Source organism: Microcoleus sp. Pol10D4, from assembly GCF_036701555.1.
Lineage (GTDB): Bacteria > Cyanobacteriota > Cyanobacteriia > Cyanobacteriales > Microcoleaceae > Microcoleus.
This window is the reverse complement of sequence record NZ_JAUBRA010000036.1, coordinates 1-57,671: the sequence shown is the minus strand read 5'-3', so window position 1 is coordinate 57,671 and position 57,671 is coordinate 1. Positions and strand designations below refer to the sequence as shown.

The window sequence follows — 57,671 nt, the reverse complement described above, 5'->3', positions numbered from 1 at the left end:
GAACTTTTGCCCATTTTTTTGGGAGCTTTAATGCGAACTAGGCCTCCGGGTTTGCTAATTTCTGCAAAGGCCAGGGCTTCGGCCCCTGAGCGATCAATATAAAATCGAGAGTCAAGCGGTATGGGGCCGCCGGGAAATTCTAGGTCGGCAACTGTTTGGATCAAGTTTGGTAATTTTTGGAGTCCTGCCATAGTCGTTCCGCAAGGCGATACCCTGACTGTATCTTACCTTTGTCAGGTTAGGAGATAGACGAGCGGTGTCCAAGATCGATCGACAATCCTAAAAAATCTCAGTTTTTAGGGACTTCCCGGAACTGACTTTGCTATAGTAGTGTCACTTTACCCAGTCTCAAACCCTGCTTCAACACGGCTCTGCAGATCGACAAAAATTCGACGGTAGCCCAGACGCGATCATTCTGAGCCTTTACCTGAAAAATAACTCGTTGGTCGTCGATGTCGCGCAGGAAGAGTCCCTATCTAAGGAGAAATAATCATTGTCACGCCGCTACCTGTTTACCTCTGAATCGGTCACTGAAGGCCATCCCGATAAAATCTGCGATCAAATTTCAGATACGATTTTAGATGCCTTACTGACTGAAGACCCCAAAAGCCGCGTCGCAGCAGAAGTTGTCGTCAACACCGGCTTAATGCTGCTGACGGGCGAAATTACCACTAAAGCTCAGGTAAATTACATAGAATTAGCCCGGAAAAAAATAGCCGATATTGGCTACATCCACGCTGACAACGGCTTTTCGGCCAATAGCTGCTCGGTGTTGGTGGCTCTTGATTCTCAGTCTCCCGATATTGCTCAAGGGGTGAATACAGCCCACGAAAGCCGGGAACAATCGAGTGAAGAGGAATTAGACGCCATCGGCGCTGGCGACCAAGGTTTGATGTTCGGCTTTGCTTGCAATGAAACGCCGGAAATGATGCCTCTGCCGATCAGTTTAGCGCACCGGATTTGCCGTCAACTAGCAGCAGTCCGCAAAACCGGTCAGTTATCTTACCTACGTCCCGACGGCAAAAGCCAAGTTACAGTCATCTATGAGGATGGCAAACCTGTTGGCATAGATACAATTTTAATTTCTACCCAGCACACCGAAACGATCGGCGACATCACAGAAACAGCCGCAGTTCAAGCCAAAATCAAAGAAGACCTTTGGGCTGCTATCGTCCAACCTGTGTTTGCCGATATTAGCGTGAAGCCGGATGCAGAAACTCGCTTCCTTGTCAACCCCACCGGCAAATTTGTGGTCGGCGGGCCTCAAGGAGATTCGGGTTTGACGGGTCGCAAAATTATTGTGGATACCTACGGCGGCTATTCCCGCCACGGTGGCGGCGCTTTTTCTGGGAAAGACCCCACCAAGGTAGACCGCAGCGCGGCTTATGCTTGTCGCTACGTTGCTAAAAATATCGTGGCGGCTGGTTTGGCCCAAAAGTGCGAAGTGCAGTTAAGTTATGCGATCGGCGTTGCGCGGCCTGTTAGCATGATGATCGAAACTTTTGGTACTGGGAAAGTTGATGACGATCGGCTTCTAGAAGTTGTGAAGCAGCATTTTGAACTGCGTCCTGCGGGCATCATTCAGGCATTTAACTTGCAGAATTTGCCTGCTGAAAGAGGCGGCCGTTTCTATCAAGATGTGGCGGCTTACGGTCACTTCGGACGCACTGATTTAGATTTGCCTTGGGAGGAAACTGATAAGGCGGATCTTTTGAAAGAAGCTTTGAGCCAGAAGTTGTCTGGAGTAGCTGGATAGTACAATTTTGGGGCGTGTACTGCGCCCCTTATCCATAAATAATATCGGGTGCTACCAATCAAGGTAGGGTGCGTACTCTGCACCTTATTCATAAATAATATAGGCGGTTCTTCGGCGCATCTTATCCATAAATAATACCGGGTTGTACCAATCAATAACGTAGCGGGCGCAGTGCCTACCTTCAAAGACAAAAAGAATAAATAAATGCGATTTTTCACACCTTTCCAATCAGCAATTCGCAGTTTTACCTCTTCCCTCCAACAGCGGTTGGCGACGACGGGATTTTCTGCACCAAATCCAGCAACGCTGCCAAGTTCGTTTGCGACTAACAATCCTGGTGGAATTCGCGGCGTTTGGATAACCACCACTGACTCCAAAGTTCTCACATCAAAAGAGCGAATTGCTGAGGCAATGGACTTTCTCGCCGATACGGGATTTAATACCGTTTTTCCTATAATTTGGAGCCAGGGTTATACGGCTTATCCTTCTCAAATTATGCGAGAAAAATTTGGGGTGGAAATTGACTCGCGCTATCAAGGTCGCGACCCCTTAGCAGAAATATGTGTTGAGGCCAAGAGAGTTGGTTTAAAAGTGATTCCTTGTTTTGAATACGGATTTGTGAGTTCTTACAATCGCAAGGGCGGTCATTTGCTGGCGAAAAAACCTGAGTGGACCGCCCGTGATGCCAGCGGCAATTTACTTAAGAAAAATAACTTTGACTGGATGAATTCTCTTGACCCGGAAGTGCAAGACTTTGTGCTGGGGTTGATGCTGGAAGTTGCTAAGAATTATCCGGTGAACGGGGTTCAAGGAGACGATCGCATTGCGTTTCCGGTAGAAGGCGGTTACGACGAAAAAACGGTTAAACGCTATCTAGAAGAGTGCGGTAAAGCAGCGCCGTCGGATTGTAAAGAACAACATTGGCTAGAGTGGCGTGCTAATATTATTACTGAGTTTGTAGCTCGTTTACACCGAGAAGTAAAAGCTATTAATCCTGATTTGTTGCTATCGATGTCGCCGAGTCCTTATGACTGGGGACTGGTGGAATATTTGCAAGATTCTAAAGCTTGGGTTGACAAAAATTTGGTGGATCTGCTTCACCCGCAGTTTTATCGTCGCGATTTTAATGCTTACAAACAATTGGTCGATAAACTTATTGATGGACAGCTTAGCGGGCAGCAAGTAAAGTGTGTGTCTCCCGGTATTTTGTTGACGAATCGAGGCACCAAATATAGCATAACTCCCGAACTGTTGTTGCAAGTAATTGCTTACAACCGCTCTCGCGGGATTCAAGGAGAAGTGATGTTTTTTTACGAAGGTTTGCGAGAGAACGATAACGCTTTGGCTAAGGTTTTGAAAAAAGGGCCCTATGCTCGTTGAGAGATTGTCCCGCAATCAAGCTGTTTCTGGTTGGCTGCGGTCAATCGATTTTAGATTTTAGATTAAAGAATTGAAGTATTGACCCCACGGATAAATTCGGGGGGCAAATTTCATCGGATACAGGTTTTTTATTTATTTCTGGATGGATGAATCCAGGGGCTTGTATCCTTGATGCTTTCGGTCAACCGCGCCGATCGCTATTTCAAACCAACCTGCTATAAAATGATATAGCAGAGTTAGGCTATCTCAAAACCCAGCGATGCCAATCAGCAAGCGCTACTAATTGTCAAGGTGATGGCCCAAACAAACCCCATAATTAATAATTGGGGAGTTGCAAAAATAGTAGAATAAGACATATTTTAGAAGTGGTGCAACCTTTTTTTTAGAAGTAGCGTTTTGTAGACGCCATCTTTTTTAAAGACAGTTTAAAAGAGCAATCTCAACCGCTCGCCAAAATATTAGGATAAATCAGTGACCTCAGCAGCAAGCCTCATCCAACAGCTACCCCAGCTCAGCGATGCTCAATTCCATCAAAAATATTTGAAACAAAAACAAGGGATGCGGACACTGGCGACTATATTGCCGCAAGTAGAACAGCAAAGTCTGGCTTTGCGGGCAGTAAAATTAGCTCTAAAAGTAAATTTAAAACTCGGCTCGAAGCTAGCAGGAACGGTAAAGCCAGAATTTCAAATAGCGACCATAAAATTAATCGACAAAATCCCCACTTCGCCGCTGCTCAAAATTCGACTGCTGGCCCTAACAAATTCGGATATGGCAATTCCGATGCTGGTGGCCGCATTGAACCACAAAGAAAGTGCAGTGCGCCTTGAGGGGATTCGAGCGATCGCGAAAATCGGCTCCGAAGCAGCAGTAATTGAATTAGCCCGATCGCTCGAATCCCAAGATTCCCAAATCCAAGCTTGGGCCGCTTGGGCTTTAGGAGAAATTGACTCGAAACCAGCCGCCATAGCACTGCTCAAAGCAATCAAGCACCCAGAGTCTAGGGTGCGCGCCTGGGCTGTTTGGGCCTTCGGCAAAATTAACCCGAAAATAGCCGTCCCCGCGCTGCTGAAAGCCCTCAAACACCAAGACTCGGAGGTGCGCTGGCGGGCAGCCGTCAACTGCGGGAAAATCGGCGTCTCTGAGGTAGTTCCCGGGCTGCTGAATGCCCTCAGAGACGAAAATCACATCGTCCGCGCTAGGGCGGCGGCGGCTTTGGGGAAAATCGGCGATTCTGAGGCAGTACCCGGCTTAGTAGAATTGCTTCACGATGATCCCGACTCCTATGCAGTTTCTTTGAGGGCCGCCGAGGCTTTGGGACAAATTGGCACGGAAACGGCTGTGGCGGGGTTGGTACAAGCCCTCAAACATAACGACTCTGACGTACGGGGCAGTGCAGTTTCTGCTTTGGGAGAAATCAGCAGCGAGGCGGCTATGGTGGCCGTAATCCGATCCCTCTCGGATCGAGATATTTTCGTGCGCGGCAGGGCGGCGGTTGCCCTTGGGAACATGGATACAGAGGGAGATGCTAAATTGCCAAAAATGGTGGTCGCGGGACTGGCGAGCGCAATTGGCGATAGCGAATCTTATGTGCGGTGGAGAGTTGCTGCTGCTTTGGGGGAAATTGGGACAGAGGAAGCTGTGGCAGGTTTGGTGCGGCTGGTGGGGGACGAAAATTCTGGAGTGCGCCAAAAGGCTGTTAAATCCCTCGGTCAAATTGGCTCAACGGCTGCTATTTTGGCTCTGGAAACAGCTTTAAATCGCGAATTTGCTGACGTTCGGGCGCTGGCTGTCCAATACTTGGCGGATGTCAACACTGAGGCAGAAACAGTTGATTTTGATCCCTCTGTTTCCCCAGATTTGTCGGGTAAAAAATTGCCGGAAATCCTGATTGCTTCGCAAGTAGAAGCCAGCCAATACATTGTTGAGCGCCCTGCGCGACGCGAGATTAAATACCTGATCTCGATCGGCAGTCCGGGTGTGCCCGAACCCAAAACTTTCGATCGAATCCCGAACCGAATGTGCCTGGAATTTAACGACCTCGACACCCCCGTTGACGACCCGGATCAAATCTTGCCTACCCTTGAGGATGTACAGAAAATTATTGACTTCGCCCTGAAAAAGTCGTCGCAGGGAGGCTGTTTGCTGATCTGCTGCCAAAGTGGGATCAGCCGTTCAACTGCCACAGCTTTGACTGTGTGTGCTGCGCTGTTGGGTCGTGGCAAAGAACGGGAAGCTTGGGCGTTGGTGCTCGCCGCCAGACCCCAAGCCAAGCCGAATAGCTGGATGGTACACTTGGCCGATGAAGCTTTGGGTAGAGACGGTAAGCTAGCACTGGCGATCGAATTGACCACCGCAACTCCAGAACTCGCAATCGCCAACAGTTGAGTCGCAGAAACCGGGTTTCTTTTCGTAAGCCCTACAGTTATACTCAACTAACGACACTTCACCTCAGACTTGTCTTTGCGGGGCAATGATGCCAAAAGTCGATCGCCAGGGTGCAAAAGTTCGATCGGCTGCTGCATTTGTGACATTCTGTGCTAACAAGTTGTCGGATGCTCAACAAAAACCGTCAAGCAATCGTCGCATTGCTGGCAGCCAAAGCCCAAAGCGAAGGAATCGGGTGCATTGTCAACAGACAATATCAGCTTTGGGCTACTCACAGGCAAAACAGGTCAGAGAGAATTTTCTGCCTGAAGAATTCCATGCTTGGATAAAATTTTCTTTATTTTGCCTGCTACAGACTTTTACGAGCCGAAAAAGTAATTTGAGAACAGCAATCAACAGCCTAATTATCTATTAGACATCTACCGAATTTAAGTTTCGCCTCTGACTCGACAAGAGTTTCAGATACTTTTTCACAGATGTCTACGGTCAAATAGACAAGATTTTCCGTTTGGAGAACTTAAGAGCGTGGTAGATTTCAACAGAATACAGGGGTTGCATATGTCAAAAATTAACTTGCTAAAAAAAACAGGGAACGAAGCAAGTTTATCGGTTGCCGTTTCGGAATACCAGGGCGAGTTCAATCCAGAGTTAGAACCATTTAACCCGCAGAAAGAACCTGTGGAAACGCGAAAGGTAAACCCAAAAAATAGCAAAGTAGGTAAACTGATGCCGCTCTTTATTTCTGAACAAGTCGCTTCTATAGAAACCCCACATAATAAAATCCCCAGCCAGGATTTTGTAGGAAGATCATGCTTAAAGCTCCGCAAAATGTTGCCATCTAAAATTGGCGGTTGGTCCATCCATAAAAAAATTGGTGGCGGGTATTTCCTGGCAATAGCAATCGGATTTATTGGCTCCCTAAGCGGGCTGGTGATTGCCGATTACTATCAAGGACAAGGATTAAAACAATTCAATGACGCTCACCTACAAGCGCAATTGCTGGGCAATTTTAAAGATGCAGCTCTGGCGGCACAATTGCAGGGAGCGCAGCTAGATTCTTTTGTAGATAATCCTGCCAAGCTGGAACTGAAAGAAGAGCAGTTTGTCAAGAGTATTGTTCAGGCAAAAGAGCTGCGGTTGCGTATAGAGAAGTTTGCCGACAGCCAACCTGCTTGGCTGGCAGCAAAGCCGGAAGTTCTCAAAAGTTTACTGCGAGATTGCATGGAAGATTTAGAATCCTACGCCGATACTCTCAAGTCAACTTTGCAGCAAATCCAGCAATCGCAACTGTCACCTCGGGAGATAGAGTCTGCCCGAAAACTTTTGGCGACAGAAAGCGGAAAAGGTGTAAAACAGCTTAACAGCAGCCTTGAGGAATTGAGCAAAATCCTCGATATTGCCCAGCAGCAAGAGGGGCAAGGTGGTGAAGTGATGGAGGATGCTCAAGGAATGGAAAAAGCCATAATTATTATTAGTATGCTGCTGTCGGTAGTGGTGGCTGGAATGGTGGCTGACCGCACCAGTCGGGCGATCGCCAAACCAGTGGTGAGCGTCACTCAGATTGCCGAACAAGTGGCGGCCGAGTCGAATTTTGATTTGCGAGTCCCCGTCACCGGACAAGACGAGATAGGCTCATTAGCTGTGTCTCTCAATCACCTGATTGAGCGAGTTTCCCAACATACTAAAGAATTAAAACAAGCTAAGGAAGCCGCCGTCACCGCTAACACTGCTAAAAGCCAGTTTTTAGCAAATATGAGCCACGAATTGCGGACGCCTTTAAATGCGATTATCGGCTACAGTCAACTACTTTCAGAAGATGCCCAAGATGCGGGATGCGATGAGTTTGTACCTGACTTGCACAAGATTCAGAAGGCGGGCACGCACCTGCTATCTTTGATTAACGATATCCTCGATTTGTCAAAAATTGAAACGGGGGGTATGAAACTGGAAATCCAGGAGTTTGACATCGCATCCCTGGTGGACAATGTTGCGTGTGCCGCGAAACAGTTGGTAGAGAAAAATGGCAATGTTTTAGAAATAGAGTGCGATCGAACTGCGGGTATCATGCACGCAGATTTCAAGAAAGTGCGGCAGGTTTTGATGCACTTGCTGAATAATGCTGGTAAGTTCACCAAAAACGGCAAGGTTAAACTGAGTGTCAGGCGCATTGAAGGAAGCGGAAAATTGAATACAGCAGATCGATCGGCGATTGACGATTCAATACCTGTCGATGAAACTCATTCTGCGGCGATCGCTTGTCCCCTGCTGAATGTTGAAGAGTCGGATTGGATTTGCTTATCTGTTAAGGATACCGGAATTGGAATGTCGGAAGAACAACAGCACAAATTGTTTGAAGCTTTTGTGCAAGCTGACTGTTCAACAACGCGACGTTACGACGGCGCCGGATTGGGGCTGACACTTAGTCGTTACTACTGTCAGATGATGGGTGGGGAAATTTTGGTAGAAAGCGAGGAGGGGAAAGGGTCTATTTTCACTGTCCGTATACCAGCGGGAAATGGGTGATGTGATTTTTGGGCGAGAGATGTAGGGGGTAGGCAGAGGGGCGAAAATTTATGTTTCAAACCTCTGGCTTTTTGTCGAAATGTTTTAGTCTTGTCAGTGGGGGCGATCGAACAGAAAGATCAGGTTTCGCGATCGGGGGAAGTTGGGTGCGCTCAATTGTGGGGATTCGCCAGATTTTTGATGCTGTGATGAGTTTTAAGATAGTTGAATCAGGTGAAATAGTATTTGAATTAGACTTATTTCCGACCAAAGTCTGCTGGTATCTCCCCCCAAGAATCAGTATTCCACTTGAGGATGGGATTAGCATAGTCATTAATCTCTAGCCAGGCCACTGCCCGTTCTACCAAATTAAATATTTCCTCACTACTTTCATTTCGTTGTAACTTTGTTCGTACTTTCTTGTTTCTAACCCAAAGAATAGCTGTCTGTGAATCGGAATAGATAGGTAGATCTTTTCCTTCATTTTTAAGGTGTGCTAGTGCATGAACAATAGCTAAGAATTCCCCAAGATTATTAGTGCCGTTAGGTATTGGGCGTTTGTGAAAAATTACTTCGTGTGTTGTTGTGTGAACACCTTTATACTCAACAGGACCAGGGTTGCCCAAGCAAGAAGCGTCAACACAAACACTATCCATTATAATGGCATCGGTAGAAATAGCGTTTGCCTTGACAGATTGTTGCTTTCTTTTTTCAGGCTGTTGGGGAAATATTGAAGTTTGTTTTGCAAGCTCTAAGGCTGCTTCTGCTTCACCTTGGGTCTTGAAGGATTTATAAAGCGCACCACTAAAGCCTGTGATTTGCTCCTCACATTCCTGCCAACTTGAAAATATTCCTGTCTTCCTACCCTTGAAAACAGCGTAGTATTTCTTGGATACCATAAGATATAAACTTATAATTCTACTTCATGCTCTTCATAATAAGCAATCAACTCATATAGGTCTTCAACATACTTAACAAACTGTCCCATGTTTGCAAGCAAAACTCCCTTATCTAGATTTGGTGGTAGGTGTGGGTGTCCTGCTTCGTTACGACATATCCTACAAAATTGAAATATTTGCTCAATTTTGATTTCTATATCGTTTGTCCAACCATAACCTTGAGGTTTATTTTTGGAACTCTTAAATGATTGCTTGAATTCATCAAAAATTTTAGATATAAATTTTCCCGACGTTCTAGATACAAATTTGTTCTTTAATGTTTCGTCTTTAATAGCTTTTTTATAGGCATCTATTAATAAATAAATCGTTTTTTCAGATGCACCACCAAGCAAGAAAGCGCAACCTAAGTTAGAGCCTGCTTTCAATGTAATAATGGCTTCCTCAATAAATCGGACAATTACAGGATCTATAGCAGGAACTCTTTCCTTTAAAAGTTCGGGAAATCGCTCAATCTCAAAAGGAAGCATATCTCCAAGGCTTTCCTCATTTTCAATTGCTTCTTTTGCTTTGAGCAGTGCCTCCCTTAATTTGGATTCAGAACCTTGAATCTGGATGGTTCCTGTTCCATAAACCTTCACACAATTAGTAAACTTGCCATTCTGGACATCAATTCGCTGACAATTATTCTCTACTTTTTCATTAAATAACCATCGATTTCTTGCGATGAAAGACATCATTTGGCTGTAGTGTTTTTCCTGGATATCAGTCATTGAATAACTCTCACAGTTTTTTGCATTTCGATACTAAATACTAATATCCACAAATTTATTGAAATAATAAATTAGAGGAACCCTCAAATAAAAAACACTATTTAAATAGTTTCTGAAAAAAATAAACTTTGCTATTCAGAACGTCTTTACCGGAATTTCCTCGACTAGAGTGTGTAACGAAATGTCATGCTTAGAGCATTTCTGCTGCATCCATGTCTCTAATATAGTTCATGATTTGGCTCTGTGTCAATTCCCTAGTCGAAATACTAGAACTGCTTACCAACAGAGGATATAACAATCAAGATTAATCGCAGTCGATACCTTTGGCGATCGCAGGGGAAATCTGCTACTGTGAATAATATTGGTTTAGTGTACGACACCATTTCCCAGCCGCAAGAAGCATTGAAATATTTTAACCAAGCTTTACCAATTCTGCGACAAGTTGGTGATCGCATTCGGGAAGCTACGACTTTGAGTAATATTGATGCAGTAAACAATAGAAGTCAACCGCCAAGCAGAACAAATATCCCCAAAACTCCGAAATAAATAAAGTTATTTCCCTGCTATATTGCAGGCAATTAAGAGCCGCTAAACTCTTGCCCACAAAGCCAAGCCGCCGCCCCTTCCTCTAGCGGCAATTATCCCATCTTCTACCAGAAAATATGCAAAAAATGCCTGCTTCCCCACACTCAAACTAAAAAATTCCGCCTCCCGCGCTTCTCCACCGCGAATAAATCCTTGATACACAGTTTTATCCAACAATTTCACCGTAATTCTGGTAAAATCAAAAGCTAAAATATTATTAGGCAAAAACTTAGTCGGCCCCGAAAGAGTTAGTTCGATCGCCCCAACTTGCACAGAATTCTCCACCCTGCCGATTTCGCTATTCTCTTCCCCTTCAGCAACAGATTCGGCCGAATAAGCAATTTGAATTTTCGCAATCCACTGAGGGATGTAACGTCCCGCACCCAAAACAATCCCCGCTTTTTGTCGAGTCTTTTTTGTGCCGGTGATAAAGCAGAGTTGCCAGTTGCCGATTAATTGCTCGAAAGAATAGCGAATTTTGTTTTTTTTCGCGTTTTTCTCAGCTTCTAGGAGGGCGGCCACTACAGCGTCGGGAGATGGTTTAGAAGTAGATTTGGCAGCTTGTTCTAGAATAGATAGATTTTCCATTTAATAATATACAGATTTGTATTTTAAGGGTGGTAGCTGAGTCTAGATCCCCCTAAATCCCCCTTAAGAAGGGGAGTAGGGGTTGACTTTGAATGCTTCTGAACCAGCCATTGTTAACAAAGACTTTGACTGCTTCTTGTCCCCCCCTTATTAAGGGGGGCTAGGGACGATCGCATCTGTTAAAGGCCTAAGTCCTAAAGCTGCAAGACATTGATAATATTAGCTGAAGTAGCGGAGAAAAACATGGTTGCGATCGCCCCCACAGACACAGAAATCATCATCATCGGCAGCGGAATTGGCGGCTTGACTTGCGCTGCAATGCTCGCCCGCTATGGCTTTGACGTTGTGGTTTGCGAAAGCCATTCGATCGCGGGCGGGGCCGCACACGGTTTTGAACGCGACGGATTTAGGTTCGACTCCGGGCCATCCCTGTACTCAGGATTATCCTACAGCCCGTCTGCCAATCCGCTGCGGCAAGTATTGGATGCGATCGGCGAAAAACTCCCCTGCATCACCTACGATACCTGGGGTTGCTGTTTGCCAGAAGGCGATTTCGACACATCCGTCGGTGCGAGTCAATTTGGCGAAGTGCTCGCACAACTGCGCGGCGCCGAAGCAGTCGCCGAATGGCAGCAACTCCAGCGCATCATGGAACCCTACGCCAAAGCTGCCATAGCCTTGCCCTCCCTGGCTTTGCGCTTCGATTTGGGCGCTATTTTTACCCTCGGTCAATTTGCGCCGGCTTTCCTGCAAAGTGCTGGCGACGCGATCGCACTTGCAGGCCCTTTCAGCAAAATAATGGACAAAAATGTCAAAGATCCCTTTGTACGAAATTGGCTGAATTTGTTGTGTTTCCTGCTGTCTGGACTTCCCGCCGACGGAACGATCGCAGCCGAAGTCGCATTCATGTTCGCCGACTGGTATCGCCCCAATGCAGTTTTGGACTATCCGATCGGCGGTAGTGCAGCTTTGGTAAATGCCCTGGTACGCGGTTTAGAGCGCCACGGAGGGCAGTTGCTCCTAAATTCCCACGTTGCAGAAGTTTTGGTGGAAAACAACCGGGCTGCGGGCGTGCGGCTGCGATCGGGCAAAATTATTCGATCGCACAAAGCCGTCGTCTCCAACGCATCCGTTTGGGATACCCTGAAACTGTTGCCTGAAACCTCAGTCCCGCAAAGGTTTCGGCAACAGCGGCAGGCGACGCCCGAGTGCGACAGCTTCATGCACCTGCATCTGGGAATTGATGCTGCCGGAGTGCGATCGGACTTGGCTTGTCACTACATCTTCGTCAAAGACTGGGAAATAGGCGTTTCTGCCCCTCAGAACGTCGTTCTCGTCTCGATTCCCTCCCTCCTCGACCCCGACCTCGCGCCTCCGGGAAAGCACGTCATTCACGCATATACGCCCGGAAACGAGCCTTACGATTTGTGGCAAAAGCTCGTGAAGCGTAGCTATCCCGTAGGGAATCGCAGCAGCCAAGAGTACAAGCGGCAAAAACAAGCGCGCGCCGAGGTAATGTGGGAAGCCTTAGAGAGAATTATCCCCGATATTCGATCGCGCTGCGAAGTCACCTTAGTTGGGACACCCCTCACCCACGAACGGTTTTTGCGCCGCCATCGCGGTTCCTACGGGCCCGGAATTCGGGCGGGCAGCGGCTTGTTTCCCGGCCCGACAACGCCTTTAGCGGGGCTGTTTTGCTGCGGAGATTCGACGTTTCCGGGAATTGGTTTGCCCGCTGTGGCTGCTAGCGGTGCGATCGCGGCCAATACGATCGCACCTTTGTACAAACATTTGGAATTGATTCGGGAAGTTATTAGTTAGTTGTTATATCGATTCCGGTTGCACCCTCGGTGCTTGTTGACTGTTGACTGTTGACTGTTGACTGTTAACTGTTAACTGTTAACTGTTAACTGTTAACTGTTAACTGTTGACTGTTGACTGATTTGATATCATTTCGATCCAGCCGGAATTGATATTATTAGACATCTCCCATAATTATTGTGAAACAGGCATCCTGCCTGTTCAAAACCTGCTTTTTAGGAAATGTTTATTAGTTATTTGTTATATCAAATCCGCCCTTCATCGTCCTGTATTCATCTCTCTGTTCTCTGTTCTCTGACTCTGCGTTCTCTGCGGTTAAATCATTCCAATGCAACCGTAATTGATATTATTTGTTAACGGAATTATGGAAGCGCTTTCATAGCGAAGGACGCGAAGCAAGAGTAAACAATAATTGTATATACAGCAGTTCTCAATCTTGGTGAGGTATGCCCTATGCCCGATGCCCTATGCCCTATGCCCTATCCCCGCTTATCCAGCGTCCACCTCATGTTACAGAGAAAGGCTATAGTTAGTAAAATGTGACCGATATCTGTCAGCATAGAAATAGATAGTTCGATCGCAAAGAGGCCACCGTGCAACCCGTAGACTTTACAACTTTAACCGCAGCTTGCAGCGAACTGCGAGCCCAATGGCTGCCAGCGCGCTTAGAACAAGTCTACCAGCGCGATCGATTTACCGTGTCCCTAGCCCTCCGCACCATGAAAGGGCGCGGCTGGATTGACCTTTCCTGGCATCCAGTGGCCGCCCGCATCTGCGTCGGCGACCCCCCGCCCCGCATTCCCGACACCTTCACCTTCAGCGAACAACTGCGGCACCAACTCAGCGGTTTAGCCTTAGTTTCCATCGCCCCCGTTTCACCCTGGGAAAGAGTCATCGACTTGCAATTCGCCAAACGCCCCGGAGAACCAGCCCTCTGGCACCTGTACGCCGAAATCATGGGCAAGTACAGCAACGTCATCCTCACCGCCCAAGACAACCTCGTTGTCACCTGCGCCCACCAAGTCAGCGCCAAACAGTCCACCGTCCGTCCCATCCAAACCGGGCAACCCTACGAAATGCCCCCGTCTTTGACCGATGCAGTGCCGAGTTTGAGTGAATCTCAAAACCGCTGGCAATCACGAATTAGCCTGGTTCCTGGGCAATTAAAGGGCAATATGTTGAAGAATTACCGAGGGATGAGTAAAGCCTTAGTTTTGTCAATGATTCGATCGGCTTCTTTAGACCCCGAACAATCCACCGACAGCCTCAATCCCGACCAATGGCAGCAACTATTCCAGCGCTGGCTATACTGGCTGCAATGCCTAGAAAACTCCAAATTTCACCCAAGTTTTACCCCCGAAGGTTACACCGTCATCGATTGGCCGACACCAGAAAATCACAATGTAGGGGCGGTGCCCCCGTGCCCGCCCTCTGATTCTTCCTTCTCTTCGGTTCAAGAAATACTTAACAGCTACTACACAGGCGAAATCAATCAAGAAGTATTTGCCCAACTGCGGCATCAGCTTACCCAAAAACTCAACACCGTCCTGGCAAAACTGCGCCTAAAAGCCAACACATTTAAAGAACGCTTGCAGCAATCAGCAGACGCCGACACCCACAAATCCCAAGCCGACTTGCTGATGGCAAATTTGCAGCATTGGGAACCAGGAATGAAATCAATTTCTCTCCCAGACTTTGAAACCGAGGAACCCGTTGCTATTCCCCTAAACCCGGAAAAAAATGCAGTTCAAAACGCTCAAGCAATCTACAAAAAACACCAAAAACTTAAAAGAGCCCGCATTGCAGTAGAACCTTTGTTAGCAGCCGTACAGGAAGAAATCGACTATTTAGAACAAGTTGAAGTCGCACTTTCAGTATTGGAAACCTACCGCAACACCCAAGATTTGCAAACCCTCGCCGAAATCCGCGAAGAACTGATCCAGCAAAAATACCTAGACGTACCAGATTACCGCAGTACCGACAAAAATGCTGCGATCGAATTTCACCGCTACCAAACCCCCAGCGGCTTTGAATTATTAATCGGGCGCAACAACCGCCAAAATGACCAACTCACTTTTCGCACCGCCAACGACTACGACTTGTGGTTCCACACCCTAGAGATTCCCGGAAGTCACGCTTTGCTGCGTCTCAAACCCGGTACTGTGGCTGAAGAAACCGATTTGCAATTTGCCGCCGACATGACTGCTTACTACAGTCGCGCCCGCCACAGCGAACAAGTCCCCGTGGTTTATACAGAACCGAAATATGTATACAAGCCGAAAGGTGCTAAACCTGGTATGGTTGTATACAAGCAGGAGCGAATTGTCTGGGGCAGACCGCAGCAAGCTCCGGCTTGATTTATACAAAGTGCGTAAAATGACTGAGGGGCGTTTTTAGGCAAAATAACAGGTTTGGTAGCCAGAAACCCACACAAAAACCGGGCTTTTGAAGCCCTGCTACTTTATACAAAGTAAGAAAAAGTGCGATACCCCTAACAATTAATATTCCACTGTAATGTAAAGTCTTGTTACAAACAATTAAATTTTGTTGTTAAAATACCACTTAAGAGAGATGATATTTGTTTGAGAACCATTTGCAAAGAAACGTGCAACTTGGATTTCCTCACTGTGAGAAAAACACTGTGGGAACACAACGGATTTAACTATTTGTGCAGACCAGCTTTAGCTAAAGCTGGTCGTTTTTGTTGAAACATTAAACCCAAGCTCGGACAATTTTAGATTGGCGATTTTAGATTTTAGATGAAAACTGCCAATCTAAAATCTAAAATCTAAAATCTAAAATCTAAAATCCCCAAGTGCTGCTCCTAGAAAGTAAACGTCGTTCTAACAACCCCAATCACCAAATCAGAATTATTCTTATTGTGGTCGGGAGCAGTCAGCCAAATCAGACCAGGAGTGATAGCAATATTATCGCTCAACTTAAACTGATAAAAACCTTCAACGTGCAGCGAAGTATCCTTATCTTCCGGCAAAGTCCGATTAGTAGAACTCGTCACCCGCGGCTCCATACCTACCACAATCCCCGCCACATTTCCTTCTTTCAACAAATCGGGAAAAGCCAAAGTAACGGCCCAGTTCCAGATTTTTTGATCGCCCCGCTGCACAGAACCCGTAGGAGTAGCCAAGTTGGATAAAATGCGCTGGTTGGTGTAACCCGCCCAACCGCCAATTGCAAATCTCCGGTTCAACTGCCACGAAGCTTGCGCGCCGTAGGAATTGCTAGAAACTGGCAGAGTGCTATCGCTGTCGAACCCAAAGGAACCTAGACGCGCCGGGAAATTAGAAGCATTGCTGCCGGTACCGGTGACGAAGTTGTAGGAGTTAACGTAAGTTAAACCTAAAGCCATGCTCTCGCTCGGTTTGAAAGTCAACTGAGCCAAACCGCCGTAAGAGCCGTTGAACAAACCATTTCCCCGCGTCGGGCTCGCGGCGTTGCCGGCCAAATATCCCAAACTCAGCTCCAGTTTTTCCCCAAACTGATGCCGCAGAGCGATGCCAGAACCACCAGTCAAATAGTAAATCGGGTTGCGAGTACCGAAGTTAGAAAGAGCGCCGTAGCTGCCGTCTCCGTCAAAGTAAGGGTTGACAGTGTTAGCAAAATCATCAGCAGCGCCTGCGTTGGCTTCGAGAATTACAGTCGTGCTTTTGCCTAGAGGGAATTGGTAAAGCAGCGCATCTAAACCTACAGTATTGCTAGCCTCAGCAAAAGGCCCCGCATTAAACCGCAATTCCCCTTCAGCGGTTTTGGTATTATTAGTAGAAAAAGAACCCAAATTTAAAACTTGCAATCGAGTTCTCAGCAAATCTTCTCCAGAAAAACTCGTGTCGAAATTGATCCGAACCCTGCTGCCAAAAGCCGTGGCTTTATCAGCTTCGCGGCCCTCGGCATCCTCTCCCCCGGCGATACCCGCCAAACCAAATATGACTTCGCCGTTGAGTTTAGTCGTAGTTGAAAACTGATTTGCTTCTAATTCAGAGGCGCGCGCTTCCAAAGCATCGACGCGGCCGCGCAAAGTTGCCAATTCCGCCGCAAATTCTTCTTGCAACCTTTGCACAGAAGCCAAATCTTCTCGCGTCGCCAGATTTCTGGAACCGCCTTGAATCAGCTCGCTAACTTTATCCAAACACGCATTTAAACCTGCTGCAAACTCGTAGCGAGTCATCGCCCGGTTGCCGCGAAAAGTGCCGTCAGGATAGCCAGCTATGCACCCGTAGCGCTCTACTAGAGACTGCAAAGCTTGGAACGCCCAATCTGTGGGTCGAACGTCGGAAAGTTGCGACACAGATGTTACTTGGCCGGCCGCATCTTCACTGCTACTGTCTTCGGCGCTGTATTGGTTGATTTGTTCTAAAACATTCGACTGTGCTTGAGGTTTGGCACTTGGATCAGTCGATTGCGAAATCTGATCGGGCTGTGCGGCGGATTTTTCTGCGTTTAAATTAGGCAGTGGTGCGGGGGGTTGCGTTTCGCTTAAGTTGGCGGGCGCTACGGCGGGAATTTGCTCCGCGACAGGTTGTTCGGGACTTAAATTTGCGGGCGCGACTGCGGGTTTGGTTTCGCCTAAATCTGCTGCTGCAACTTCCGGTGTTTTTGCTTGTTCGGCAACTGGGGCGATGGGATCGTTAGCGTTAGCGAAGCGATCCGAAGGAAAGCCCTCGTAGAGGTTCGCACTTTCTTTCTCAATAGTTTCAACAGTCAAGTTGCTATCTAGTGACACTGATTCGGCTGTCTCAGGCTTTGCTGTCTCAGACTTGGCTGCCTCGGTTGCAGCACCTGCTAATTGCAATTTATCAGCTTGAGCTGCGGTGGCAATTTCTACAGGTTGCTCTGCTAGCGCCGTCGAAGATACGACTAAACTTCCTGCCAATACAGCGGGACTAACTAAAAGTCCCTTCCACAAAAATTTGGACATTTTTTCCTCACACCACATTACGCTCGATCGCCCGTTCCGAAGATTTAGGCGCTCGCAAATCACCCTTAGTATTCCGCCTAATAGTATTTCTTGTCAACAATCGGGGAAATCACTGCCGGAGAGTGCAGTTTGGCTGTGGCTGATTTGACAAAAACTCCGTTTATTCCCAAAATCCTTGGTTTGAGCTAAATACCTACATAGAAACCTGGTTGATGGCGGGATATTGCGTAAGTTATCCCTCAGTAAGACTAATATTGACAGCACTGGCGCTAACAAATCGTTTGATCGGCTACAAATACAAGTGAAAAAACTCAAATACGCCCTAGTTCATGAATGGTTGACGCCCTTAGCTACTGGCGGTTCAGAACTGGTAGTGCAGGAAATCCTCAAACACGTAGACGAGGCAGATGTCTATGCCCTCATCGACTTTGAATCAGCCAATCCCGAAAGCTATCTTTTCGGCCTACAGATTGGCACAACATTTTTGCAGCACTTTCCCGGAGCCCGCAGCGGTGTCCAAAAATATCTGCCATTTCTGCCGATCGCGATCGAACAACTAGATCTGCGAGAATACGACATCATCCTCTCATCATCCCATGCCGTCGCCAAAGGCATCCTCACCAGTCCCCAGCAACTGCACGTCTGCTACTGCCACACACCCATGCGCTACGCTTGGGACTTAACTTTTGACTATTTGCGTAGCAGCAAAGCCGGACGGGGCATCCAGGGTCTGCTGACGCGATATTTGTTGCATCGACTGCGGCAGTGGGACGTAATTGCCGCCAATCGTGTTGATTATTTCATCGCTAACTCTCAACACACTGCGCGCCGGATTTGGCGGTGCTATCGGCGGCGGGCCCAGGTGATTTATCCGCCGGTAAATATCGAGCGATTTTCCTTGATGCGGCAAAAACAAGACTTTTACGTCACAGTTTGTCGGTTGGTAAGTTACAAAAACGTAAGTGCGATCGTCCAAGCATTCAATCAACTCGGGCATACTCTCATTGTCATCGGCACCGGGCCAGAATTAGAAATGATTCGGCAAATCGCCAAACCCAACGTGCAAGTGATCGGCTGGCAGCCCGCCTCCATAGTGGAAAAGTACATGGCAGAGGCGAAAGCCTTTGTCTATGCAGCTTGCGAAGATTTTGGTATAGCTTTGGTAGAGGCTCAAGCTTGCGGAACACCGGTAATTTCCTATGCAGCAGGGGGCGCTTTGGAGACAGTCCTCGACATTCGCCAACACCCAGAGACAGGGACTGGTTTATTCTTTTCCTCCCAAACCGCAGCAGCATTAGTCGAGGCTGTCGAGGAATTTGAGCAGTTGCAAGGCAAATTTGAGCCAGAAATCTGCAGGTTGCGCGCTGAACAGTTTGCCTCCGAAGTTTTTGGGCAGCGCTATCTAGCTTTTGTGGAACGCTGCTATCAGGAATTTCACTCCCGTGATTTTACTGAGTCTGAGGCTTGAGAGTGCCAGAGCCCCATAGCGGGACAATCTTCCTTCTGCCTTTGTATAAGTGCCTTCAGAAGGCCTCTGGATAGGTGCCTGATGCCTTCTTCCTTCTGCCGCCAGAAGCCCTTTTCCTTCTTCCTTCTGCCTTTTGAAGCCTTCTGAAGGCAGAAAATTGAGTATTGGAAACATAATTCAGAGAACAAAGCGTCTTGAGGCTTTATGATCAGGACTGTGTGTGGTGTGAAGTGAAGGAGTAAGATGACTGCCGACAGCCAACTAATCTCCGGCAAGGTAATTCGAGCGATCGCAAGACGCGGTTTTGGGTCTGTCCTGCAAGGAGATAGACGCATAAGTCGTTCTCTACAGAGCCTCGACGGAGAACTTTTCAAGCGGTTATTCGACATCCTGTTTTCCTTATCGGTTCTGATCCTGTTTGCTCCGGTTTACCTGCTTTTGGCTTTCTTAATCGCCTTAAGCTCGCCCGGTCCTATTTTTTACGTACAGGAACGAGTAGGCAAAAACCGTAAAAGGTTTTATTGCCTTAAATTCAGAACGATGGTGGAAAATGCGGACGATATATTGCTGGAAATCATGGAAAATTCTCCGCATTTGCGTCAAGAGTTTGAGGACAATTTCAAGCTGAAACAAGACCCTCGAATTACCTGGATTGGAAGATTTTTACGAATGACCAGTTTAGACGAGTTTCCCCAGTTTTGGAATGTTTTAAAAGGAGATATGAGCGTCGTCGGACCGAGACCTTTAGTTGAAGAAGAACTGCCGAGATACGGCCGTCACATCAACAAAATTCTCACCATAAGACCTGGAATTACAGGCTTGTGGCAAGTGTCTGGTCGCAACGACATTCCCTATCCTCGCCGAGTCCAAATCGACCTCTATTACGCAAATGACAAAAACCTTTGGATGGATATGTGGATTCTTTTCAAAACAATTGGAGTTGTGATTTTTCCCAAAAATAACGGCGCATATTAATTTTTGTCCGCAGTCAGCAATCAGTAGTTAGTTTTATTTGTTACTGGCCACTGATGCTGACTACTGACAGCAAGCGACAAACTCTTTGTCAAAACTAAACAGTTCCTTGATGCCGATCGGAGAATTGTGAGTTACCGTAGAGTTTGAGAATACGGCCGGCAGCGAGCAACAGCCTCTGCCAAAAAATTTATTGTGAATTAACACAGCCTGTCAAAGGAAAATCAGATGACGCAACGCAAGCGAGCGCTAATAACAGGTATTACAGGTCAAGACGGCTCCTACTTGAGCGAATTACTGTTAGAAAAAGGATATGAAGTTCACGGCATTATCCGGCGCAGTTCTAGTTTCAATACCGATCGAATTGACCACATCTATGTCGATCCTCACAACGAGGGTGCGCGCCTGTTTCTACACTACGGCGACTTGACGGACGGCACCACTCTCCGCCGGATATTGGAAGAAGTCCAGCCGGTAGAAATTTATAACTTAGGCGCTCAATCTCACGTTCGAGTCAGTTTTGACTCGCCGGAATATACGGTTGACGCAGTAGGAATGGGAGTATTGCGGCTGCTAGAAGCAATTCGGGACTATCAGCACCGCACCGGCATAGAAGTGCGGTTCTATCAAGCAGGTTCTTCGGAAATGTTTGGTTTGGTGCAGGAAGTTCCGCAAAAGGAAACAACTCCTTTTTATCCCAGAAGTCCTTACGCCTGCGCCAAAGTTTACGGGCACTGGCAAACAATAAATTATCGCGAATCTTACGGACTTTTTGCCTGCAACGGCATCTTGTTCAATCACGAATCTCCCCGCCGTGGCGAAACTTTTGTAACTCGCAAAATTACTCGCGCCGTTGCCAGAATAGTCGCCGGCAAGCAGAAAAAGATTTTCTTGGGCAATCTCGATTCCAAGCGGGACTGGGGCTATGCTAAAGACTACGTGCGGGCGATGTGGCTGATGCTCCAACAAGACAAGCCTGACGATTATGTCATTGCTACTAACGAGACCCATTCCATTAAGGAATTTCTCGATTTAGCTTTTACTTACGTCAATTTAGATTGGCAAAAATATGTGGAGTTTGACGAACGCTACTTGCGTCCTGCAGAAGTCGAACTGTTGATTGGTGATTCGACTAAGGCACGCCAGCAGTTAAATTGGGAACCTTCTGTAACTTTTCAGGAGTTAGTACATTTAATGGTAGATGCTGACATAAAAGCTCTCGATCAGCAAGCTAGAGGTTCTGGCAACGGATTTGATTGAGCCGAAAAAGTAGGTCGTCACTGCGAACAATTTGTAGGGGTAGTACCCCGCTATGCCCCCATTCGCCAAAGGCGCGCACCGGGGAAATTGCCCCTACACGCCGTTCACAAACGATCGGAGGATTGTTACAACTATTAGCGCGATCGGTATTCAAAGAACCAGCTTAATTGCTGACCAAATTTTGGGATGTGCGGGCCAACAAAAACATTAAAAAGATAGTTGAGGACTCGCAGCCCATAAATCTAACTTTAGGGTGTGGACGGATCGGATTGTCCCTATCTGCGGCAGTTAAAACCGATTTGTTGCTAAGCGTCTGCAGTGGCTGAAAGCTTTTTTTGGCTAAAGCAAGTATTTTAGAATTGAAATTGTCGATCGACCTTTATTCAAAATCCCGAGGCTAAAATTATGACCAGCTTGGATTTAACCAACAAACGCATTCTAGTCACGGGCGGCGCCGGTTTCTTGGGCCGTCAGGTAATCGACCAGTTAGTGAAAGCAGGGGCCGATGCTGATAAAATTTCGGTGAGTCGATCGCGCGAGTGCGACCTCCGTGTCATGGAAAACTGCAAGCGCGCCGCCGACCAACAAAATATCATCATTCACCTCGCCGCCCACGTCGGCGGCATCGGTTTAAACCTAGTCAAACCCGCTGAATTATTTTACGACAATTTGATGATGGGCGCGCAACTAATCCACGCCGCCTATGAAGCAGGAGTCGAAAAATTTGTCTGCGTCGGCACCATTTGCGCTTATCCCAATTTAACCCCAGTTCCTTTCAAAGAAGACGACCTGTGGAACGGCTATCCAGAGGTAACTAACGCACCTTACGGAATTGCCAAAAAAGCCTTATTAGTGCAACTGCAATCCTACCGCCAGCAATACGGATTCAATGGTATCTACTTGCTACCAGTAAATCTGTACGGCCCGGAAGATAACTTTGACCCGAAAAGTTCCCACGTCATCCCCGCATTAATTCGCAAAGTCTACGAAGCCCAAGAAAGGGGAGACAAAACACTGCCAGTTTGGGGCGACGGCAGCCCTAGCCGCGAGTTTTTGTATTCCACAGATGCCGCCCGAGGAATTGTGATGGCAACGCAAGATTACAGTGAATCTGACCCGGTTAATTTGGGAACGAATAGCGAAGTTAAAATTCGCGATTTAGTGGAAACCATTTGCGAATTGATGGGATTTGAGGGTGAAATTGTTTGGGAAACAGACAAACCGAACGGTCAGCCGCGCCGCTGTTTGGATACCCAAAGGGCTAAGGAAAAGTTTGGTTTTGTTGCGGAGGTGAAGTTTAAGGAAGGATTGAGAAATACGATTGATTGGTATCGAAAACACGCAGTTTGAGTGTGAAAAACCCGGTTTCTTCAAGAAACCGGGTTTTTTTAGGAAAGATGGTGAATGGAAGTAAATCAGCAGAAAGAACTTGTTAGTAAAGCTGGCTCTCCCTTACTTGGTGTACCAAACGATTAGTTTAAGTAGTTAAAACTCAAGCTATGTATGAATCGAAGGAAAAAATGCCTCCAAATTAACTCAAGTAAGACCGGAAACCCTTGCGGTGTAAAAAATTATGCCATTAATTTTCGATAAATTAACACACTAAGTACGGAAGACGCGGCATATTTAGCCTTTCATACCGTAAATCAGCAACGCCGAATAAGAATGGAAGGGCGGGTTTTACAAACAATCTGTGGGTAAGACCAACAATATAGTAAACCCGCCCCCACTCCGGGCGGTAAATCGCAATTGCTTTCGATCGATAAAAAAGCCGATCGCAACTTATGCCAATCTGCGTTTTGGGCGATCGACTACCTCTAAAGGAATATTCAAAAAAACATTTTTCACAAGTTATTAAAATTTATTATACTACTGGTCAGGTGCAGAGCGTAAATATTCTCTCACTCCCTATACAAAATAAAGCCTGACCGAAAACAATTTGGTCGCCAGCCCCGCGATTCATTCCTTTGCAGGCTGACTGATTGAGTAAACTTTTCAATTCTAAAATCTAAAATCTAAAATCAAATGACCCCCGACAAACCCGGCTTCAGCATTAGCGCGACCGCCATTCGTCGCCACATCGGCACCCTCATGCTGACACTTGCTATTATAATCGTGGGCTTTTTCTACATCACCCAACTGCCTGTTGACTTGCTACCATCCATCACCTATCCCCGCATCGGCGTGCGCTTAGACGCCCCCGGAGTCTCCCCAGAAGTAGCAATAGACGAAGTTACCCGCCCACTCGAACAAGGACTTTCCGCCACTGAAGGCGTTATCCAAGTTTTCTCCCGGACTCGCGAAGGACAAGTCAGCGTCGATTTATTCTTCAAACCCGGGGGCAACATCGACCAGGCCCTCAACGACGCCACCGCCGCTGTCAACCGCATCCGCAACCGACTTCCCGATACAGTTGAATCGCCCACTCTCTTCAAAGTTGACCCTTCCCAGCAGCCGATTTACGAATTTGCCCTCACTTCCGACTCCTTGCAAGGAGTTGATTTGCGCGTATTTGCAGACGAAGAATTATCCAGAGAACTAAACGTAATTCCTGGAATAGCAGCAATTGACGTTGCCGGCGGCGTGCAAGAAGAAATTCAAGTAAATATTGACTTAAATCGCTTGCAATCTTTAGGTGTCAGTATTTCCGATGTTTTATCAGCGCTGGAATCCCGCAACCTCGACACTTCCGGCGGGCGGCTGCGGCAAGAAGCTGCGGAACCTTTAACCCGCACTGTGGGGCGGTTTCGGAATGCAAAAGAAATTCAGGAAATTTCGTTTCAAGCATCGGGTTCTAATCCGCCCAGACGAGTGTTTTTGCGCGATTTTGCTCAGGTAATTGACGGTACAGAAGAAGAACGAGTTAAAGTATTTCTCAATCAGAAATCCGCCGTAAAAATTAGCATTCAAAAGCAGCCGGACGCGAATACAATCTCAGTTGTAGATGGCATCAAAAAGCGGCTAGAAGAATTAAAAGCATCCGGGGCAATTCCCGAAGGCACGACTATCGTCAATACCTTCGACGAGTCTAAGTTCATCCGCGATTCTATTAGCAACGTCCTATTTTCTGGTTTAACCGGGGCTGTTTTAGCGGGGGCATCTGTATTGCTGTTCCTCGCTTCCCTTCGCCAAACTTTGATTATTGTCGTGGCAATTCCCCTCGCAACTTTAATGGCGATTATCCTGATGGGAGTTTTTGGCCTATCTCTGAACGTTTTCAGTTTGGGCGGTTTGGCGCTGGGTGTGGGAATTGTGGTCGATAACTCGATCGTGATGCTGGAGAATATTGTCGAAGGAACCAGCAATAAAAACACTGCAAACGGTCAGCGTTTAAGTAACAAGCAATTGATGCAGCAAGCAGAAAAAAGCAGCCAAGAATTAGAATCTGCTTTATTTGCTTCTACCATCACTAACTTAGTTGCTGTACTGCCATTTTTGCTAATAGGCGGCTTAGTTGCCTTACTTTTCAACGAATTAATTCTCACCATCACCTTTTCCGTCGCCGCCTCTCTGATTGTCGGATTGACAGTTGTACCGATGATGGCTTCTCGGCTGCTAGCGCTGCGGGTATCCAGCGGTTTGAGCAACTTTTGGCCGCTGCGCGCATTCGATCGAGCTTTTACTAATGCTACCGCCGGCTACGGTAAATTTTTATCGGGAGTAGTGCGCTGGCGGTTGATTATCATTGCAGTAGCGATTATTGGATTGGGCGGTGGCAGTTGGCTAATGGCTGGTCAAATCCCCCAGGAAATATTGCCCAGAATTAATACCGGTCAAGCGAGATTGTTTGCTTTGTTTCCTGCCGGCACAAATTTGGCAACCAACCAAAAAATCATGGCAGAAGCGGATAAAATTATCCTCAGCCAACCAGAAACTCAATACACTTTGACGACAGTGGGCGGGCTGTTGTTCGGCAACAATACGGTTGAGAATGTGCTGCGCGGTGGCTGCAACATTACGCTGAAACCTGGCACTAATACATTGGATTTTGTGCAGCGAGTTACGAAAGAATTGAATAAAAAAATTGATTTGCCCAAAAATACTCGTTTGCGCCTGAATCCAGAAAACGTGCGGGGTTTGGTTTTAACTAATTCGCCAGTGCGCGGCGCGGAAGTTGATGTCCTGCTTCAGGGCGAAAACGAACAAATATTGCAGCAAGCCGGCCGCGAGATATTGGCAACTTTGGATCAGAAGGTAAATTTAGCTACTTTTCGCCCGGATGCAGACCCGCAGCAAACGGAAGTGCAGATTCGCCCCAACTGGGAACAAGCAGAAATCTACGGGTTGAATGCGAGGCAAATTGGAGAGGCGATTCAGACAGCAATTCAAGGTTCTGTTCCTACGCAATTGCAGCGGGGAAACCGTTTGGTTGATGTGCGGGTACAATTCGATCGCGCTGCTGTTCAATCGATTTCCGCACTAAAATTTATCCCTTTAACTGCTAGGGATAACAGCATTATCCGCTTGAGCGATGTGGCGAATATTGAACTGGGAAAAGCGCCTGGGGAAATTCAAAGGCTTAACCAGCGCCAAGTTTTCATGATTGCTGGGAATGTTAATAAGGGCGCGAGTTTGGGCGATGCTTTGAAACAAGTGGATGCAGTTTTGTCGGAAATCAAATTGCCGCAGGGAGTGCGAGTTATACCGAGTTCTGCGGCTGAAACTAACCGGGAATTGCAAAGTTCGCTGATTGTTTTGGGTTCTTTGGCGGCGTTTTTGGTATTTGTGGTGATGGCGGTGCAGTACAATTCGCTTGTCGATCCGCTGGTGATTATGTTAACGGTGCCGCTGGCTTTGGCTGGGGGGATTTTCGGGTTGTATGCGACTAAAACTCCGATCGGCGCAACGGTGATTGTGGGGGCGATTTTGCTGGTGGGAATTGTGGTAAATAATGCGATTATTATGGTGGAGTTGGCGAACCAAATTCTGGAAGACGAAAAGGTCGATCGCACAACAGCAATTCTCAGGGCGGCACCTCAGCGCTTGCGTCCGATTTTGATGACAACTATTACCACAGTTTTGGGTTTATTTCCCCTAGCTTTGGGCATTGGAGACGGTTCGGAATTCTTGCAACCGCTGGGTGTGGTGGTGTTTTCCGGTTTGTCGCTGGCGACTATGCTGACGCTGTTTATTATTCCGTGTTTCTATATTTTGCTGCACGATTTCTTCGGAATATTTGCAGCGAAGAAGAAGCCGCAGGCGGTGGCTATTCCCGTGCAGAAGGTGGGGAGAAAGACTCCGAATTTGTAAAATGTAGCGTCAGCAAATACGCACTTTTCCCACAATCCGACAGGGAATGAATTCCCTGCCTCATAGCGAAAGTCGGTTAAAAACCGACTGCTGATTGTGAGGGAAAGCCTTATCGATTTCAGTCCTCTTTCAGAGGACTTTTGCTATGAGACAGGGAATTCATTCCCTGTCGGACTGTCGGACTTACCAAAAATATCGGTGCTGCATTTGATGTTAAGCTGACGCAGCGTAATAAAATCAGCCAGTAAGGTGAATTTGACATTAGAAATTGTTTATACTACACTATATACTACACAACCTAACTGGCAAAACAAACTTAAACAAAAATGCCCTACGAAAAATTAGACATATCAGCCCCAAAACCAGTATTATCTTGGGCCAATCACGCCCTAGGCGAAAAAGAAACCAAGATGACCGCAAACGTAGCATCTTTGCCCTTTGTATTCAAACACGTCGCACTAATGCCCGACGTACATTTAGGAAAAGGTGCTTTAGTCGGTTCAGTAATTGCCACAAAAGAAGCGATTATTCCCGCTGCTGTGGGCGTGGATATTGGCTGCGGGATGGCTGCGATTAAAATGCCATTCAAGGCTGAAAAATTAGAAGGCAAACTCAAACAAATTCGCCTCGATATCGAAGCTGCAATTCCTGTCGGATTTTCCGAAAACAAGGAAGTAGAAAAAACTGTCACTAACTGGCAAGGATGGGGAGAATTTAAAGAACTTCATCAAGGTGTGCAGTATCAAAACAATAAAGCCTTAAAACAAATGGGTTCCCTCGGCGGTGGCAATCATTTTATTGAGGTTTGCGTTGATACTGAAAACTTTGTTTGGCTGATGCTGCATTCCGGTTCTCGCGGTATTGGAAATTTGCTCGCACAGCAGCACATCGAGACTGCTAAAGATTTAGCTAAACTGGCAGAAATTAATCTGGCTGACAAAGATTTGGCTTATTTTGTAGCGGGTACGCGGGAGTTTGCTGCTTACTGGCACGATTTGCAGTGGGCGCAAGATTATGCTCGTTTTAATCGCGATGTGATGATGAATCGGTTTAAGCGAATTGTGGAAAAGCACGTCGCGGGTGGCAAATCTGTTAAGCCGTTATTAGAGGTGAATTGCCACCACAATTACGCGGAAAAAGAGGTGCATTTTGGCGAAGATGTGTATGTGACTCGCAAGGGTGCTGTGCGCGCGGATGTAGAGGATTACGGAATTATTCCGGGTTCGATGGGGGCGAAATCTTTCATTGTTAAAGGGAAGGGAAATGCTGAAAGTTACTGTAGTTGCAGTCACGGTGCGGGGCGGTTGATGTCTCGAAATCAAGCGAAGAATGTATTTACTCTCGATGATTTGGTGCGGCAGACTGAGGGGGTTGAGTGCCGCAAAGATGAGCAATTTTTAGATGAAATTCCGGGGGCTTATAAGCCGATTGATGAGGTGATGAGTCAGCAGTCGGATTTGGTGGAAGTTGTGGCGACTTTGAAGCAGGTGGTTTGTGTCAAGGGTTGACAGAAACTGGTTTATTTGTACTTCACTTACCTGGAAAGTGCTTTATGGGAAGAAGGGGGAAATTGAGCTTAACTCGATTTCCCCCCTCTTGACAAACGCTTTGTTTTCTGAAGCTTTTCTCTAACACACCATTTGTCTCGACTCAATTTCTAGCAAGCGCAGCAGTGTTTCATCGCCCTTGGCCTTGGCTGCTTCCTTTCTACGATCGAGAATATTGCAAAGATTCGCCCGGTGCACTTGCGCCACTTCCATAACTGTTGGGTAAGATTTAACCGCCCCAGGGGCGTTAGCTGCTGCGACATCCCGATCGCCAGCTTGAGCATCTCGCTTTTTGGTATAGTTTGGGCCGCCGTATTTTCTGGGGTTGGGAATGTGTCTCGGATACCGATAGTTCCAGTTTTGCCCCCGGTATTTGCCCGCGACTTCCCCTTCGACCATATCAACTGTCGGAATGTCGTACTCGTAGTTTGAACCGCGATAAGTGAGTTTCATATTTTTTGATCCTTATATTTATGGAGATAAAAAGGGCAGTCAGGTCAGGGTTGGTTTTCTTGGCTAAAACTTTTTTAGTTTCTGTATTCAATTATACGGTTTTTTGAGATGAATCCGCTTTATTTACAAAAATTAATATTTGGAGGGGGGAGACGGCAAGAAAAAACCCGCCGCAGCGGGTTTAATCCAGTTTTTGACTAATTCGAGCAGCACCCGGAGCGAAACTGCTTCGCTTGGGAAGAACTAGCCGACTGTCACCTGATCGGTTTGCACGTTTGTGGCACCTTCTTCCGCAGAGGCGATCGCCACCAACTTGTCGAGAATTTCCTGACTCGGAACTTGACCTTTGAGAACAACGGTGCTGCTGAGCTGAGCCACATAAACAGTCTCGATATCAGCAACTTCTGCATCGGCGTCAAAAGCTAAAGCAACCCGCTTCGCTAAGCCGCTTTCGTCAAAATTTCCGTCTGGGCCGACTTTCGCAGGAGCGATGGATTGCGCTTGTGCTGCTTGCTGTACTACTTGTGCCATCGGTTCAGCCTGGGGTGCAGGCTTTTCGAGTCCGAACAGTCTTTTAAACCAACCCATAGTAGTTGAGTCTCCTGAAAATACACTTTTTACACAATAGCTCTAGAAGTCCAAAAGACTTGTAATTGTTGCAAAACTCAGTGAAATTTCTCACAATGTTTTCCGGCAGACTTTTACAATCTCAAATTTACCCTGATATCTAGATGTTGATTTGGCTATTTTATGTATATGACGATCGCTACGCCTTGGATTGCAGACCAGTAGTCGAAATAGTTCCCACTTTTACCTTGAACAAACTGCACAGCGCGCCGGATTACATTCCCGGTTTGTTTAACTACCCAGGACATCTTGTGCTGGTCATCGAAGTGCGATCGCTGATACAGGGACTTTGCCCTGCGCTTAATTGGGGGTAGTCCTGCATATACGCTGTAAATCTAATTCTTAACTTTTTATATCATTTCCGGTTACACTCATACATGATGTTGACGGTTGACGGTTGACTGTTCACGGCGTCAACAGTGAACAGTGAACAGTCAACTCGAATTTACTATTCCGATGCTAACGGATTTGATATTAGATAATATTGTTCTGCTTCCGACCAATTCAGTTTAAGCAAGGAATCATCTCCCCATGTCAGCTTGAGACTCGGCTTAAAGGCTGTCACCCCTAAAGCGCTAATAATTTGCGCTGCGACAGCTTTCGCCAGTAGCGGTGGTACAGAATTTCCGACTTGGCGAAAACCGTGCCATTTTGTGACGTGAAATCTAAACCAGTCAGGATAAGAATGCAGTCGCGCAGCTTCTCTGACTGTAATGCACCGAGAGGCGATCGGGTGAATCGGTCTCGGCGAAGTATAAGCCCCCCTCGCCCTGTCGGTTCCTGCCCTGAGAGTGTTGCAAACTCCCTGGGGGTGAAGCTTGTAAAAACGGCTGATCGGCTCTTTTTCCCCGTGTTTGGCTGCATGAAACCTTTCCATACATTCCTGAGAATGTTTAGTTCGCAAACTACAAGAGAGGATTTGTCGATCGTACTCGCGATCGTAGGAATAATCATCATCCAAACCATCAATTCCGCGCATTATACTCGCATAATTGCTGCACTTTCCGTACTCCGCCATCACCCAATCTCGGTGCAGCAACTCGCTGTAGTTTTCCACCTCCGGCAAATCTCCAATCGCATCCCAAACTGTCGGGACAGCAGGTAAATTAATTTTTTTATAGCGTTTAGGAATTTTAATTTTCGGCAGTATAGTAGTTTGCTGAGGGTATTTTGGTAGCTCATAACCTTCTTTGCACCCAATCAAAAACAATCGTTTGCGAGCTTGCGGCACTCCATAGTTAACAGCGTTGAGAACTTGATAATTTTCTTCTACTTTATAGCCCCGTTTCAGAAAAGAGCTAATTAAAACATTCAGGAGTTCTTTGTGTTCTCCTGATGCAATTCCCGGCACATTTTCCATTACAAAAAACTTGGGCTTTAGCTCCAAAACTAAGCGCTGAAAGTGAAAAATTAGAGAATTTCGTGGGTCATCCACATCGCGCTTGCCCATCATCGAGAATCCTTGACAGGGCGAACCGCTGATTACTACGTCAATCTCGCGCCGCCCGATCGCCGATTTTTTCCGAATTTCTGAGCCCGTAAGCTGTGTGACATCTTTGCACAGAATAGAACACAGCGGGAAATTAAACTCGTGTGTGGCGCAGTGAATAGGGTCAATTTCGACTGATGCAAGTACATCAAAACCTGCTTGTTCAAAGCCCAGAGTCATGCCGCCCGCGCCTGCAAATAAATCAACAGCGATCGGTCGCTTTTTCCGATTGCTTGGCATAACATTTCAATAAAAAAGTTGCTTTAATAGAACTTAAGGAAATCAACCGCGTTTCTGGTAATAAATCGTGGGTTTGTCTACGATCCAGCCACAAAGGAACCGGGTTTATACATAACCTTTCAATACGAAAAATGCTTTAATAAGCTGTATTTAATTTGACATTTTTCATTATTTCCGCAGCGGCCCGATCGCACACACCCACATCTCCGAGACTTTCGCGCATTTCCCGATAACCCGCCAAAGTTTGCTGGCGTCGATCGGCATTTTGCAGCAATTCCAGTGCATGGTTCACTATATTTTCCGCAGTCGCCTCGTCTTGCAGCAACTCCGGGACGATCGGCTTCATTTGCACCAAATTGGGCGGAGACATAAAAGGAATCGAAAATTTCAGCACATGGCGAAAAATCCAAGCCGTAATTGGACTGACGCGATAGAGGACAACTTGCGGAACATCCAGCAAAGCCAACTCCAGATTAACAGTACCAGATTTAGTAATCGCCAGATCGGCAGCGGCCAAGATTTCCAGAGTTTGATTTTCTAACAAAGTAGCCCGCAAACCGTAATTCTCGATCGCCTGTTCGATTTTGCTGCGAAAAGCTTTATTAGCAAGCGGAATCCAAAAATGAACTTCCGGCAATTTAGCTTGAATAATTTGAGCTGCCTCAAATATAACCGGCATCAGGTACTTGAGTTCTTGGTGTCTGGAAGCGGGAATTAGGGCGATCGACACCTGTTCCGGCACAATTCCCAAAGTTTTGCGGGCAACTTCCCGGCTGGGCGCAGATTGCATTCTATCCACCAAAGGATGACCGACCCAACTCACTTGGGCTCCTTTTTTTTGATAATAACTAGCTTCCTCTGGGAAAATTGCCAAAAGTTGGTCGCAAATACTGACAATCAGATCAGTATTGCGAGGAGAAATCGACCAAACCCATTCTTGAGGTGCGATGTACCAAACCACGGGCAAATCAGGCAAACAGCGACGGATATAGCTGCCAATACCGAGATTAGGAGTCAAATAATCAATCAATACAACAGCATCCGGGCGGAAGTTTTTGAGATATTGTTTAGCTTTTTGCTGAACTTTGATTGTGGGCCAAATGTACGGCACTGATTCTATAAGGCCCATAGAACCAATGCCCAAAGTATCACCTAAAATCGTAGCACCCGCTTCCGCCATACGAGGGCCGCCCAATCCGGTTATTTCTAACTCCAAACCAGCGGCGACAGCGTAACGTTTTAAGGCTGCAACTAACAAAGCTCCTTGCAAATCGCCCGAAACCTCACCAGTGCTGATAAAAATTTTCATATTTTGAATTTATACAGGTGAGATGTTTGCTAATAACTCGGTAACAGCATCATATTGATCGGGCATATTAGCACAGCGTAGCAGTAATTCTAAGTCCAGATCGGGAATGAATGTACTCCGGGCCATCTCCTGATAATTTTCACCTGTTAAGTAATAGATAGATAACTGACTATTTTGCCAAAACCAGACTTCCCGAACGCCCAATCTTTTGTAGAATTGTAGAGTATTTATCCCGCCACTGGTAATTACCACTTCAATAGCAATATCTGGGACTATTTTTTGCGTTCCTATATCATAAGAATCATCTGGCTCTTTTCTACCGCCTAATTCTCTGTTACCTAGAGTCGGGCCGCCCTTGCCGTAAAATCGAATCCCATTTGCTCTCATATATGCCTCTAGCAGCATACAGAGAGTTTTCTTGATTATTTCGTGTTCGGGCGAGACAGTTATAATTTGCAGTTTTTTATCGAGATAGAAAAACTTCACACCTCTGACATCTTTAAAAGCTGCTTCTATCGCTTCAAATTGCTCCCAACTAACATCTGAGAACCTGATGCAGCCATCTTGTTCTGTTTCAGGGGATGTAGATTTGACTGAAGTATATACTTTCATCGGGCAACAGTCGCTTAGTTCATAGGTTTATTCTACCTCATTTACTTTTTGCCAGGAATCAAACCGCGCCGCCCTTTGGTTATAGACTGCTGCACAAATCTCTGCAGGTGCTGCAAGTGGGGATTTTCCGGCAACAAATCCAACTGTTCCAAAGCTCGATCGAGAGTGTAGCCAGAACGGTATAAAATACGAAAAGTTTTCTTCAAAACCAGCAAATCTTCTGCGGTAAAACCAGCGCGTTCGAGGCCTATTTTGTTGATTGCTCGCACTCTCGAAGGATTTCCCTCGACTAGCATATAAGGAGGCACATCTCGATCGATCCTGCTCAAGCCGCCCACCATAGACAAGCGGCCGATGTGGACAAACTGATGAACGCCCAAAACACCGCTCAAGCGGGCTTGAGACTCGATTTTAACGTGTCCGGCTAAGGCTACAGCATTGGCGATAATTACTCGATCGGCGATCGCGCAATTGTGTCCCACATGAACATAAGCCATCAATAGATTATGATTGCCAATTGTCGTGCTTTCTCCGGCTCCTGTAGCGCGGTTGATTGTCACGTATTCCCGAATCAGATTGTTGTCGCCAATTTTCACCCTAGTCAGAGAACCCTCGTATTTCAAATCTTGAGGTTCCAAACCAATCGCCGCACCGGGAAAAATTTGATTGCGAGCGCCTATTTCTGTTAGCCCGTCAATAATTGCATGAGCGCCAATCTTAGTCTCCGGCCCGATTTTCACTCTTTCCCCAATTACAGCATAAGCTCCCACTTCTACAGTCGGGTGAAGTTCAGCGCGGGGATGAATCACAGCAGTTGGGTGAATCAAAGTAAGCATTTTTCAGTTGTCAGTTGTCAGTTGGCTGTTGTCCGTTGTCTGTTGACTGTTGGCTGTTGTCTGTTGGCTGTTCTTAGTTATAAATTACCAATTACCCGTTACCAATTCCCCAATTTAATCTACCATCGAAAACGTCAATTCTCCTTCACAAACTTTTTGTCCGTCTACTTCAGCCAGAGCCTGCATTTTTGCGAAGCGGCGGCGTTTTACCCACAGCAATTCTACAGTCATCAGCAACTGATCGCCCGGTACAACCTGACGACGGAACTTGACTTGATCAATTCCGGTAAACATCCACAATCCTTGCTTGATGTCGGGCAACTGAGCCAGAACAATACCGCCAACTTGAGCCATCGCTTCGACAATTAATACTCCAGGCATAATCGGTCGTCCGGGGAAATGCCCTTGAAAATGCGGTTCGTTGAAAGTCACATTTTTAATTCCTACAGCCTTCTCGGACGGCACGTAATCAACAATCTTGTCAACCAGTGCAAAAGGATAGCGATGAGGCAATAATTTCTGAACTTCTTCGAGAGTAAAAGTAGATTTAACCGCTGGAGAATCTTCACCGTTTTTGGTGGAGACGGATTCAGAATTAGCAGTATTGAGGGTGTTAACTTCAGTCAGCGTAGACATTGCTTGAAGACTTTTGAGTGTGGTATGGCAGAAGGAAGAAGGAAGAAGGAAGAAGGAAGATGCAATCTTCACAGATCACCTGTTTTTTCCTAACTTTTCTCTAGCGTAGCTAGAGCTTCCGCTTTCAGGACTTGGGCAAGTTGGACGTGCAGGTTGTGACTGGCTTTGTAAGCCAAGTAGTGAGCTTTTGGCCAAGTTCCGAGCAGACTGAGGTCGCCTGCTAGGTCTAGGATTTTATGGCGCACCGGTTCGTTTGCAAATCTCAAAGGCGGGTTGAGCCAACCGGATCGATCGCAAACTAGGGCGTTCTCTAGGGTACCACCTTTGATCAAACCTGCTTGTCGCAATTGGTCAACTTGGCGAGCAAGTCCAAAAGTGCGGGCTGGGGCGATCGCGCTAGCAAAACTTTCTGCCTCTGGCGACCAACTGTACCATTGATTGCCGATCGCCTGTTCCTCAAAATCAATTCCGTAACTAAATCGAGTTTCGGCTGAGGGTAAAGCCGCTGCAAAAGCATCCCCGTGGCGCACCCAAATTGGCTGTTCTAGGACGAAGGAGGAAGTGGGGTATTGCTTCGATTCTTGAGGAACTAAGCCGGTATGGGCGATCGCCTCTACCCAAACCAGAGCCGAACCGTCCAGCAGCGGCACTTCCGGCCCATCTACCTCTATTCGAGCATTATCCGCTCCCATCCCCGCCAAAGCCGCTAATAGATGCTCTACAGTGCGAATTTGAGCATCGATACCTGCCAGTTCAGTTGAAAGTGCAGTCTGAGAAACCGCCTCAATTTTTGCAGGAATTCTCGGAGCACCAGGCAAGTCAATTCTGACAAAATAGCGGCCTTCCCCAACCTCCGCAGGCAAAACTCGGACGCGAGTTTGTGTGCCGCTATGCAAACCGATTCCCGACAGTTCAAATTCAGATTTGAGGGTGTGAATAGTCATTTGGAAGATGGAAGATGGAAGATGGAAGATGGAAGATGGAAGTTAACAGTAGGTTGCGCCGAGCCGCGCACCTTAGACATGATTTGTAGGGTGCGCCGAGGCGCAGCTTACTAATTAGCAATTAGCAATTAGCAATTAGCAATTACTCCTAACTAATAACTAATGACTGCTGACTAATGACTCTTCGTTAATTAGAATCGCTCACCAATTCCAAAGTGAATTTGATTGTCGCCAGTGTCGTTGATACCGTAATCGATCCGGATCGGCCCTAAAGGAGATTGAATCCGCACGCCGAGGCCGTAACCGTAACCGCTACCAGGCTTTTCGCGGATACCGGCCGGGTCGCCCGGGACATCTTTGCCCGTACCCAAGTCAGTGCCAGCATCCAAAAATAGCGCTCCGCCGATAAACGAAATAATCGGGAAACGGTACTCAACGCTGGCTTCTAGGAAACTGCGACCGGCTCCCAGGTCGCCTTCGGCGTACCCGCGTACCGAGTTGGCGCCGCCCAAGGCAAAGGCTTCATAGGGAGGCAAATCCCCGAATATGGTGCCGCCTTTAACACTAAATGCCAGGGTTTGAGGGCCGGGGGTAAAGTTAGTGTACTTGACTGGTAGGTACAAGCTGTAGCTGGCCCGCAGGCGGTTTAAGAGGATGCTGCCGGAACCTACAGGAATCGATTGTTCCATGCCAAATCTGAGCAGGGAACCGCTAGTGGGGCGGAGGGGGTCGTTGCGCCGATCGCGCACTGCACCTGCTTGCAAAGTTGTCAAGTCATCCGAACCAGAATCGCTAAAACTCAACTGGTTGCCGAGTTCGTCCTCGGACTCGCGCCGGCCTTTGCGATCGGTAATTGAGACTCGCTGGTACTGCAAGCCGACTGAAGCTGTCCACTCAGAATCGGCAAAAGGATTCCGATCCAGGGGACGGGTGAAATTGATGCCGGCACCGGTGCGGACGACGCGGGGTCGATCGTCGTTGGGCAATCTAACTTCCCGTTCGCCACCGTCAAAAATCACGCTGATTGATCGTCTTCTAAACGCATTAATCGTATAAGAAGTCCGGTAAGGATCGCCCGCAATCCAAGGGTCAGTAAAACTCAGGTCAAACAGCGTTTGGCGTTCCCCGATTTGTACTTCAGCCCCCAATTTCTGGTTCCTACCTCTCAAGTTTTGCTGCTGGTAACTCAGCGTACCGAACAAACCCGTCGCGGAACTCAAACCTGCACCAGCCGCCAGAGAACCGGTATTTTTCTCAATGACGTTAACAATTACTCTTGCCTTGCGGGGGTCAGTCGTTCCCGGTTCCAAGGCAAGTCGCACGTCTTCAAAAATTCCCAAACCAAACACCCGCCTCAAATCTCTTTCCGCCTTGGTGCGGTTAAAGATGTCTCCGGGCTTAAGTTCTACTTCACGGGTGATGACAAACTGACGAGTGTTGCCTCCGATCGGCTGACCCGTGGCATCTGTTGCCTCTCCCTCCTTGTTCAGGAAGCGGACATCAACGGATTCGATCTGGCCTTCTGCCACTACCAGGGTGACAGTTCCGTCGTCTCCTACTTGCGGGGCATCAGTGATTTGGCCCAAAACATAGCCGTTCTCTTGATACCAGGCATTAATTTTTTTCACTCCCTCCTCAAAGCGGCGGAGGTTGAGAATTTTGCCGTATTGATCGCGGAAGCTTTCGTCAATTACGCTTTGGGGCAGCACTTGCTGACCGGTGATTGTCACTCCCCGCAGCACCGGATTTGGCTGCACAATAAAAGTCACCCGGACGCCCAACGGGGTGTCTTCCGGTACTGCCCGCACGTTTCTGAAAAAGCCCGTGGCAAAAATGGCGTTGATGTCTTGTTGCAGTTGGCTGCGGTTGGTCGTGCGTCCCGGCTGGGTGCTGATGACTCGGTAAATTTCGCTTTCCAAGTCTTCCGTCGCCCCGGTGACGGTAACTTCTGCAACTAGCACTTGCGGTTCAGCCGCCCCGGCGGGTGCAGGGGTTTGTCTGGGCTGCGGTGCTGGGCCAGGGGGCAATGGGGGAACGGTGTCGGTGGGCGGTCCCGTCGGGGCCGGTATTGTTGGAACTTGGGCGTTTTGAGCGATCGCCCCGGATTCCTCTGGTTTCCCTAGCTCTGCTGCGATCCAGGCGGGCGTTACAGCCGCTTCCGATGGGGGGAGCGAGCTTTCCTGTTGCGCCTCTGGCAGCGCGTTTTGGCTGCTAGAGGCGGGGGAGGGGTTGGATGCTAGCTCTGGTTTGAGTTGAAGGCTCGGAGGTGAAACCGGGGAGGGCGGCTCTGTGACTAGCCTTGGGGGTTGTTCGCTGTTGGGTTCTCCTCTGGCAGGGGCCGCCGCTATTTTTAGGGCTTCCCCTTTGCTGGTTTTAGCGGCTTTGCGGTTTTGAGGAGGACTTTCAGTTAATTCTGGAATGGGGCGATCGGGTAATTCGATCGACGGGGCGGGCGGAACGGCAGCCAAAGCTTCCTCTGCTGATTCAGAGTAGGATGTTTGGCCACTTGCCGAATTTGATAACCCGAATGTTGCTGAGACAGTAAAAACTGCCACCAATACAGCAGATAAACGCATTTTTGTTCACTTTTTTGGGCAATCCACACACCACATTAGTCATTATTCATTAGTCATTAGTCATTAGTTATATAAGTCGGTGGAATTTCGCGCTGACCGCTAATTGATGACTGTTGACCGCTGATTGCTGACATCGAAAGAGAAGGGTGACAAACTGTGCAATTCTAGCGCATTACCAAGGTCTCTAGACTTTCTGAGCGAGAACCCGTTGGAGAACTTGCTGGTAAGCGGTTTCTACCGATCCTAAATCGCGACGGAATCGGTCTTTGTCCATAACACGGGCGTCGGGGTCGGCTTCTGCGTTGTCCCAGAGGCGGCAGGTGTCGGGACTGATTTCGTCGGCGAGGATCAGATTTTGATGTTGGTCGATACCGAATTCTAGTTTGAAGTCTACCAGGGTGATGCCACACTGGGTGAAAAATTCTTTGAGTATTTCGTTAATTTCGCGGGCGGCGATTTCTAGTTGGTCTACTTGTTCGGGGGTGGCTAGCTGCATTAACTGGAGCCGGCCGGGGGTCAGCAGCGGATCTCCCAAATCGTCGTTTTTGTAATAAAACTCGACCAGCGGCGGATTGACAATTGTGCCGAGGGCGAGTCCGGTTTGCTTGCAAAGACTGCCGGCGGCAATGTTTCTGACGACGACTTCCAATGGCAAGATTTGGACGCGACAGACTCGCATTTGATTGGGGGCCGGCGTGTCGATGAAGTGGGTGGGAATGCCTTTGGCTTCTAGCATCCGAAACAGGTGGGCGGATACGGCGCAGTTGATTTCGCCTTTGCCGACGATGCTGCCGCGTTTCTGGGCGTTAAAGGCTGTGGCGTCGTCTTTGAAGTGGGTCAGCAAAATTTCGCTGTCTTCGGTCGAGTAGAGGATTTTGGCTTTGCCTTCGTAGAGTTTGCGATCGGCTGACATGGCGATTAATAATGTAGATGAGTTTTAGATTTTACAGTAGCTCGATCGGGCGTTCTTGGCGAGTTTTTGGATCTCGGCTGTGCCGCTCATTCTCTGACAAAGAATTTCTTGAGGGTACAAGCCCCCAGATTTATCCGTGGAATCAATCCAAAATCTAAAATCTAAAATCCTTAAGCCCCCGCATTTATCCGTGGGGTCGCCTCCAAAATCTAAAATCTAAAATCTAAAATCGAATGAGGGGCAAGTACACCTGTAGGTAGATACCGTCATCGGCCCCGGCATAAATGATTCTTGACAAAGGACAATAGAGATTAAACCTGCTGGGTTGGCGAGCCGTGCTGACTAAACCTCGCCAACGAGACAGGCGCTTAAAAAACATCTATAAAATGGCTGATTTATGCAAGACAAAAAAATTCATATTCTCTTGGTAGAAGATGATGAGGTTGATGTGATGAACGTCCGGCGAGCTTTCAAAAAAAATAACATCGTCAACCCCCTCTACATTGCTGCCAATGGATTAGAAGCTCTATCTATATTGCGGGGAGAAGGAAAAACCGATCCTCCCATGCCTCAAGCGCGTCGGTTGATTTTGCTGGACTTGAATATGCCGAGAATGAGCGGGATCGAGTTTTTGCAAGAATTGCGACAGGATGAATGTTTGAGGTCGATTCCGGTAATCGTCCTCACGACTTCTAATGAAGATAGAGATAAAGTAAAAGCTTATAATTTGAATGTAGCGGGCTATATTCTTAAACCTGTTACTTTTTCTAACTTTGTGGAAGTTATGGCTACCCTAAACAGATACTGGATGCTGAGCGAAATTCCCTAAAAGAGGGAAAATTCAATAAAAAATTTATTTTTTAATGTAGCTTGGTGATTTTTCAGCGTGGCATTTATTTTAATTACTTTTTGTAAGCCGCAGCTTTTTCGGAGTAATCCACAATTCGGTTGTTATGGACAAAATTCTCAAAATTCTGATAGTTGATGACGATGCAGTCGATCGAATGGCGATCAAACGTTCGCTCAAGTCCGCTGGTGTTTCGGCAGAAGTTACAGAAGCAGAAGACTGCGCGGATGCGCTGGCCCAACTCTCGGTCAGTAAAAATTCTATGCAGGCTACCGCGAAACTCTCCCAACAAAATAAATCTCAACCTTTAAGCGAGGTTGAGGAGACAGAAAAGGGGCTGCTATTAAATCAAATATTTGAGTGCAAATTTGACTGCGTATTCCTCGACTACGGATTGCCGGACGGAGACGGACTGAGTTTGGTAAAATATCTACGAGAAGCTGGGCTGAAAGTTCCCTTAATTGTACTCACAGGTCAAGGCGACGAACAAATTGCTGTGGAATTGATGAAGGCAGGAGCTTCTGATTATATCGCTAAAAATAAGCTTTCTCCCGAAAGTTTGTCTCGCAGTTTGTCCAATGCGATGCGGGTTTACCGCGCCGAATTTCAGGCGTTTCATACCAGTCAAAAACTCAAAGAAAGTGAGGAACGGTACAGGTTAGTTTTAGAGGGAGTGAACGACGGAATTTGGGATTGGGATTTAAGTAAAAATGAGGTTTATTGGAACGATCGCCTTTTGGAAATTATCGGTTTGTCGCGAAAGCAATTTGGCAGGACGATAGACGCTCTATACAACCGCCTGCACCCCGATGACAAGGAGGGAATTGTCGCCGCGATCGCCGCTCACTTGGAACAAGAAATAGACTATAATGTAGAATTCCGGCTGCTACACTCGAACGGTCTTTACCGCTACTGTACTTCTCAGGGAAAAGCTCAACGGAATTCCCAAGGAAAACCGCTGCGGATGGCCGGTATGATTAGCGACATTACTGAGCGGAAACAGGCGGAAGATGCTCTGGAAAGGGAACGGCAGCAACTGAGACAAATTATTACTTGCGTGCCTGTAGCAATGGCGATGTTCGATACACAAATGCGCTATATGGCTAACTCTAAAAAATGGGTTAGTCAATTCAATTTAAACTTGCCATCTCTGAATAATTTTAGCCATTACGAATTGTTTCCAGATACACCGAATCGCTGGAAAGTAATGTACCAACAAGCGCTCAAAGGTCAGGTAGTTTCTGTGAGCGAAGATGCCTGGGAACGAGCCGACGGCTCTGTTCTGTACCTGCGGTGGGCTGCTCACCCTTGGTACGATCCAGACGAGAAAGTCGGGGGAATTGTGATGGTTGCCGACAAGATTAATGAGTTGGTGGAAGCGCGGGAAACAGCCTTAGAAGCTAGCCGGGTGAAGTCGCAATTCTTGGCGAACATGAGTCACGAAATTCGCACTCCGATGAATGGGGTTTTGGCAATGGCTCAGTTGCTGCTGCGCGCTCCTCTGGAACAGAAACAGGAGGAGTGCGCTCAGACTATTTACCGCAGTGCTGAACATTTGCTGAACGTTATTAATGATATCCTCGATTTCTCTAAGATTGAAGCTGGAGAAATGCGGCTGGAAAAGTCTAATTTTGATTTGGATAGCTGCGTTGAGTCTGTGATAGAAATGATAGCACATTTGGCAGAGGAAAAAGGTATTGAATTGAATATTTTAGTTGACAATTCGGTGCCGAGAAAGTTGGTGGGCGACTCTGGCCGATTGAAGCAAGTTTTGCTGAATTTGACGGGGAATGCAATAAAATTTACAGATCGCGGTCAAGTTCTAGTTCACATAACTGTGAAACAGGGCAACCGACTGGCAGACGGTAGACAAGGGGCAAGATTGCTCTTTTCGGTGCGGGATACTGGTATTGGAATTTCGGCCGAAGGGCAAACAAAGCTGTTCCAATCTTTTTCTCAGGTAGACGATTCTCCTACTAGGCCTTATGGCGGAACGGGTTTGGGTTTGGCTATTTGCAAGCAGTTAGTGGACATGATGGGTGGCGAGATTGGAGTTCGCAGTTTGCTAGGCAGCGGTTCGACTTTTTGGTTTACTGTACCTTTGGAAAAACAGTTGCAAGTTGAGCCTCAAGATCCCGAACTTGCGGGAAAGAAGCTGTTAGTAGTCTCTGGAAGCACTTTGAGGAGGGCAGCAGTGCGATCGCTCGCTCAAAGTTGGAGGGCCCGCTGCGATGAGGCAGAAACTGCTGCTGAGGCTTTGAGTTGGTTGAACAATGCCCAGGGCGGGATTTCTCAGAATTCGGGGGAGGGGGGAAAAAGCTGGGATGTGGTGCTTGTGGACTTGCAAATGCCGGAGTTGGATGCGGAGGAATTTGCTAGGAAAGTGCGATCGACCTCGACAGTTGGCTCGTTAATCGCCATGACTGCTTTGCGGGAACAGCCGAAGGCTGAAGCGCTTTGCAGTCGGGGTTTTAACGGATATTTGATCGAGCCGGTGCGGCCAAGCCGCCTCAAGGAGGCTTTGCAGGCGCCGGTGAAGGGAACGGGAGATTTTGGGAAAGTGGAGGCTGCTAATACTTGCAAATTGCCACCAGTTAATTCTCAATATGTTACTCCCAATTCGCTGTCATCGCTGAGAATTTTGGTGGCGGAAGACCACCCGATAAATCAACAAGTTCTTGTCGAACAGTTGGCAGTTTTAGGGTATCAGGCTGACTGCGTGGTCAACGGTCAAGAAGCGCTGGATTTGCTGGCAAAAAAAAGCTATGATTTAGTGCTGATGGACTGTCAAATGCCGGTACTTGACGGCTACAAAGCGGCGCAAAAGTTGAGGGAAATCGAAGGAAGCGATCGGCATACTTTTGTGATGGCTTTAACTGCTCATGCTATGCCGGGGGAACGAGAAAAGTGTCTGGCGGCGGGGATGGACGATTATCTCAGCAAGCCTGTAGATTTAGATGCTTTGGCGACGGCCCTGAAAAAGTATGAAGCCCTAAATGTTCAAGGTGAAAATAAGTATGGAGTTAAAAGTATTAATTCGGAAAATAAATCTCAATCAGCAACAAATTATACAGAAGTTGTGGAAAAAGCGCAGGTTTTGGCTCTGCCGACACCAAGGGCGATCGCACTTCAAACTTGGGAACATAGAGAGTCCGACGGACTGTTCGACAAGAGCAGATTGGAGCAACTCGGACGAGTTAATATTAAATTGCCAGAGCGACTTTTGCAAGCTTTTGTGGCAGACGCCCAAGCTGATTTGGCTGCTGCCAAACTAGCTCTAGAAGCTAAAGATTGGCAAGCTGTGGAATATCAAGCACACCGTCTCAAGGGAACTTCTGCTAATGTGGGAGTGGCTCTGATGTCTGATTTGGCCGCACAATTGGAGCATCAAGCGCGAGGCTTTCAATCTGAACCACCAGAGGTAGAATTGTTAAATATTGAGAGGATTGAGAACATCTTAGTGAGTTTGTCCAGTCATTTAGCCCGGGTTCAAGAATTTGTGGAGACTCGAATGTTTGGTTAATATCTTACTCGTTCGGAGTCGATATTAGTGGGTGATTAAAATCCCCATTACAAAAACGAAGTCCCTCTCTAAAAGACTAACAAATAAAGCGAGCGGTACGTTACGGAGTGTGCATCCTTCCTACATATAGAAATTATAGGAAAATTTTGTTTAGTTATTCACTCCGTGTCCTCTGCGTTCTCTGCGGTTAATTAAAAAAATAATTAATTTAGCTATGAATTACGATACCAGTACAAACACTTTTTTAGATAGCAATTCATTAGAAAATGATGAAAAACTGCTAACGCCTTTAATGGTTTTTGCTCGGGAAGTTTTCTTGTATGAAAAAGAGGCTATCTCTGAGCAAGATTCTGCAAATGCTGTGCCGTACTCGCTCGATGATATCAATAATTTATGTGTTGACAATCTCCTAGCAAAGGTGGCTCGCTGCTGTCGCGACAGCAAGGTGGGAAAAAAATTACCGACGGCTTTTTACGTTCACGTTTCCGCTTTGCAGACACTCAGCCCTGTCCTCGGAATCTACGAAAATTGTGCCAGACGCACTCTGGAAAATATTGATGAAGCAACTTTAGTTAAAATTTCACTCCATCAACCTAAAATATCTTATCTTTTTTACCCTGATTTCGATACAGATGCTCATCCTGCTTTGCAAACCAGCATCCAGATTAATCTAGCAACGGGGGAAGTTAAATGTTTTGATTACAGCAACAGCGAAAATCCGCCGGTTTTGCACCGTAAGGAAACTTTTGTAGCTGCGGATTATCCCCATTACGAAAAGTTTTCCAGGCTGACTCGCAGCGAGGAAAAGTGGGGGCTGCTTGACAATACTAGCGTTATCGGCACTCGCGACGGTTGGCTCAAATACTTGGGATATTGCGGCGTAGAAATCCAAGATCATACTGTTGTCGAGCGTTTGAAACAGGAGAATAGCGAGGTATCAATTCCTAAGATCGAGCGGCACAAAGCTGCAATGGTACGCAATTCGCTTTCTAAACCTCTGCGTCTGGTTTTAGAAGCTGATTTAGTGAGAGACGGGGCGACTTTTTTTGATTACGGTTGCGGTTACGGTGGGGATGTTAAATATATTGCACAAGAGGGTTATGCTATTTCTGGTTGGGACCCATACTATCAGCCGGATACTCCGCGAATTTGTGCTGATGTTGTGAATATTGGTTATGTGATTAATGTCATTGAATCTTTGGCGGAACGACGAGAAGCTTTGCTGAATGCTTGGGAATTAACTAAGAATTTATTAGTTGTGGCGGCTCAGGTTTTGATTGACGATAGTGATCGAGGTCAAATTGCTTACGGGGATGGGGTGATTACTTCTCGGAATACTTTTCAGAAGTATTACGAACAAGAAGAGTTGAAGGTTTATATTGACCAAGTTTTGAATGTTGATGCAATTCCTGTGGCTTTGGGGATTTATTTTGTATTTCGAGATGCTGCGGAGGGTGAAGGTTTTCGTGCTTCTCGGTTTCGATCGCACTTATCGACTCCCAGAGTGCGATCGCAAGTTAAGCGGTTTGAGGATTATGCGGAAATGTTGGCTCCTTTGATGGCTTTTGTGAGCGATCGGGGCCGCCTTCCGGTTAAAGGCGAACTAGCGGAAGAATCGGCGATTAAGGGGGAATTTCACAGTTTTAATCGCGCTTGGAGGGTGATTTTGCAAGCAACGGATGCGGATGATTGGGAGACAATCGCCGACAAGCGCCGCCAGGATTTGCTAGTATATCTCGCTCTCAATGGTTTGGGCGAGCGGCCTTCAATGCGCCGACTCCCGGCTCAAATCCGCAATGACATCAAAGGTTTGTTTGACAATTATCAAAAAGCTTGCACTTTGGCTGATTTAATGCTATACAGTTTGGGCAAAGCTGATATTGTTGCGGATTGCTGCGAAGATAGTGCGATCGGCTACAAGCAGCCCGGTTCCCTGTCAGTGCACGTCTCTGCATTAGAAGAACTTGACCCTTTGCTGCGACTCTACGAAGGCTGCGCCAACCGCACGATTGGCAGGCTTGACGGCGCTACAATCATCAAATTTCACGCTCGCAAACCTCAGATTTCCTATTTATTCTATCCCGATTTTGACACTAACCCGCATCCCGCCCTTCACACTTCTATGCACATAGACTTGCGCGACCTTTCTGTGAGCTATCAAGACTATTCTGATGTGTATAATCCACCAATTTTAGTAAGAAAAGAAGCTTTTGTTACTGCTAGTTATCCCCATTATGACAAGTTTGCCAAACTCACCCGCCAAGAAGAAAAGTTAGGTATTCTAGATGGTGGCGCAGTTAAGAAACATCGGGAATGGATGAAGTGTTTGGAGGAAAATTGCGTTAAAATTAAGGATCATAAGTTGTTTTGGCGATCGAATGCTGACCCAGAAAAGTTGAAAAGGCTGCAAAAAGCAGCGTCCGAACGTCAGCATAAAAAGATTGAGTTGAATCCAGGAAAGAGTGAACTAACCCCAGAAAACTTAGAGGGAACAGAGGATGAAAAGGTTAGTAGCGAACACAGTTGAAATTAGTTGGTAAGGTGTTTACAATTGAGGCTGTAGCGTTCCTAGCGGTTGACATGGAAGAATACTTGAAAGTGAGTGAAGTTATTGATTGGCAGCATCCTGAAATTATGGGATGTGCTAAACAAATCGCATCGGGATATGAGACACCAACGGCGATAGCTAAGGCTTGCTTTGAGTGGGTGCGAGATGAAATTCGTCACAGTTATGACTATCAAATGAGTCCTGTAACCTGTAGAGCTTCAGATGTACTTCAGCACAAAACAGGGTATTGCTATGCGAAAAGTCACTTGTTAGCAGCGTTACTAAGGGCAAATGAAATTCCAGCAGGTCTTTGCTACCAGCGGTTGAGTATTGATGACAAGGGTGCGCCGTATAGTTTGCACGGTTTCAATGCCATCCATTTACCTGAAGTTGGTTGGTATCGAGTTGATGCAAGAGGTAACAAAGAAGCAGTCAACGCTCAGTTCACTCCACCTCAAGAACAGTTAGCGTTTAAGATTCAGTTTTCCGAAGAGGCAGATTTTCCAGCCATATTCTCAGAGCCGCTTCAAGTCGTTATAGAAGCACTGCAAGCACAGAAGACATGGGATGATATGCTTTGTAATCTCCCAGACATTTCGTTGGAGTCCGCGAAGAGTTATGGTTTGCTATTATGATACACATCGAATCCTGCTTTGAGCAGGCGCAGCGTTTTGAATTGTTCACCGGCAAAAGAGTCGCAACATTCGTCTTTATGAGCGGCTCGGATACAAGCTATTCAATAGTGAAAAAATAAACAAACTCCTGTCGTTCGTGTTCATGGAAAAACACAAGTGAAATGCCCCAATAAGCAGCACAGGCTGTGGCAGTAGTTTGAAAACCATCGTTTTTTGTGAATAACGCATTGACATTGTAAATACATTTTACCGATACTAGGGAGCCTGAATGTATACTTCGTGTTCAATGGCATTACCTTCGTATGGGACGACTCAAAAGCGCAGATTAATCCCACAAATCATGATGAGGTTACTTTTCAACAAACTGCTGAATCCTTCTGTGACCCATTTCTAGTTGTCGTTGATGCCAGCCGCAATGAGGAAGCGCGTGGTGGTGATTGGGCTAGGTAGTCGGTGGAATCTACTGTATGTGGTTCACATTGAGCGTGAAGAAAATGCCATTCGGATTATCTCAGCACGTAAAGCAACTCGTCAGGAGAGGGCAGAGTATCAAGGTTGAAGCATTAAAGCAGCGATTAGATCGAAACCGTCCAATGACTAGCGTGACGATCCGTATGCCGGAAGATGTTGTGGAAGATCTAAAGAAAGTAGCACCATTTGTCGAGTGTCAAATTATTTGTCCGCGTTGACAGATTGCTGTCCGTTTGACAAATTATTTGACGCTCGACACCTGAAACTATTGATGTACAAAGCATTAAGAGTAGTGCGGATAAAAGGACTTGAACCTTCACTCCTCTCGGAACCAGAACCTAAATCTGGCGCGTCTGCCAATTCCGCCATATCCGCATTTAGACATTTACATACTATAGCACACAACAGAGCGATCGGTCAATCGATTTTAGATTTTAGATTTTAGATTTTAGATTAAACAAAGCGACCCACTGATAAATCCGCCGGCTTATGACCAAATTGCTCGATCGATCAACATCGAGAAACCCGGTCATTTTGGGACACCGGGTTCAATCATGAGTTATCGCCACAGCAATTTTCCGTTTTTTTCACTTGTCACTTACTTTTGGCCGAGCGATTTCCAGGTTGTTTCGTCCACCATGCCGCTAGCGGTCAAACCCTTATTCTCCTGAAAGCTCTTGACAGCCGTAGCAGTGCGAGCGCCAAAAATGCCGTCGATCGGGCCCGGATCGTAACCCTGCATTTCCAAACGCACCTGTAGCGTCTTCACCTTGGAACCGACAGCGCCTTTATTTAGAAGAGTTGGAGGATTGCCGGGAACAGCAGCATTGCTCAGAATTGGAGCATTGCTCTGCACAGTTTCAGAAGCTGATGCCGGATCTGCTGCTAAAGCTGTCCAAGTTTCTTTATCCACAATGCCATCTGCGTTCAAACCCTTAGACTGCTGAAAAGCACGAACCGCCGATGTAGTGCGAGAGCCATAGGTACCGTCGATCGTCCCCACCTTGAAACTGTGCACCTGCAAGCGCTGCTGTATGGCGGCAACTTCTGGCCCGTCAGCTCCCGCCGAGATAGTTTTTTCCTTTTTCACTGGCGCCTGCTCGCCCGCGTAAAAAGGCTTGTTAAACATATCTCCTTGGGAATTTCCTTCGGGCGATGCTGACGCACCCGGATCGGCGGGAGCCGTAAAGTCTCTGCGGTACTGTTCCTGCACCAAGGGTTCGGAGTCGAAAGCAGCAGTGGCCTTTCGGGTTAAGCCGGGAGCTAGCAGAGCAATCAAGCTGAAAATCGTAACAGTAGTCACACGCATAAATTTCATCCTGTTAGTGAGGTTTGACAAGGTTTCGCTGTTTTCATGTTTCTAAATCTAATTGTATTACCCGGACAGCTTTCTGAGACATATAGCAGAAGCAAGAAGGAAGAAGATCCTTCTACTTCGCGATCGGGTAACAAGAAGTCCGAGGGAAGGGGTAATAGACCGTATTGGTTGGAGCCATTAAGAAGGTTCTAAGCGTCTGGCGCGGTTGCGATATCTGCCCCGGTCTCTAGAATTTCGGCAATCGGGACACCAGCACTCAGAAGTTACGTCTTAGAAGTAGGGGCCGATTCGCACTATTCCTAATAAACCCGGTTGATTCCGAGATGTTTCGTTACCAAAGCACATATTTTCGTATAAACCACGTCTTTTAGCCTCAGTCTTATGGTACAAAACCTGCCGTCATTCACAAATCTTTACAGGCATATTTTGTACAAAGTTGATCTATCAAAGGCGAAGTTTTTTCCTTCTATCCCCCCGTAATATAAATTTCGGTTGGATCGGAATTATTAAACCCCTTTTGACGCAGAGGATACAGAGAAAGGGAAGAGAAGAATAATTCCGATACCAATGGATTTGATATAAAAAGCAAAACTCGGCATTTATCGGTTCGCGTGTTCTGCTAATAAAGCCTTCGCTTTCGGCTTGTAAATCAGATAAAACAGCGACTCTATGTAGCGGAGCATATCTTCGCGGTTTTCCTTGGACGAGTAGTTCCAAAAACCGTAAGTCCGCGCCAGCGTCAGCAGCTTGGTCGTGTGAATTTTCCAGGTATAGGTGCTGTAAACTCGGTCAATCCCTCGCGTTGAAATTTCATACCAAGAGTTGGGATTTTGTTCGCATTTCGATAAAAAATCTAGAATTTTTTGGGCAGTCTCCTGGTGGTTAGTCGGGTTGATATAAAACCCATTTACCCCATCTTGAATAATTTCCAGCGGGCCGCCAAACTGTGTCCCGAAAGTGGGAATACCGGTAATCATTGCTTCGAGAATTGTCAAGCCGAAAGCTTCAAATAATGCTGGCTGAACAAATATACCTTGGGCGTCGGCGATTACCCGGTAGATTTCGCCGGACAGGCTTTTGGAAAGCCTCACTCCCAACCAGCGAATTTTACCGTGAAGGTTGTATTGGTCGATAATTGCGTAGAGCTTTTTAATTTCTTCTGCTTCTTCGTAGTCTTCGGTTTCTTCGACCCGCAGTTTGCCAGCTACTAGAATTAAGTTGCATTTTTCTTGCAGTTCCTGGCTTTTTCCAAACAATTCTGCTAAGCCTGTCATGTTTTTAATGCGATCGAGCCGCGCCATCGAAAATAAAGGGCGCTTGTGCGGATCGTCGAGTGTTCCAAAGACTTGTTCGGGGTCTTCTAGAGTAAACAGCAATTCGTTGAGTCGATCGCGATCGCCTTGCACCCGGTCTTCGATCCGCGTGTAGGGAAAGTACACACTTTCGTTAACTCCCGGCGGCACGACGTTAAATTTAGGGCTGAACAGTTCAATCCCGTTCACGACGTGGTACAAATCCGGCATCGTAAAACAATGGTAAGATTCGTACTGACCCACACTATCGGGTTGGCCCACAATCTCTTGATAGGTGCTGCTGACAATACAATTAGCTGCATTCATGGCAATTATATCGGCAGTAAATTGCAGCGAAAAATGGTACTTTTCCTCTGATTCTTGCCAGTAGAGATTGCTGAACAAATATTTAGATTTTTCCAGCGCATGGGCAATATTGCACTGAGTAACTTTGAGTTTGCGAGACAGCAAAAACGCTACCAAGTTCCCGTCGGAATAGTTACCGACAATTAAATCGGGCTTGCCCTGAAACTCAGCCAACAGTTCTTTTTCTGCATCGATAGCGTAAGTTTCCAAATAAGGCCAAATCTCAAATCTAGAAATCCAATTTTGAGTCAGTTTCGGATTGAATTCGCGGAAGGGAACCCGCAAAATCCAAGCATTTTCTGTGCCGTGAACTTTTTCCAAACGTTGGTTACAGCGCGTGCCGTCGCTGTTAGGAATTAACCTGGTGAGAATAATTACTTTAGGTTTGACTCCTAAACTATCGAGACCGGCAAGATGAATGTCTTCTTGCAGTTGTTTCTCTAAACTCTTGGCTTGATCAAGGACATAAACTACCTGACCTCCCGTATCCGGTCGCCCCAAAACTCCTTCTTGGCCAAACCAGCCGTGAGGAGAAACTAGGACGATTTTGAAAATCATCGGGATGCGAGAAATAAATGCTTCTAGGGTTTGCGGATCGGGGGAATCAATTAATTCGTCAAGAATTCCTAGGGTTTCTTGCACGCGGGCGGCAGTATTTCCCCAACCTGCCTCGAAACCCATCATTTGCAGAACCAATCGAAATCTCTCGTAGGGTTCTTCTTCAGAAAGATCGCCGACAAAGGTGAGGGCTTTTTTGACTTGTTCTGAAAGTTGTTCTTGGGATTTTATGCGCTCATTAATTAGTAATTGTACGCCGTTGTAGCGGTGAAGACCCAAGAAATTAAATAGATTTTCTTGCCACTGTCTGGGATCTTGAAACAGTTTGCTGGACAGGTATCGGTTGAGGAATTGCACTCCTTTGCCGATGTTTTTGGGGTCGCGAATTGTGGGGGAATAATCGTAAAAAGGGCCGAAATCTAGTTCGAGGATGTCGCCTTCTTGGGGATGAAAATGGTTGACGTAGCGATCGCGCACGTCGAGCAATTCTTGCACTGTCATCTGCTCAACAGTCAAGTCGTCTGCCACTCGCACTATTTCCATACTAGCAATTTTTGGTCGCAGCAAGACGCAAAAGCTGCCATCTTCGAGAAGAATTTCCTGAACGTAGTAAATCAGTTTGCTTAAAAGAGAAGATTGATGGAACTGTTCGGGCTTTTCGTATTTGGTGCAGTAGGCGGCAAAAGCGTTAACTATGTCGTTTCGCAGTAAATATTTGTTTCCCAATGCGCGCAAATCGCTGACAAACTGACGTAAGTCGGTTTTTTCGTCGCTGGCGATAACAGCCTGAAAGAGTTCAGACATACATACTCCCTTATCTAAGACTTTTGATTTCCGCTGCGAAATTAGGCGATACTCAAACAGTATCGCCCTTTTTTTTAAGCGGCTACTTTTTTTGTAATTTTAAAGTCTGCAAAGTGAAGTTGCTATCCCTCAAATGACATAAAACTCCCCGTATTTATGGCGAATGTAACGGATAAAGGGATCGATAGTTAAAGGTGAACCTGTAACGCGATCGATCAATTCGACAGCAGTGTATTTGCGGCCGTGCTGGTAGATATTTTGTTTTAGCCAGTCGTGGAGTACGCTAAAATTGCCCTGTTCTATTTCTACGGGAATTTCAGGATTGATTTTTACTGCTGTTTCGTAGAATTGGGCGCTCATCAAGTTGCCGAGGGTGTAACCTTGGAACATTCCGCCGATCGTACCAACATACCAGTGAACATCTTGCATCGCGCCTTCGCTGTCGGTGGCGGGGACAACGCCGAGGTCGGTTTTATAGCGTTCGTTCCAGGCTTCGGGGAGGTCTCGCACTGCTAGTTTTCCCTCTACCATTGCCAATTCTAGGTCAAAGCGGATGGCGACGTGGAGATTGTAGGTTACTTCGTCGGCGTCGGTGCGGATGAGCGATCGCGAGACTTTGTTAATTGCCCGGTAAAATGCGTCTGTGGATACGTGTCCCAACTGTCGCAAAAATATGCCTTGGAGTTGCGGGTAGAAACATTCCCAAAAACCGCGGCTGCGCCCGACCAGATTTTCCCAAAGTCGCGATTGACTTTCGTGCACGCCGGAGGAAATGCCACCAGCCAGAAGCGTGCCTTCAAATTCCGGGGAATTTCCGAGTTCGTAGAGGGCGTGTCCGGCTTCGTGAATACTGCTGAAGAGTGCTTGATCCAGGTGGTCTTCGTAGACGCGGGTGGTAATTCGCACGTCGTCTATAGAAAAGTTGGTCATGAACGGGTGCAGGGTGGTATCTTGCCGTCCCCGTTGGAAGTCGAACCCCATGCGTTCTACAACTTTGCGAGTGAATTCTAGTTGTTGGAATTCGGGGAAGTCTTGGTGCAAGCAGGAGTCGTCGGCGGGAGGTTGCGAGGTGATGGCTTCGACTATCGGCACTAATTCTTGACGCAGTTGGGCGAAAAGCGGGCGCAGCAGGGATACTTTCATGCCGTAGTCGCTACGATCGATCAAAGGATCGGCGATGTGTTCGTAGCCGGGGAAAAACTCGGCGTATTGCCTGCTTAATTCTAGGGTTTTTTCGAGATACGGCTCAACGGCTGCGAAATTGTTGGCTGCCCTAGCCGCTGCCCAAGCCTCGTAGCTGTCGGCTTGGTGGCGGCAGAGTGCGGACATGAAGGTTGCGGGGACTCTGGCGGCGCGATCGTAGTCTCTGCGGGCTATGCGGATCAGGCTGGCTGCGGTGGAGTCGTAGGGGAGAGTTTGTTCGTAGAAACGCAAGTCTTCTAGGAGTTCACCTATTTTTGGATCGGTAAATTTTTCGTGGGATATTTGTTTGAGAGTAGCCAACTGGCGGCCTCTGGCACTTGCACCTTTGGGGGGCATATAAGTGGATTGATCCCAATGCAGCAGCGACGAGGCTGATTCGATGTCGTTAACTTCTCTGAGATGGGCTGCCAGTTGAGCGAATTTTGCTTGAGTTTTGTCTAGGGTTTGCATGATTGGGCTTTATGGTGCTGTTTTGCCTACAAAGGTTGCAGTGCGGCATCCGTATCCATCAATCATAGCTACCCTGAAATCAAGCTAAAAACCGCACTTCTTCCCGTATTGTAAGCAATTTAGAGTCATTTTTGCACAATTTCCGGTATTTCTGCGGATTGAGTTCGATCGCCCTGGATAAGTTTTCGATCGCCAGCGCGAGACTGGTGGCTACAAGTTCGGGGCTGTTTGTGAGTTCGCCTGCTGCTTTTTCCTGGGCGTAAAGGCAAGCTTTTTGATAGTACAGGTTTGGATCGTCGGGGTTGAGTGCGATGATTTTATCGTAGGAGGCGATCGCGTCGGTAAATCGTTGAATTTTTTTGAGGGCTATGGCGCGGTTGTACCAGGCTTCGGTGTTGTCTGGCTGCAACTCTACGGTTTTGTCCCAAGAGGCTATTGCTTCTTCAAAGCGTTGTAAGTTAGCTAAGGCTAAGCCACGGTTGTAAAAGGTTTCGCTGTCGTTTGGCTTGAGTGCGAGGCCTTTGTCCCAGGATGCGATCGCTTCTTCAAATTCTCCCATTTGTGCGATCGCCGTGCCGCGTTTGTTCCAGGCTTCGGCGGAATTCGGCCGCAGTTGCAGGGTTTTGTCGTAGGAGGCGACGGCTTCCGGGTAGAGTTTTTCATCGGCTAGGGCTAAGCCGCGGTTGTACCAGGCTTGATGCAAGTTTGGTTTGAGTTCGATCGCTTTGTCGTAAGAGGCGATCGCCGCTGTATTTTGGTCGGACTTTCTCAGGGCAAATGCTTTGTTGTACCAAGCTTCGCAGTAGTCTGGTTTGATGGCTATAGCTTTCTCGTAGGAGGCGATCGCTTCTGATAATTTCTCTAAGCTGACGAGGGTGTTGCCGCGGTTCGTCCAGGCTTCGGGGTAGCTGGGGTTGAGTTCGATCGCCTTTTCGTAGGATGCGATCGCTTCTGAGAGTCTGTTGAGCTTCCGCAAAACGTTGGCGCGATTATACCACGCTTCGGGATTGTTGGGTTTGATTTTTAGGGATTGGTTGTAGGCTGCGATCGCTTCTTCTAGCTTGCCCAATTTTTTGAGGGCTACGCCTTGGTTGTACCAGGCTTCATAAAATTTTGGTTCAAGTTCGATCGCTTCTTCCCAAGATTCGATCGCAGCTTGGAATCGTCCCATTGCTTCTAGGGCGTTGCCACGTTCGTACAATGTTTGAGCCTTTTGGGTATTGACTGCTATGGATTTTTCCCCTGAGTCGATCGGCTTTTCTATGCTGGCTAATTTTTGCAAGGGGTTTCACCTCTTTATTTTCTTTCTAGTTGATACTTTTCTTTTTTATATGCGATCTTTTTTGCCTGTGAGTGCTTTCGATCGATATTATTTGGTTATTTATAGCAATTTTACAGGATTTTGGGAACTTTTTCAATTTTTTTCAATATAATCCTACATCGGGGATTTGTAGGTATAGATTAATACTATTTTTTTTATATGACTGCGTAGAAAAGAGGAAAGGGCGATCGGGCTGACAGGATTACGTTAAAACCACAAATAACCGCGATCGCCAGAAACCAGCTTTTTCAAACAAACCGGGCTTATGAGCATTTATTCGGGGTTAAATGCTATCTGGATCGATGTTTAATTCGCGCAGTTTAGCTGCTAAACGTTGAGCTTTTTGGTCTGCTTGTTCTGCTCTTTGGTCTGCTTGTTCTGCCCTTTGATTGGCTTGTTCGGCTCTTTGAGACTCTTGTTGTAGGCGCTGACGATCTAATAATCTCTCTTCTTCTAATTCCGCATAGGAAAGAAACTTTTGTCCATTAGGTCGATAAATTTCTAACCCATCTTCTCCCAACTCAAATCGCACACCTAATCTCGGACTAATCCATCCCTCCATCGGCTCAATAACTTCTAAATTTCCCTCAATTCTTTGCCAACCTTCCAGTTCATTTCTTTGTGGATCGTAAAGGTAATACTCCTCCACTCCATAACGCTGGTAAAATGAAAGTTTTTTATTCATTTTAGTGTTGCTGTCGTTATGGGAGCGAATCTCAAAAACGACTTGAGGGCCAATATTATCCTCTCGATGTTGTATGTAGGAAGGGCGAGCGCCCTTTGGCCTCCCAAATATCACCATCGTATCAGGTGCTTGAGAAATTTCAGGTTTACCCTCAACCGGATACCATAGTAAATCGGCAGCTACAAAAACGTTTGGGTCATCTTTAAACAGCGATTCGCAACCTTCTTTGATTTTGACAATTAATTCATATTGAATTGTGCTTTCTGCCATTGGTTGACCGTCGCTGGAAGGATAAATGATTTCTTGGGTTGTGACTTGCATAGTCGTTGTCTCCGAGAAGTATCTAAGTTTAATTGTACTATTTATTCAGATAAGTCGGCGGTTGAAACCGCGTCTACACAAACCAAGTCCGCCTGCGCGGACTAAGAAATAAGGGAGATATTTAAGCTAGATATGGTTTACCGTCAGCTATAGTATAAATGTTTTCTTCGGAGTCGATAATCGAACCAAAATTAGGAGCGATCGCTACTGTTTTAATCCATTCTGAGTCGTGGAATGGCACGCCATCAGCTAAAGTGTAGATATCTTCCGCTGAGTCTCTCAGAGAATCAAAAGCTGGATTTGCGATCGCAGCTTTTAGCCATTCATATTCTTCGAGTTTTGCTTTGTTAATTAGGGCGGCTTCTAGTGCTTCTAGTCGCTTCAGATCGGCATAAGTAATGATAGCAGCCATCGCTCTTCCTTCCTGTTCTATGACAATTCGTTCTCCAGTATCCTCGACATGGGCAATGAGTTCGGGAAATTTGTCATTGGTTAGATTGACATTTAGTTGAGTCATCTTTTACCTCCCTATTAATTATCCTATTATATCGTGTCCCTTAGCTTCGTTTAAAAGTTTTTTGATGCTGTAGGGGCGGTTTATACCAACAATAATTGCCAAAAATTGATAATTTCATAAACCCGCCCCGCCCAAGGGCAAATTCCTATTCTTGAATCAAGGCTTGAAACCGAGTATGCGATCGAATGCTGTCAAAATCCGAGTTAGTTTTTGCCATTTCTCGGTATTTGTCAGGATTCAGATTGATGGCTTGCTGCAAATTCTGAATCGCTTGGTCAATCTGACTGTGTAACGCATAGCAGCAAGCTTTATTATAAAATGCTGGGTGATAATCTGCTTTGAATTCTAAGGCTTTGTCGCAGGAGGCGATCGCTTCTTCCAATCTTCCTAAATTAATCATTGCAGAGCCCCGATTGTACCAGGCTTCGTGATAATCTGGTTTGATTTCTAAGGCTTTGTCGTAGTCGGGTATTGCTTCTGACAATCTGCCTAAATTATACAGTGCAATGCCCCGATTGTTCCAGGCTTCGTGTTGATTTGGTTTGATTGCTAAGGCTTTGTCGTAGGAGGCTATCTCCTCTTCAAATCTGCCTAAATAACCCAGTACAACACCCCGATTGTTCCAGGCTTCGTGATAATCTGGTTTGATTTCTAAGGCTTTGTCGTAGTCGGCTATTGCTTCTGACAATCTGCCTAAATTATACAGTGCAATGCCCCGATTGTTCCAGGCTTCGTGATAATTTGGTTTGATTTCTAAGGCTTTGTCGTAGGAGGCTATCTCCTCTTCAAATCTGCCTAAATCATCCAGTGCAATGCCCCGATTGTACCAGGATTCGTGTTTATCTGGTTTGATTTCTAAGGCTTTGTCGCAGGAGGCGATCGCTTCTGACAATCTGCCTAAATTAACCAGTGCATTGCCCCGATTGTGCCAGGCTTCGTGATAATTTGGTTTGATTTCTAAGGCTTTGTCGTAGTCGGCTATCGCTTCTGACAATCTGCCTAAATTAACCAGTGCAACGCCCCGATAGTTCCAGGATTCGTGATAGTCTGGTTTAATTTCTAAGGCTTTGTCGTAGGAGGCGATCGCCTCTGTATATTCTTGAGCAGATTCATACAATACACCTTGTAAAAAAAACAATTCGGCTTTTTGTTCTGGCGTTTGTCCCTCTAGATTAATCAAAATTTGAATTATTACCAATTCCTGTTTTTGTTGGGAATTTAAAGTTTGTTTATTTTCTATATTCATCATTTATTCCTCTTCATCAAACTCTCATTTTTCCAAGTATAAACGTAGGGTGCATCAGGGAGAAATCCTTGAGTAAGTGGTTAAAATCTTCGGCACTGACGCACCTTACAATCACTATTTTATCAGGTGCGTCGCTATGAGATTGTCGAAATTTAGTTAAGAATTTTTCATGGCAACACACCCTACCACTAAGCTAATAATACCCGATCCGCCGTCAAGACTAATTCTGGAAAAGTAGGCGAAACAATTTGTTCGTCACCTTGAAACAGAGTGCGGTGATATTTGCCTTCAGCATTTAGATAAAACACAAATACCGTCGGAATTTTAGGGTTTCCCAAATACTCTCTTTTTCCAATTGCTAAATAATCAATAATCCAGGATTCAGCAATGCCCAAACGTTCATATTCATCAAGTTTATCAACATAATCATCTTCCCAATTAGTTGATACTACCTCGACAGCTAACTGAATTGGCGATTCCACTGCGGCATAAGCTTTGCGTTCAGCACGCCACAAAGTTCGATCAATTACACTCACATCAGGAACTCGTCCTTGTTCCGTACCTTCTTTTGTGGTAGTTTTAATCATGATGCCTCGTTTTACTACATAGTTGAGTTTCAGGCGATCGCTCTCTTGATAAAAGTGTCTGTCTGTAAATTCATCAATAATCATGATTTCTGGTAATTGCTATTTTGACAATCTCTCCGTTCACCAATTCTTAAAGACTATCTTCCGGGCCTGGGGGGGTGACAACCAGCCTGAAACCGAGAGGTGGTGAGGATTGAGCCAATGTGTGCTAAAAAAAGATAGGCA

The 57,671-nt window shown here is 46.7% G+C and carries 45 protein-coding genes and 1 tRNA gene (1 of these 46 running past the window's edge); 21 read left to right on the top strand and 25 right to left on the bottom strand.

Going from position 1 to position 57,671, the window contains the following annotated elements:
* Positions 1–191, bottom strand: the beginning of a protein-coding gene (locus tag QUA36_RS18315) for an AAA-like domain-containing protein (protein WP_333458636.1). Its footprint begins 1,534 nt before the window's first position; the window shows 191 of its 1,725 coding nt (coding positions 1–191); the start codon lies at positions 189–191; its stop codon lies off the left edge, out of view.
* 302 nt (positions 192–493) lie between these two features.
* Between QUA36_RS18315 and metK the strand changes: the two genes are divergently transcribed.
* The 5 genes from metK (at position 494) to QUA36_RS18290 (ending at position 8,047) form a co-directional block, all read left to right on the top strand.
* On the top strand, positions 494–1,756 hold the full coding sequence (gene metK / locus QUA36_RS18310; protein ID WP_333458635.1) for a methionine adenosyltransferase: 1,263 nt from the start codon (positions 494–496) through the stop codon (positions 1,754–1,756).
* 204 nt (positions 1,757–1,960) lie between these two features.
* The gene (locus QUA36_RS18305) at positions 1,961–3,136 is read left to right on the top strand and encodes a family 10 glycosylhydrolase (RefSeq protein WP_333458634.1); all 1,176 of its coding nucleotides are present in this window, start codon (positions 1,961–1,963) and stop codon (positions 3,134–3,136) included.
* 471 nt (positions 3,137–3,607) lie between these two features.
* Positions 3,608–5,524, top strand: coding sequence for a HEAT repeat domain-containing protein (locus QUA36_RS18300; protein WP_333458633.1), 1,917 nt, complete (start codon positions 3,608–3,610; stop codon positions 5,522–5,524).
* An 85-nt stretch (positions 5,525–5,609) separates the two neighbouring features.
* A complete protein-coding gene (locus tag QUA36_RS18295) occupies positions 5,610–5,939 on the top strand; it encodes a hypothetical protein (protein WP_333458632.1) in 330 nt (109 codons plus the stop codon).
* Positions 5,940–6,082: 143 nt separating this feature from the next.
* On the top strand, positions 6,083–8,047 hold the full coding sequence (locus QUA36_RS18290) for a HAMP domain-containing sensor histidine kinase (RefSeq protein WP_333458631.1): 1,965 nt from the start codon (positions 6,083–6,085) through the stop codon (positions 8,045–8,047).
* 236 nt (positions 8,048–8,283) lie between these two features.
* Here QUA36_RS18290 and QUA36_RS18285 read toward each other — a convergent pair whose 3' ends face one another.
* Together QUA36_RS18285 and QUA36_RS18280 are read right to left on the bottom strand one after the other, a co-directional pair.
* On the bottom strand, positions 8,284–8,925 hold the full coding sequence (locus tag QUA36_RS18285) for a ribonuclease H1 domain-containing protein (protein ID WP_333458630.1): 642 nt from the start codon (positions 8,923–8,925) through the stop codon (positions 8,284–8,286).
* Positions 8,926–8,936: 11 nt separating this feature from the next.
* The gene (locus QUA36_RS18280) at positions 8,937–9,695 is read right to left on the bottom strand and encodes a hypothetical protein (RefSeq protein WP_333458629.1); all 759 of its coding nucleotides are present in this window, start codon (positions 9,693–9,695) and stop codon (positions 8,937–8,939) included.
* A gap of 351 nt (positions 9,696–10,046) precedes the next feature.
* On the opposite strand from QUA36_RS18280, the gene QUA36_RS18275 reads away from it, so the two are divergent.
* Positions 10,047–10,241: a tetratricopeptide repeat protein gene (locus tag QUA36_RS18275; RefSeq protein WP_333163485.1), complete on the top strand. Its 195-nt coding sequence runs from the start codon at positions 10,047–10,049 to the stop codon at positions 10,239–10,241.
* A 42-nt stretch (positions 10,242–10,283) separates the two neighbouring features.
* Here the strand turns inward: QUA36_RS18275 and QUA36_RS18270 are convergent, their stop codons facing one another.
* On the bottom strand, positions 10,284–10,868 hold the full coding sequence (locus QUA36_RS18270; RefSeq protein ID WP_333163487.1) for a hypothetical protein: 585 nt from the start codon (positions 10,866–10,868) through the stop codon (positions 10,284–10,286).
* Positions 10,869–11,111: 243 nt separating this feature from the next.
* Between QUA36_RS18270 and QUA36_RS18265 the strand changes: the two genes are divergently transcribed.
* Both QUA36_RS18265 and QUA36_RS18260 read left to right on the top strand, forming a co-directional pair.
* Complete coding sequence (locus QUA36_RS18265; RefSeq protein WP_333458645.1) at positions 11,112–12,689, top strand: NAD(P)/FAD-dependent oxidoreductase; 1,578 nt, start codon at positions 11,112–11,114, stop codon at positions 12,687–12,689.
* A 593-nt stretch (positions 12,690–13,282) separates the two neighbouring features.
* Positions 13,283–15,046 (top strand): NFACT RNA binding domain-containing protein, encoded by a 1,764-nt coding sequence (locus tag QUA36_RS18260; protein ID WP_333458628.1) that lies wholly within the window; start codon positions 13,283–13,285, stop codon positions 15,044–15,046.
* A 467-nt stretch (positions 15,047–15,513) separates the two neighbouring features.
* Here QUA36_RS18260 and QUA36_RS18255 read toward each other — a convergent pair whose 3' ends face one another.
* Positions 15,514–17,622, bottom strand: coding sequence for an iron uptake porin (locus QUA36_RS18255; RefSeq protein ID WP_333458627.1), 2,109 nt, complete (start codon positions 17,620–17,622; stop codon positions 15,514–15,516).
* A gap of 301 nt (positions 17,623–17,923) precedes the next feature.
* On the opposite strand from QUA36_RS18255, the gene QUA36_RS18250 reads away from it, so the two are divergent.
* From QUA36_RS18250 to QUA36_RS18225, 6 genes are all read left to right on the top strand, one after another.
* On the top strand, positions 17,924–19,090 hold the full coding sequence (locus QUA36_RS18250) for a glycosyltransferase (protein WP_333458626.1): 1,167 nt from the start codon (positions 17,924–17,926) through the stop codon (positions 19,088–19,090).
* A gap of 243 nt (positions 19,091–19,333) precedes the next feature.
* Positions 19,334–20,065, top strand: a complete 732-nt coding sequence (locus QUA36_RS18245) for a sugar transferase (protein ID WP_333163497.1) — start codon at positions 19,334–19,336, stop codon at positions 20,063–20,065.
* Positions 20,066–20,290: 225 nt separating this feature from the next.
* A complete protein-coding gene (gene gmd, locus QUA36_RS18240; RefSeq protein WP_333163499.1) occupies positions 20,291–21,322 on the top strand; it encodes a GDP-mannose 4,6-dehydratase in 1,032 nt (343 codons plus the stop codon).
* Between the two features lie 52 nt (positions 21,323–21,374).
* Positions 21,375–21,533 carry a hypothetical protein gene (locus QUA36_RS18235; RefSeq protein WP_333458625.1) on the top strand — a complete coding sequence of 53 codons (159 nt, stop codon included), beginning with the start codon at positions 21,375–21,377 and terminating at the stop codon, positions 21,531–21,533.
* A 194-nt stretch (positions 21,534–21,727) separates the two neighbouring features.
* A complete protein-coding gene (locus QUA36_RS18230) occupies positions 21,728–22,672 on the top strand; it encodes a GDP-L-fucose synthase (RefSeq protein WP_333458624.1) in 945 nt (314 codons plus the stop codon).
* A 675-nt stretch (positions 22,673–23,347) separates the two neighbouring features.
* The gene (locus QUA36_RS18225) at positions 23,348–26,572 is read left to right on the top strand and encodes an efflux RND transporter permease subunit (RefSeq protein WP_333458623.1); all 3,225 of its coding nucleotides are present in this window, start codon (positions 23,348–23,350) and stop codon (positions 26,570–26,572) included.
* A gap of 118 nt (positions 26,573–26,690) precedes the next feature.
* Here the strand turns inward: QUA36_RS18225 and QUA36_RS18220 are convergent, their stop codons facing one another.
* The gene (locus QUA36_RS18220; protein WP_333458622.1) at positions 26,691–26,834 is read right to left on the bottom strand and encodes a hypothetical protein; all 144 of its coding nucleotides are present in this window, start codon (positions 26,832–26,834) and stop codon (positions 26,691–26,693) included.
* A 64-nt stretch (positions 26,835–26,898) separates the two neighbouring features.
* Here QUA36_RS18220 and QUA36_RS18215 point away from each other — a divergent pair, with 64 nt between their 5' ends.
* On the top strand, positions 26,899–28,080 hold the full coding sequence (locus QUA36_RS18215; RefSeq protein ID WP_333458621.1) for an RtcB family protein: 1,182 nt from the start codon (positions 26,899–26,901) through the stop codon (positions 28,078–28,080).
* Positions 28,081–28,200: 120 nt separating this feature from the next.
* Here QUA36_RS18215 and QUA36_RS18210 read toward each other — a convergent pair whose 3' ends face one another.
* Both QUA36_RS18210 and QUA36_RS18205 read right to left on the bottom strand, forming a co-directional pair.
* The gene (locus tag QUA36_RS18210) at positions 28,201–28,572 is read right to left on the bottom strand and encodes a DUF4278 domain-containing protein (protein ID WP_333163507.1); all 372 of its coding nucleotides are present in this window, start codon (positions 28,570–28,572) and stop codon (positions 28,201–28,203) included.
* Positions 28,573–28,815: 243 nt separating this feature from the next.
* Positions 28,816–29,160 (bottom strand): BON domain-containing protein, encoded by a 345-nt coding sequence (locus QUA36_RS18205; protein WP_333082559.1) that lies wholly within the window; start codon positions 29,158–29,160, stop codon positions 28,816–28,818.
* Positions 29,161–29,303: 143 nt separating this feature from the next.
* Between QUA36_RS18205 and QUA36_RS18200 the strand changes: the two genes are divergently transcribed.
* A complete protein-coding gene (locus QUA36_RS18200) occupies positions 29,304–29,513 on the top strand; it encodes a chemotaxis protein CheW (protein ID WP_333458620.1) in 210 nt (69 codons plus the stop codon).
* A gap of 134 nt (positions 29,514–29,647) precedes the next feature.
* Here QUA36_RS18200 and QUA36_RS18195 read toward each other — a convergent pair whose 3' ends face one another.
* The 8 genes from QUA36_RS18195 to purC form a co-directional block, all read right to left on the bottom strand.
* The gene (locus QUA36_RS18195; protein WP_333458619.1) at positions 29,648–30,928 is read right to left on the bottom strand and encodes a DNA cytosine methyltransferase; all 1,281 of its coding nucleotides are present in this window, start codon (positions 30,926–30,928) and stop codon (positions 29,648–29,650) included.
* 136 nt (positions 30,929–31,064) lie between these two features.
* A complete protein-coding gene (lpxB, locus tag QUA36_RS18190) occupies positions 31,065–32,237 on the bottom strand; it encodes a lipid-A-disaccharide synthase (RefSeq protein ID WP_333458618.1) in 1,173 nt (390 codons plus the stop codon).
* A 9-nt stretch (positions 32,238–32,246) separates the two neighbouring features.
* Complete coding sequence (locus QUA36_RS18185; RefSeq protein ID WP_333458617.1) at positions 32,247–32,849, bottom strand: Uma2 family endonuclease; 603 nt, start codon at positions 32,847–32,849, stop codon at positions 32,247–32,249.
* A gap of 41 nt (positions 32,850–32,890) precedes the next feature.
* Positions 32,891–33,685 carry an acyl-ACP--UDP-N-acetylglucosamine O-acyltransferase gene (gene lpxA / locus QUA36_RS18180; protein WP_333291913.1) on the bottom strand — a complete coding sequence of 265 codons (795 nt, stop codon included), beginning with the start codon at positions 33,683–33,685 and terminating at the stop codon, positions 32,891–32,893.
* 114 nt (positions 33,686–33,799) lie between these two features.
* Positions 33,800–34,321 carry a 3-hydroxyacyl-ACP dehydratase FabZ gene (gene fabZ, locus QUA36_RS18175; RefSeq protein WP_333163518.1) on the bottom strand — a complete coding sequence of 174 codons (522 nt, stop codon included), beginning with the start codon at positions 34,319–34,321 and terminating at the stop codon, positions 33,800–33,802.
* Between the two features lie 89 nt (positions 34,322–34,410).
* Positions 34,411–35,265 (bottom strand): UDP-3-O-acyl-N-acetylglucosamine deacetylase, encoded by an 855-nt coding sequence (gene lpxC, locus QUA36_RS18170; RefSeq protein WP_333458616.1) that lies wholly within the window; start codon positions 35,263–35,265, stop codon positions 34,411–34,413.
* A 191-nt stretch (positions 35,266–35,456) separates the two neighbouring features.
* Complete coding sequence (locus tag QUA36_RS18165; protein WP_333458615.1) at positions 35,457–37,841, bottom strand: BamA/TamA family outer membrane protein; 2,385 nt, start codon at positions 37,839–37,841, stop codon at positions 35,457–35,459.
* A 184-nt stretch (positions 37,842–38,025) separates the two neighbouring features.
* Positions 38,026–38,754, bottom strand: coding sequence for a phosphoribosylaminoimidazolesuccinocarboxamide synthase (purC, locus tag QUA36_RS18160; protein WP_333163524.1), 729 nt, complete (start codon positions 38,752–38,754; stop codon positions 38,026–38,028).
* A gap of 397 nt (positions 38,755–39,151) precedes the next feature.
* On the opposite strand from purC, the gene QUA36_RS18155 reads away from it, so the two are divergent.
* The 5 genes from QUA36_RS18155 (at position 39,152) to QUA36_RS18135 (ending at position 46,866) form a co-directional block, all read left to right on the top strand.
* Positions 39,152–39,583, top strand: a complete 432-nt coding sequence (locus QUA36_RS18155; protein WP_333163526.1) for a response regulator — start codon at positions 39,152–39,154, stop codon at positions 39,581–39,583.
* A 124-nt stretch (positions 39,584–39,707) separates the two neighbouring features.
* On the top strand, positions 39,708–43,124 hold the full coding sequence (locus tag QUA36_RS18150) for a response regulator (protein WP_333458614.1): 3,417 nt from the start codon (positions 39,708–39,710) through the stop codon (positions 43,122–43,124).
* 214 nt (positions 43,125–43,338) lie between these two features.
* On the top strand, positions 43,339–45,651 hold the full coding sequence (locus tag QUA36_RS18145) for a DNA phosphorothioation-associated putative methyltransferase (RefSeq protein ID WP_333458613.1): 2,313 nt from the start codon (positions 43,339–43,341) through the stop codon (positions 45,649–45,651).
* A complete protein-coding gene (locus QUA36_RS18140; RefSeq protein ID WP_333458612.1) occupies positions 45,648–46,307 on the top strand; it encodes a transglutaminase family protein in 660 nt (219 codons plus the stop codon). The genes QUA36_RS18145 and QUA36_RS18140 overlap by 4 nt, the downstream gene beginning before the upstream one ends.
* Positions 46,308–46,710: 403 nt before the next feature.
* Positions 46,711–46,866, top strand: coding sequence for a BrnT family toxin (locus QUA36_RS18135; protein WP_333458644.1), 156 nt, complete (start codon positions 46,711–46,713; stop codon positions 46,864–46,866).
* A gap of 205 nt (positions 46,867–47,071) precedes the next feature.
* Here the strand turns inward: QUA36_RS18135 and QUA36_RS18130 are convergent.
* The 9 genes from QUA36_RS18130 to QUA36_RS18090 form a co-directional block, all read right to left on the bottom strand.
* Positions 47,072–47,153, bottom strand: a tRNA-Leu gene (locus tag QUA36_RS18130).
* A 223-nt stretch (positions 47,154–47,376) separates the two neighbouring features.
* Positions 47,377–48,087 (bottom strand): peptidoglycan-binding protein, encoded by a 711-nt coding sequence (locus QUA36_RS18125; RefSeq protein WP_333163540.1) that lies wholly within the window; start codon positions 48,085–48,087, stop codon positions 47,377–47,379.
* Between the two features lie 608 nt (positions 48,088–48,695).
* Complete coding sequence (locus tag QUA36_RS18120) at positions 48,696–51,116, bottom strand: sucrose synthase (protein ID WP_333458611.1); 2,421 nt, start codon at positions 51,114–51,116, stop codon at positions 48,696–48,698.
* A gap of 129 nt (positions 51,117–51,245) precedes the next feature.
* Positions 51,246–52,769, bottom strand: coding sequence for a carboxypeptidase M32 (locus tag QUA36_RS18115; protein ID WP_333454780.1), 1,524 nt, complete (start codon positions 52,767–52,769; stop codon positions 51,246–51,248).
* Positions 52,770–52,848: 79 nt separating this feature from the next.
* On the bottom strand, positions 52,849–54,051 hold the full coding sequence (locus tag QUA36_RS18110) for a tetratricopeptide repeat protein (RefSeq protein ID WP_333458610.1): 1,203 nt from the start codon (positions 54,049–54,051) through the stop codon (positions 52,849–52,851).
* 322 nt (positions 54,052–54,373) lie between these two features.
* Positions 54,374–55,096: a Uma2 family endonuclease gene (locus QUA36_RS18105; protein ID WP_333456472.1), complete on the bottom strand. Its 723-nt coding sequence runs from the start codon at positions 55,094–55,096 to the stop codon at positions 54,374–54,376.
* Positions 55,097–55,217: 121 nt separating this feature from the next.
* Entirely contained in the window at positions 55,218–55,613 is a 396-nt protein-coding gene (locus QUA36_RS18100) for a type II toxin-antitoxin system Phd/YefM family antitoxin (protein WP_333456474.1), read from the bottom strand.
* A 145-nt stretch (positions 55,614–55,758) separates the two neighbouring features.
* Positions 55,759–56,862: a tetratricopeptide repeat protein gene (locus tag QUA36_RS18095; protein WP_333458609.1), complete on the bottom strand. Its 1,104-nt coding sequence runs from the start codon at positions 56,860–56,862 to the stop codon at positions 55,759–55,761.
* A 185-nt stretch (positions 56,863–57,047) separates the two neighbouring features.
* Complete coding sequence (locus tag QUA36_RS18090; RefSeq protein WP_333456478.1) at positions 57,048–57,530, bottom strand: Uma2 family endonuclease; 483 nt, start codon at positions 57,528–57,530, stop codon at positions 57,048–57,050.
* Positions 57,531–57,671: the final 141 nt, after the last annotated feature.

Bases quoted from the DNA above. Each gene is read 5' to 3' on its own strand.
- QUA36_RS18305 (WP_333458634.1), top strand. From the start codon at position 1,961: ATGCGATTTTTCACACCTTTCCAATCAGCAATTCGCAGTTTTACCTCT.
- QUA36_RS18295 (WP_333458632.1), top strand. From the start codon at position 5,610: ATGATGCCAAAAGTCGATCGCCAGGGTGCAAAAGTTCGATCGGCTGCT.
- QUA36_RS18290 (WP_333458631.1), top strand. From the start codon at position 6,083: ATGTCAAAAATTAACTTGCTAAAAAAAACAGGGAACGAAGCAAGTTTA.
- QUA36_RS18285 (WP_333458630.1), bottom strand. From the start codon at position 8,925: ATGGTATCCAAGAAATACTACGCTGTTTTCAAGGGTAGGAAGACAGGA.
- QUA36_RS18280 (WP_333458629.1), bottom strand. From the start codon at position 9,695: ATGACTGATATCCAGGAAAAACACTACAGCCAAATGATGTCTTTCATC.
- QUA36_RS18270 (WP_333163487.1), bottom strand. From the start codon at position 10,868: ATGGAAAATCTATCTATTCTAGAACAAGCTGCCAAATCTACTTCTAAA.
- QUA36_RS18265 (WP_333458645.1), top strand. From the start codon at position 11,112: ATGGTTGCGATCGCCCCCACAGACACAGAAATCATCATCATCGGCAGC.
- QUA36_RS18255 (WP_333458627.1), bottom strand. From the start codon at position 17,622: ATGTCCAAATTTTTGTGGAAGGGACTTTTAGTTAGTCCCGCTGTATTG.
- QUA36_RS18245 (WP_333163497.1), top strand. From the start codon at position 19,334: ATGACTGCCGACAGCCAACTAATCTCCGGCAAGGTAATTCGAGCGATC.
- gmd (WP_333163499.1), top strand. From the start codon at position 20,291: ATGACGCAACGCAAGCGAGCGCTAATAACAGGTATTACAGGTCAAGAC.
- QUA36_RS18235 (WP_333458625.1), top strand. From the start codon at position 21,375: ATGCCCCCATTCGCCAAAGGCGCGCACCGGGGAAATTGCCCCTACACG.
- QUA36_RS18230 (WP_333458624.1), top strand. From the start codon at position 21,728: ATGACCAGCTTGGATTTAACCAACAAACGCATTCTAGTCACGGGCGGC.
- QUA36_RS18225 (WP_333458623.1), top strand. From the start codon at position 23,348: ATGACCCCCGACAAACCCGGCTTCAGCATTAGCGCGACCGCCATTCGT.
- QUA36_RS18220 (WP_333458622.1), bottom strand. From the start codon at position 26,834: ATGTCAAATTCACCTTACTGGCTGATTTTATTACGCTGCGTCAGCTTA.
- QUA36_RS18215 (WP_333458621.1), top strand. From the start codon at position 26,899: ATGCCCTACGAAAAATTAGACATATCAGCCCCAAAACCAGTATTATCT.
- QUA36_RS18210 (WP_333163507.1), bottom strand. From the start codon at position 28,572: ATGAAACTCACTTATCGCGGTTCAAACTACGAGTACGACATTCCGACA.
- QUA36_RS18205 (WP_333082559.1), bottom strand. From the start codon at position 29,160: ATGGGTTGGTTTAAAAGACTGTTCGGACTCGAAAAGCCTGCACCCCAG.
- QUA36_RS18200 (WP_333458620.1), top strand. From the start codon at position 29,304: ATGTTGATTTGGCTATTTTATGTATATGACGATCGCTACGCCTTGGAT.
- QUA36_RS18195 (WP_333458619.1), bottom strand. From the start codon at position 30,928: ATGCCAAGCAATCGGAAAAAGCGACCGATCGCTGTTGATTTATTTGCA.
- lpxB (WP_333458618.1), bottom strand. From the start codon at position 32,237: ATGAAAATTTTTATCAGCACTGGTGAGGTTTCGGGCGATTTGCAAGGA.
- QUA36_RS18185 (WP_333458617.1), bottom strand. From the start codon at position 32,849: ATGAAAGTATATACTTCAGTCAAATCTACATCCCCTGAAACAGAACAA.
- lpxA (WP_333291913.1), bottom strand. From the start codon at position 33,685: ATGCTTACTTTGATTCACCCAACTGCTGTGATTCATCCCCGCGCTGAA.
- fabZ (WP_333163518.1), bottom strand. From the start codon at position 34,321: ATGTCTACGCTGACTGAAGTTAACACCCTCAATACTGCTAATTCTGAA.
- lpxC (WP_333458616.1), bottom strand. From the start codon at position 35,265: ATGACTATTCACACCCTCAAATCTGAATTTGAACTGTCGGGAATCGGT.
- QUA36_RS18165 (WP_333458615.1), bottom strand. From the start codon at position 37,841: ATGCGTTTATCTGCTGTATTGGTGGCAGTTTTTACTGTCTCAGCAACA.
- purC (WP_333163524.1), bottom strand. From the start codon at position 38,754: ATGTCAGCCGATCGCAAACTCTACGAAGGCAAAGCCAAAATCCTCTAC.
- QUA36_RS18155 (WP_333163526.1), top strand. From the start codon at position 39,152: ATGCAAGACAAAAAAATTCATATTCTCTTGGTAGAAGATGATGAGGTT.
- QUA36_RS18150 (WP_333458614.1), top strand. From the start codon at position 39,708: ATGGACAAAATTCTCAAAATTCTGATAGTTGATGACGATGCAGTCGAT.
- QUA36_RS18145 (WP_333458613.1), top strand. From the start codon at position 43,339: ATGAATTACGATACCAGTACAAACACTTTTTTAGATAGCAATTCATTA.
- QUA36_RS18135 (WP_333458644.1), top strand. From the start codon at position 46,711: ATGCCAGCCGCAATGAGGAAGCGCGTGGTGGTGATTGGGCTAGGTAGT.
- QUA36_RS18125 (WP_333163540.1), bottom strand. From the start codon at position 48,087: ATGCGTGTGACTACTGTTACGATTTTCAGCTTGATTGCTCTGCTAGCT.
- QUA36_RS18120 (WP_333458611.1), bottom strand. From the start codon at position 51,116: ATGTCTGAACTCTTTCAGGCTGTTATCGCCAGCGACGAAAAAACCGAC.
- QUA36_RS18115 (WP_333454780.1), bottom strand. From the start codon at position 52,769: ATGCAAACCCTAGACAAAACTCAAGCAAAATTCGCTCAACTGGCAGCC.
- QUA36_RS18105 (WP_333456472.1), bottom strand. From the start codon at position 55,096: ATGCAAGTCACAACCCAAGAAATCATTTATCCTTCCAGCGACGGTCAA.
- QUA36_RS18100 (WP_333456474.1), bottom strand. From the start codon at position 55,613: ATGACTCAACTAAATGTCAATCTAACCAATGACAAATTTCCCGAACTC.
- QUA36_RS18095 (WP_333458609.1), bottom strand. From the start codon at position 56,862: ATGATGAATATAGAAAATAAACAAACTTTAAATTCCCAACAAAAACAG.
- QUA36_RS18090 (WP_333456478.1), bottom strand. From the start codon at position 57,530: ATGATTATTGATGAATTTACAGACAGACACTTTTATCAAGAGAGCGAT.